At 67.1% G+C, this 48,037-nt stretch carries 42 protein-coding genes (1 of these 42 only partly in view); 24 read left to right on the top strand and 18 right to left on the bottom strand.

What is annotated here, in order from left to right:
- Window positions 1-396, bottom strand: a 396-nt coding sequence (locus A5779_RS08190) for a PA-phosphatase (protein WP_207549045.1), incomplete at its 3' end; no start/stop codon positions are given.
- Complete coding sequence (locus A5779_RS08185; protein ID WP_064880718.1) at window positions 393-923, bottom strand: mycothiol transferase; 531 nt, start codon at window positions 921-923, stop codon at window positions 393-395. The genes A5779_RS08185 and A5779_RS08190, both read right to left, overlap by 4 nt.
- Before the next feature lie 54 nt (window positions 924-977).
- Here A5779_RS08185 and A5779_RS08180 point away from each other — a divergent pair, with 54 nt between their 5' ends.
- Both A5779_RS08180 and A5779_RS08175 read left to right on the top strand, forming a co-directional pair.
- Window positions 978-2,519, top strand: coding sequence for a serine/threonine-protein kinase (locus A5779_RS08180; RefSeq protein ID WP_064880695.1), 1,542 nt, complete (start codon window positions 978-980; stop codon window positions 2,517-2,519).
- Window positions 2,519-3,007, top strand: coding sequence for a hypothetical protein (locus tag A5779_RS08175; protein WP_064880693.1), 489 nt, complete (start codon window positions 2,519-2,521; stop codon window positions 3,005-3,007). The genes A5779_RS08180 and A5779_RS08175 overlap by 1 nt, the downstream gene beginning before the upstream one ends.
- A 3-nt stretch (window positions 3,008-3,010) precedes the next feature.
- Here the strand turns inward: A5779_RS08175 and A5779_RS08170 are convergent, their stop codons facing one another.
- Window positions 3,011-3,397 carry a VOC family protein gene (locus A5779_RS08170; RefSeq protein WP_064880691.1) on the bottom strand — a complete coding sequence of 129 codons (387 nt, stop codon included), beginning with the start codon at window positions 3,395-3,397 and terminating at the stop codon, window positions 3,011-3,013.
- A 74-nt stretch (window positions 3,398-3,471) separates the two neighbouring features.
- Here A5779_RS08170 and A5779_RS08165 point away from each other — a divergent pair, with 74 nt between their 5' ends.
- Complete coding sequence (locus A5779_RS08165) at window positions 3,472-5,193, top strand: N-acyl-D-amino-acid deacylase family protein (protein WP_064880689.1); 1,722 nt, start codon at window positions 3,472-3,474, stop codon at window positions 5,191-5,193.
- Here A5779_RS08165 and A5779_RS08160 read toward each other — a convergent pair.
- Together A5779_RS08160 and A5779_RS34425 are read right to left on the bottom strand one after the other, a co-directional pair.
- Window positions 5,165-6,565, bottom strand: a complete 1,401-nt coding sequence (locus A5779_RS08160) for a bifunctional adenosylcobinamide kinase/adenosylcobinamide-phosphate guanylyltransferase (RefSeq protein WP_064880686.1) — start codon at window positions 6,563-6,565, stop codon at window positions 5,165-5,167. The genes A5779_RS08165 and A5779_RS08160 overlap by 29 nt on opposite strands.
- Entirely contained in the window at window positions 6,556-6,807 is a 252-nt protein-coding gene (locus A5779_RS34425) for a TroA family protein (RefSeq protein WP_413784900.1), read from the bottom strand. Before A5779_RS34425 ends, A5779_RS08160 begins: the two co-directional genes overlap by 10 nt.
- Before the next feature lie 279 nt (window positions 6,808-7,086).
- On the opposite strand from A5779_RS34425, the gene A5779_RS08150 reads away from it, so the two are divergent.
- On the top strand, window positions 7,087-7,467 hold the full coding sequence (locus tag A5779_RS08150; protein ID WP_064880683.1) for a hypothetical protein: 381 nt from the start codon (window positions 7,087-7,089) through the stop codon (window positions 7,465-7,467).
- Between the two features lie 97 nt (window positions 7,468-7,564).
- Complete coding sequence (locus A5779_RS08145; protein WP_064880682.1) at window positions 7,565-8,218, top strand: response regulator; 654 nt, start codon at window positions 7,565-7,567, stop codon at window positions 8,216-8,218.
- On the opposite strand, the gene A5779_RS08140 is transcribed toward A5779_RS08145, so the two are convergent.
- Entirely contained in the window at window positions 8,196-8,561 is a 366-nt protein-coding gene (locus tag A5779_RS08140) for a response regulator (protein WP_064880680.1), read from the bottom strand. The two genes, A5779_RS08145 and A5779_RS08140, sit on opposite strands and share 23 nt — an antisense overlap.
- 87 nt (window positions 8,562-8,648) lie before the next feature.
- On the opposite strand from A5779_RS08140, the gene A5779_RS08135 reads away from it, so the two are divergent.
- Window positions 8,649-10,241 carry a sensor histidine kinase gene (locus tag A5779_RS08135; RefSeq protein WP_064880678.1) on the top strand — a complete coding sequence of 531 codons (1,593 nt, stop codon included), beginning with the start codon at window positions 8,649-8,651 and terminating at the stop codon, window positions 10,239-10,241.
- Window positions 10,242-10,310: 69 nt separating this feature from the next.
- On the opposite strand, the gene A5779_RS08130 is transcribed toward A5779_RS08135, so the two are convergent.
- Window positions 10,311-11,369 carry a cupin domain-containing protein gene (locus A5779_RS08130; RefSeq protein ID WP_064880676.1) on the bottom strand — a complete coding sequence of 353 codons (1,059 nt, stop codon included), beginning with the start codon at window positions 11,367-11,369 and terminating at the stop codon, window positions 10,311-10,313.
- 227 nt (window positions 11,370-11,596) lie between these two features.
- Between A5779_RS08130 and A5779_RS08125 the strand changes: the two genes are divergently transcribed.
- Window positions 11,597-12,796 (top strand): alpha/beta hydrolase family protein, encoded by a 1,200-nt coding sequence (locus A5779_RS08125; RefSeq protein WP_064880673.1) that lies wholly within the window; start codon window positions 11,597-11,599, stop codon window positions 12,794-12,796.
- A gap of 83 nt (window positions 12,797-12,879) precedes the next feature.
- Here A5779_RS08125 and groL read toward each other — a convergent pair whose 3' ends face one another.
- A complete protein-coding gene (gene groL / locus A5779_RS08120) occupies window positions 12,880-14,505 on the bottom strand; it encodes a chaperonin GroEL (RefSeq protein ID WP_064880671.1) in 1,626 nt (541 codons plus the stop codon).
- A gap of 403 nt (window positions 14,506-14,908) precedes the next feature.
- On the opposite strand from groL, the gene A5779_RS08110 reads away from it, so the two are divergent.
- Entirely contained in the window at window positions 14,909-16,657 is a 1,749-nt protein-coding gene (locus tag A5779_RS08110; protein ID WP_064880666.1) for a BamB-related PQQ repeat family beta-propellar protein, read from the top strand.
- Between the two features lie 4 nt (window positions 16,658-16,661).
- Here A5779_RS08110 and A5779_RS08105 read toward each other — a convergent pair whose 3' ends face one another.
- From A5779_RS08105 to A5779_RS08095, 3 genes are all read right to left on the bottom strand, one after another.
- Window positions 16,662-18,440, bottom strand: coding sequence for a BamB-related PQQ repeat family beta-propellar protein (locus tag A5779_RS08105; protein ID WP_064880665.1), 1,779 nt, complete (start codon window positions 18,438-18,440; stop codon window positions 16,662-16,664).
- 95 nt (window positions 18,441-18,535) lie between these two features.
- Window positions 18,536-19,324 (bottom strand): polysaccharide deacetylase family protein, encoded by a 789-nt coding sequence (locus A5779_RS08100; RefSeq protein ID WP_064880662.1) that lies wholly within the window; start codon window positions 19,322-19,324, stop codon window positions 18,536-18,538.
- 170 nt (window positions 19,325-19,494) lie between these two features.
- Window positions 19,495-20,331 carry an LLM class F420-dependent oxidoreductase gene (locus A5779_RS08095; protein ID WP_064880660.1) on the bottom strand — a complete coding sequence of 279 codons (837 nt, stop codon included), beginning with the start codon at window positions 20,329-20,331 and terminating at the stop codon, window positions 19,495-19,497.
- A 430-nt stretch (window positions 20,332-20,761) separates the two neighbouring features.
- Between A5779_RS08095 and A5779_RS34785 the strand changes: the two genes are divergently transcribed.
- Window positions 20,762-25,978 carry a hypothetical protein gene (locus A5779_RS34785; protein ID WP_064880658.1) on the top strand — a complete coding sequence of 1,739 codons (5,217 nt, stop codon included), beginning with the start codon at window positions 20,762-20,764 and terminating at the stop codon, window positions 25,976-25,978.
- A gap of 46 nt (window positions 25,979-26,024) precedes the next feature.
- On the opposite strand, the gene A5779_RS08085 is transcribed toward A5779_RS34785, so the two are convergent.
- Together A5779_RS08085 and A5779_RS08080 are read right to left on the bottom strand one after the other, a co-directional pair.
- Window positions 26,025-26,834, bottom strand: coding sequence for a sulfotransferase family protein (locus tag A5779_RS08085; protein ID WP_064880656.1), 810 nt, complete (start codon window positions 26,832-26,834; stop codon window positions 26,025-26,027).
- Window positions 26,831-27,382: a TetR/AcrR family transcriptional regulator gene (locus tag A5779_RS08080; protein ID WP_064880654.1), complete on the bottom strand. Its 552-nt coding sequence runs from the start codon at window positions 27,380-27,382 to the stop codon at window positions 26,831-26,833. The genes A5779_RS08085 and A5779_RS08080 overlap by 4 nt, the downstream gene beginning before the upstream one ends.
- A 116-nt stretch (window positions 27,383-27,498) precedes the next feature.
- On the opposite strand from A5779_RS08080, the gene A5779_RS08075 reads away from it, so the two are divergent.
- From A5779_RS08075 to A5779_RS08055, 5 genes are all read left to right on the top strand, one after another.
- Entirely contained in the window at window positions 27,499-28,422 is a 924-nt protein-coding gene (locus tag A5779_RS08075) for an SDR family NAD(P)-dependent oxidoreductase (protein ID WP_064880653.1), read from the top strand.
- A 103-nt stretch (window positions 28,423-28,525) separates the two neighbouring features.
- Window positions 28,526-29,032 carry a cupin domain-containing protein gene (locus tag A5779_RS08070; protein WP_207549044.1) on the top strand — a complete coding sequence of 169 codons (507 nt, stop codon included), beginning with the start codon at window positions 28,526-28,528 and terminating at the stop codon, window positions 29,030-29,032.
- 2 nt (window positions 29,033-29,034) lie between these two features.
- Window positions 29,035-29,937, top strand: a complete 903-nt coding sequence (locus A5779_RS08065; RefSeq protein WP_064880649.1) for a hypothetical protein — start codon at window positions 29,035-29,037, stop codon at window positions 29,935-29,937.
- Between the two features lie 178 nt (window positions 29,938-30,115).
- Window positions 30,116-31,822 (top strand): DEAD/DEAH box helicase, encoded by a 1,707-nt coding sequence (locus A5779_RS08060; protein ID WP_055110517.1) that lies wholly within the window; start codon window positions 30,116-30,118, stop codon window positions 31,820-31,822.
- A 128-nt stretch (window positions 31,823-31,950) separates the two neighbouring features.
- On the top strand, window positions 31,951-34,212 hold the full coding sequence (locus A5779_RS08055) for a DUF1214 domain-containing protein (protein WP_110777013.1): 2,262 nt from the start codon (window positions 31,951-31,953) through the stop codon (window positions 34,210-34,212).
- 136 nt (window positions 34,213-34,348) lie between these two features.
- Here A5779_RS08055 and A5779_RS08050 read toward each other — a convergent pair whose 3' ends face one another.
- Genes A5779_RS08050 through A5779_RS08035 form a run of 4 tightly spaced genes read right to left on the bottom strand, consistent with a single transcriptional unit; the run spans window position 34,349 to window position 37,599 of the window.
- Window positions 34,349-35,164, bottom strand: a complete 816-nt coding sequence (locus A5779_RS08050; protein ID WP_064880645.1) for an HAD-IIA family hydrolase — start codon at window positions 35,162-35,164, stop codon at window positions 34,349-34,351.
- 25 nt (window positions 35,165-35,189) lie between these two features.
- Window positions 35,190-36,662 (bottom strand): PH domain-containing protein, encoded by a 1,473-nt coding sequence (locus A5779_RS08045; protein ID WP_064880643.1) that lies wholly within the window; start codon window positions 36,660-36,662, stop codon window positions 35,190-35,192.
- Window positions 36,659-37,171 carry a PH domain-containing protein gene (locus A5779_RS08040; protein ID WP_110777020.1) on the bottom strand — a complete coding sequence of 171 codons (513 nt, stop codon included), beginning with the start codon at window positions 37,169-37,171 and terminating at the stop codon, window positions 36,659-36,661. The genes A5779_RS08045 and A5779_RS08040 overlap by 4 nt, the downstream gene beginning before the upstream one ends.
- A gap of 29 nt (window positions 37,172-37,200) precedes the next feature.
- Complete coding sequence (locus A5779_RS08035) at window positions 37,201-37,599, bottom strand: MerR family transcriptional regulator (RefSeq protein ID WP_064880641.1); 399 nt, start codon at window positions 37,597-37,599, stop codon at window positions 37,201-37,203.
- A gap of 96 nt (window positions 37,600-37,695) precedes the next feature.
- Between A5779_RS08035 and A5779_RS08030 the strand changes: the two genes are divergently transcribed.
- From A5779_RS08030 to A5779_RS07990, 9 genes are all read left to right on the top strand, one after another.
- On the top strand, window positions 37,696-38,991 hold the full coding sequence (locus tag A5779_RS08030) for a flavin-containing monooxygenase (protein WP_064880639.1): 1,296 nt from the start codon (window positions 37,696-37,698) through the stop codon (window positions 38,989-38,991).
- Between the two features lie 31 nt (window positions 38,992-39,022).
- On the top strand, window positions 39,023-39,946 hold the full coding sequence (locus A5779_RS08025; RefSeq protein ID WP_064880636.1) for an SDR family NAD(P)-dependent oxidoreductase: 924 nt from the start codon (window positions 39,023-39,025) through the stop codon (window positions 39,944-39,946).
- 2 nt (window positions 39,947-39,948) lie between these two features.
- Window positions 39,949-41,136, top strand: coding sequence for a molybdopterin molybdotransferase MoeA (gene moeA, locus A5779_RS08020; RefSeq protein ID WP_064880634.1), 1,188 nt, complete (start codon window positions 39,949-39,951; stop codon window positions 41,134-41,136).
- 35 nt (window positions 41,137-41,171) lie between these two features.
- Window positions 41,172-41,873, top strand: a complete 702-nt coding sequence (locus tag A5779_RS08015; protein WP_064880632.1) for a phosphatidylserine decarboxylase — start codon at window positions 41,172-41,174, stop codon at window positions 41,871-41,873.
- The gene (gene pssA, locus A5779_RS08010) at window positions 41,870-42,751 is read left to right on the top strand and encodes a CDP-diacylglycerol--serine O-phosphatidyltransferase (RefSeq protein ID WP_064880630.1); all 882 of its coding nucleotides are present in this window, start codon (window positions 41,870-41,872) and stop codon (window positions 42,749-42,751) included. Before A5779_RS08015 ends, pssA begins: the two co-directional genes overlap by 4 nt.
- A gap of 1 nt (window position 42,752) precedes the next feature.
- The gene (locus tag A5779_RS08005) at window positions 42,753-44,975 is read left to right on the top strand and encodes an AAA family ATPase (RefSeq protein ID WP_064880628.1); all 2,223 of its coding nucleotides are present in this window, start codon (window positions 42,753-42,755) and stop codon (window positions 44,973-44,975) included.
- Between the two features lie 24 nt (window positions 44,976-44,999).
- Window positions 45,000-45,731 (top strand): hypothetical protein, encoded by a 732-nt coding sequence (locus A5779_RS08000; RefSeq protein ID WP_131811605.1) that lies wholly within the window; start codon window positions 45,000-45,002, stop codon window positions 45,729-45,731.
- A 99-nt stretch (window positions 45,732-45,830) separates the two neighbouring features.
- Complete coding sequence (locus A5779_RS07995; RefSeq protein ID WP_082941583.1) at window positions 45,831-46,571, top strand: EspA/EspE family type VII secretion system effector; 741 nt, start codon at window positions 45,831-45,833, stop codon at window positions 46,569-46,571.
- A 19-nt stretch (window positions 46,572-46,590) separates the two neighbouring features.
- A complete protein-coding gene (locus A5779_RS07990; protein ID WP_082941582.1) occupies window positions 46,591-46,950 on the top strand; it encodes a type VII secretion target in 360 nt (119 codons plus the stop codon).
- Here the strand turns inward: A5779_RS07990 and A5779_RS07985 are convergent.
- Complete coding sequence (locus tag A5779_RS07985; RefSeq protein ID WP_064880622.1) at window positions 46,947-47,402, bottom strand: SRPBCC family protein; 456 nt, start codon at window positions 47,400-47,402, stop codon at window positions 46,947-46,949. The genes A5779_RS07990 and A5779_RS07985 overlap by 4 nt on opposite strands.
- A gap of 46 nt (window positions 47,403-47,448) precedes the next feature.
- Between A5779_RS07985 and A5779_RS33795 the strand changes: the two genes are divergently transcribed.
- Window positions 47,449-48,037 carry the 5' portion of a hypothetical protein gene (locus A5779_RS33795; RefSeq protein ID WP_064880620.1) on the top strand. 125 nt of this gene lie beyond the right edge of the window, so 589 of the gene's 714 nt are visible here — the first part of the coding sequence; its start codon is at window positions 47,449-47,451; its stop codon lies off the right edge, out of view.

The raw sequence follows: 48,037 nt of genomic DNA, 5'->3' as shown, positions 1-48,037 counted from the left end.
CAGCACCCACAGCCTCATGCCTGCCACCAACACGAGCAAGCTCGTCCCTGCCACGAGAAACGTGGTGTGACCGCTGGGATAGGCCAGCGCACCACCTTTCTCCCTACCGAAGATCGGCTTGATGACGCGAACGACGGTGATCGCCACCAGCGGGCTCACCACCATGGCGAGCGCCAACCGTTTCCGGTGTTGGCGCAGCGCCACGACGATGCCGACCAGCAACGCGGCCGCCACCAGCAGCGGCTGGCTGAGCACCAGGAAGACGTCCCGATACGAACCGAATTCGACGCCGATCTGCTGGAACCAGTTGTCGATCGGCACCGGTCCCGTACGGACGGCCCGGCCGAGCAGGACCATGACGGTGAGGCCGACGACGGGCCACCACCGGGCGATCAAGGGATGATGCCGCGCAGATACGCGGCCTGGCCCAGGTGCTGGGCGCAATCATCGATGATGCTGACCAGCCGGGCACTTGCCGTCACCGGCGGATCCCACCGGCTGTCGACGATGCGGCCGAGGTCGGAGGCGGTCACCCCGGCGATGTAGGCCAGCGTCACCTTGTGCACTGCCAGGTAGTAGCCCGCCAGCAGTTCGGCTGAGGCGTGCACCTTCGCAACGTCCTCGGGGCTGTGGCCGTAGCCGATGTCGTTGCCCGGTAGATCGAGCCCGAACCGATCCTTCCAGCCGTCGCGGGTCCACACCTGCTCGATCCCGGCGATGTCGCACAACTGCAGGTCCTGGCAGCGAGCACTGTGCCAGATCAACCAGGCGATGCTGTTGGCCTGCGGTGTGGGCCGGTAACTCGACACCTCTTCGGTCAGCCCGTCGGTGAGATCGTCGACATGCTCGATGAGCCGGGTGAACGCGTCGCGCAGCAATTCGCGGACGGCATCGGAACCGGCGTTGGAGTCAGCGGCAGCCATGGCATCGACGCTACTCGCGAAACGGCCGATGGCCGGTCCGACTACCATCACTGCATGCCGTTGAATACCGGTGACGTGTTCGCCGGGTACACGATTCAACGTCTACTCGGCTCAGGCGGCATGGGCGAGGTATATCTGGCCCAACATCCGCGGCTCCCCCGCCAGGATGCGCTGAAGATCATGCCGGCCTCGCTGACCAGTGACGCCCAGTACCGCGAACGGTTCAACCGCGAGGCCGACATCGCCGCCTCGCTCTGGCATCCCCACATCGTCGGCTTGCACGATCGCGGCGAGTACGAGGGCCAGCTGTGGATCGCGATGGACTACGTCGACGGCACCGACGCCGCGCGGCACGTGCGTGAGCGGCACCCCGGCGGCGTCTCCCTACGTGAAGCGGTCGAGATCGTCACCGCCATCGCCGAGGCGCTCGACTACGCCCACGAGCGCAACCTGCTGCACCGCGACGTGAAGCCTGCCAATATCCTGCTGACCGGACCCGAAGCGGCTCGTCGTCGAATCCTGTTGGCCGACTTCGGCGTTGCCCGTCGGATCGATGACATCAGCGGGATCACCGCCACCAACATGGCCGTCGGTTCCATGGCCTACTCGGCTCCCGAGCAGCTCCTCGGGCAGTCGATGGATGGGCGGGCCGATCAATACGCGCTGGCAGCCAGTGCATTTCAGCTCCTGGCCGGGCACTCGCCGTTCCACCACTCCAACCCGGCGGTGGTGATCAGCAAGCAACTCAACGAGCCCCCACCGAGCCTGGGGACCGAACGTCCCGAACTGGCCTACCTGGACGAGGTCATGCTCAAGGGGATGGCCAAGGACCGGGCCGGCCGCTACCCGCGGTGCAGCGATTTCGCCAAGGCGCTCGCCGACGCCCGGCCGACGGCCGCTCCCCTCACGCAGCGGCCCCCCACGCCGCAACCGCAGCCTCAGCCGCCGGTGTCGGTATCGCCACGGCCGCAACAGTTCTCTTCCGAGCCCCCGCGGGTCATCACGGCCCCGAGCTTCACGGCATCCACCCACCCGGTGGCCGGCCCATCGCACTCCTCCCCCCACTGGTCGGGGCCGAGCCCGATCCCGCAGCCGCGCCGCCCCGAGAAGAGCAGCGCGGCAAGGGTTGTGGTGCCTACCGTTCTCGCAGTGCTGTTGGTGTGCGCCATCGGCTTCGCGATCAGCCAGTTCGTCCGCGATGCCCCGGTGGCGCGAACGACGCCGTCGTGGCAGCCATACGTGGACGCCGCCCAGACTTTCGCGTTGCACACCGTCACCGTGAGCGCAGACACGGTCGACACCGATCTCGCGACGATCATGGACGGCGCCACCGACGAGTTCCGCGCCGACCTGCAGAACCAAGCACCGCAGATCAAAAAGAAGGCCACGGATCTGGGCGTCAAGACCGACGGAACGGTCACCGGGGCCGGCGTCGAATCGTTGTTCTCCAACGAGGCGGTCGTGCTCGTCACCGTCGACACCAAGGTGACCGTCACGGTCAATCGGGTCGGTGTGGTTTCACTGCAACGGGTCAGGGTCACCGTTGAGCACGTCGACGGCAGCTACAAGGCCTCGAAGCTGGAGTTCGTGAACTGATGGGCACACGCACACGTGGCTGGACGCTGTCGGTCATCGCGCTGATCGTGGGGATCGTCGTCGCGGGCGGCCTTGGCTTCTGGCAATTGTCGGTCAAGAGCACTCCGGCGCCCGCCCCGATCGCCGACGACGACCAGGCGCGCGAGCAGGTCACCGATTTCGTGAAGACCAATGTGGTCAAGGCGCTGAGCTTCACCCCGACCACCAGCCGGGCCGAGATCGACGCGGTCACCGAAATCCTGACCGGCACCGCCGTCGACGAATACCGGAAAACGATCCGCGCGAAGTCGGACAACGTCACCCAGTCGGCGATTGTCCGCAACACCGGAGTGGAATCGCTGACCGCCGACGAGGCCAAGGTGGTGGCGTTCGTCGACCAGAGTTCCGAGACCGCCGGCGGTCCGTCGACCAAGGACGCGGTGGCCTACCGGGTCAGCCTGACCCGCGTCGACGGCGACTGGCGGATCTCGGAACTGGAACAGCTCTAAGGGCTACTGCGGGGCAGCCCCGTGGAACACCGCCTCGACGTTGTTTCCGTCGGGATCGCGGACGAATGCACCGAAGTAGCCCGGGTGGTATTCGGGCCACAGGCGTGGCGCATGTAGCGACTCGGCACCCAGACCCAGGGCCGCGTCGTAGAACGCCTGCACGGCATCGGCGTCGGCCGCGTGAAACGCCACGTGGATTTCCCGGTTGGGCCCACCGGCATCGCCGGCACTGGCATCGGCGATCCAGAAGTCGGGCTTACCTTCACTGCCGTAGCCGATCGCCACCTGGTAGTCCAGCTGTCGGCTGTACCCGAGTACGCCCAGCACAGAGTCGTAGAACTCCTTTGATTTGGCCCAGTCGGTGCAATTGATTCCAAAGTGATCGATCACCGGTCGATCCTTGCATCCGGCACCGACACGTCGCGCCTGTTCCGCGATCGGCCGTGGCGTCGTACGTTAGTTAGGTGACCTACGACTTGTGCATCCGTGGCGGAACCATCGTCGACGGCCTGGGCGGCGAACCGTACGTGGGAGACATCGCCGTGCGAGACGGCGTCATCGCCCAGATCGGTTCCGTGACCGGGACCGCCACGCGCGAGATCGATGCCACCGGACTGTTGGTCACGCCCGGTTTCGTCGACCTGCACACGCACTACGACGGGCAGGCCATCTGGTCGGAACGGCTCAACCCGTCCTCGGCGCACGGGGTCACCACGGCCGTCATGGGCAACTGCGGTGTCGGGTTCGCACCGTGCCGCGCCGACGACCACGACGTGCTCGTCGACGTGATGGCCGGCGTCGAGGACATCCCCGGGGTGGTCATGGTCGACGGACTGCCGTGGACGTGGGAGACGTTCCCCGAGTTCCTCGACGCATTAGGGGCCAGACAGCTCGATATTGATGTGGCGGCGTTCCTGCCGCACTCTCCGCTGCGGGTGTACGTCATGGGCCAACGCGGCATCGACCGCGAGCCCGCCACCACCGAGGATCTGGCGCTGATGCGCAAGCTCGCCGCCGAGGCGGTCAACTGCGGCGCGCTGGGGTTCGCCTCGTCGCGGCTGACCATCCACAAGACCGAGAGCGGCCGGCCGATTCCCAGTTACGACGCCGGCTACGCCGAGATCGAGGCGATCGCGCGAGGGGTCGACGACGCAGGCGGCGGCCTGATCCAGTTCGTGCCGGACCTGGTCGCGGGTGACTACGAGCCGGCGCTGCAGACGGTGTTCGACGTGGCCGCAGACGTCGGGTTGCCGGTCACGTTCACGCTGGCGATCGGCAACGCCGGCCCGGCGTTCTTCGAGGACGCGCTGCGCATGGTGGAGAAGGCCAACTCCAACGGCGGCGAGATCACCGCCCAGATCTTCCCGCGGCCGATCGGACTCGTGCTCGGCCTGGAGTTGTCCGGCAATCCGTTCGTCCTCTACCCGAGCTACCGCGAGATCGCCCACCTACCGCTGACCGAGCGGGTCGCGGAGATGCGCAAACCCGAAGTGCGCCAACGGATTCTGAACGACACCTCGGCCAGTGACGGGCATCCGCTGATGTTCGCGGTGCAGGCCTGGGACTACATGTACCCGCTGGGTGAACAGCCCGACTACGAGCCCGACCCGTCGAACTCCATCGGTGCGCGGGCCCGGTCCCGCGGCGTCGACCCGCTCGAGGAGGCTTATGACCGCCTGCTCGACGACGACGGGCACGCCATGCTGCTGGTCACGCTGGCCAATTTCCGCGACAACTCACTCGACACCGTGGCCGAGCTGCTCCGCCGCGACGACGTGGTGCTGGGGCTCGGTGACGGCGGGGCGCACTACGGGATGATCTGCGACGCCAGCTTCCCCACCTACCTGCTGACCCACTGGGTCCGCGACCGCAGCACGGGCACGCTGAGCGTCGCCGACGCCGTCCGGGAACTGACCTCGGTGCCGGCCAGGGTCGCTGGGCTGGCCGATCGCGGTCGAATTGCATTGGGCTACAAGGCTGATCTGAACGTCATCGACCACGCGGCACTGCGACTGCACCGTCCCGTCGTCGCCTACGACCTCCCCGGCGGTGGACGTCGCCTCGACCAGACCGCCGACGGCTACGTCGCGACCGTCGTCTCCGGTGAGGTCATCGCCGAGAATGGTGTACCGACCGACGCGCGACCCGGCCGGCTGGTCAGGGGGCGGCAGGGCGCTCCCGCCTGAGCCCGGCGCCGGGCCCCGGCAGCGGGACCGCGGTACCTGCCACCATGAGCACCACCTCGTCGCATTCCGCGGCTATCCGAGTGTTCACGATTCCGAGCAGATCGCGAAAGAGGCGCCCTGAGACGGTATCCGGCACTACGCCGCTGCCGACCTCGTTGCTCACCGCCACTGCCGTGACATCGCAGTGCCGCCAGGCCTCCACCAGTTCATCGACATCGCGCTCGACCGACGCCACCGGTGCACCGTCCCAGCAACCGTGCCGATCCATCCGCGCCGCCAGCCAGGTACCCAGGCACTCCACCAGGACCGGCACCCCGGTGGCACGCAATATTGCTGCGATGTTGGAGGTTTCGACGGTCTGCCATTCCATGGGTCGACGGTCCCGGTGGCGCTGAACACGTTGCGCCCAGTCCGAGTCACCTCGCCGAGGGCCGCCGGCCGCCACGTACACCACCTGCGATTGGCCGGCCAGCATCGTTTCGGCCTGCACCGATTTGCCTGACCTCACGCCACCGAGAACCAATGTGCGCGAGGGCGGGACCGCCAGCGACGCCGTTGACTCCCCCAACGACACCACCTCTCCGTCCCGGCCGGCACGCGCACCGTATCGGCGCAGCACCCGGGCCAGTTCGGGCCCCGGTGGGTTGAAATGGCTCAGATGAACAGCGATGACATCGGTATGTGCTTGCACCGCACCCGATTCCCGCAACTGGGCCAGCGTGCGCGCGAATGACCGAAGGTCATGGTGGTCAGCGCGGTGCTCGGTACGGGAACCGAAGGTCTCCTCGAGAAAGACGGCGTCGAATCCGGCGCCTGCCACCGCCGCGTGCGTCTCCTCCGGCAGCGGGCCCGTGTCAGTAGCCCATAGGAACCTTGTCCCCGAGCGGGTTACGTCATAGAGGACGGCGTCGTCCACGATTCCATCGGAGTGCTCGGCAGCCACCACGCGAACGGCAAAGTCGCCTCCGGGCGCCGGCAGGATCAACTCGTCGCCCGGGTGTACCGCGCGGAATCGGATCGGGTCATCGGGCCCCACCCAGTCGCGACACTGATCCAGCGCACCGGGCGGCCCCACCACGTCGAGGGGCTCCGTCCGGCCCACCCAGTGCCGCATGACCAGAGCTGCGGGTCCGACGTGATCGAAATGCCCGTGGGTCAACAGGATGTGGCGTACCGCGGCCAGAGTCCGTCCTCCGCGCAGCGCAGCGCGCGGCGCCTCAGGACCACAATCGATCAACAGAGTGTCGTCGATGAGCGCTGCCGTCTGCCCGCGAATCTCGCCGGCTACCAGCGCCCACCGACATGACCGGCACGCGCAGAACGGGCTGGGCCAGCCGTCGGCACTGCCGGTGCCCAACAACATCACGTCCATGGACGCACCTCGTCCCGAACGGGCGTCGGCACTTCGCTCGGATAGTTCGACTGGCCGTCAACGGCCACCACCTGATTACCGGCACCGAGCGCCCAGAGTGTCTCTGTCGCCGAGGGGCTCAGTGAGACGATGCGCTGAGGTGGGGACTGGCCGCCGCTCCCGCCGGGATCCGGGGCGGGTGCGCACGCGGCGAGGATGAGCATTGCCGACACCGCCGCCAACCGGCAGCCCACGCGTCTCACCAGAACCAGTCCTTCATCCGAGGAGGTTGTCGTCCGTGGCTCAGCTGACCTGGCTTATCCGCACCGGGTGGCGCGGCTTCACAGTTGCGGGACAGCGCGGGCATTCCAGAATCACCTGGGCACTCGACTTCACTGGACACCACGGCCCCGGCGTTGCCGGGGTTTCGGTGAGCCTAGCCGAGCCCGCCCGAAGCACCTCCCGGCTCGTGCGCGGACGCCAATCTTCACCGGTCTGACAGGTCGGGCACCCCCGGCCGTCAACCGGCCTATTCTCACGTCATGAGCGTGAAAGTGGACCTCAACCAGCTGGCCGACAAGCTGGCGGACTACACGTTCGCCTATCTCGTCACGGTCGACGACAACTACCACGCGCACACCGTCGCGGTGGAGCCACACCTGGTCAACGGCGTCATCCACGTCGGCCCGGTCGGCGGTCACACCCGGAGAAACCTCGCGTCCCACGAGCACGCGACGCTGGTCTGTCCGCCGCGGCAGTCCGGTGGGTATTCACTGATCGTCGACGGGCGGGGCCGAGCCGGTGCGACCGAGGACGAGGCGCATCAGATCGTGCCCAGTCGCGCGGTACTGCATCGCAAAGCGGCCGCGCCCGGCCCGCCGGGCCAGTGCGACAGCGATTGCATCGTCTTGTCGGAGAACTGACCCAACGCGCCAGGCCCGCCGAGCACGCGAGAACTGCCCACTGAACAGCGAGAATCCACGCCTCACATCGCGATCCCTGCGATGCGAGAATGACCCCGTGCACGAAACGCGGGTGGTCGTTGCCGATGACGACGTGTTGCTCAGGGAGGGCCTTGCCAGCCTCCTCGAGCGTGGCGGCTTGCAGGTCGACGGGCAAGCCGGGAACGCCGAGCACCTCGTCAATCTGGTTCACGACCTGAAACCTCAACTGGCGATCGTCGATATCAGGATGCCGCCCACCCATACCAGCGAAGGTCTCGATGCGGCGAAATTGATTCGCCAGAAGTACCCCGAGACCGCCATCTTGGTGCTGTCGGCACACGTCGACGTCGAGCACGCGGTGGAGCTGCTGGCCGGCGGCCACAGCGTGGGCTATCTGCTGAAAAGTCGCGTCACCGATGTCGATGACTTCATCGATACGGTCAAGCGGATAGCCAATGGCGCGTCAGTCGTCGACCCGGCGCTGGTCCAAGAACTCATCTCGGCGCAACGCCGCGACGATCCGCTGGCCGCGCTCAGCGCGCGCGAGCACGAGGTGTTGGCGCTGATGGCCGAAGGACTGTCCAACGCCGGTATCGGACGGCGGTTGTGGGTCACCGAGGGCACCGTGGAAAAGCATGTCCGCAGCATCTTGACGAAGCTGAGCCTGCCGGAGACCGGCGACGACCACCGGCGGGTCCGTGCCGTCATCATGTACCTGGAAGCTCGGTGATGAACCTGCGGATGGCGGCGGCAGACAAGCTCATCTTCGGCAGAAACCCCAGCGCCGGGCTGGCAGCGGTCAGATCGGCGAAATCCTCTTGGTCGTGCGTGGAGATCATGATGACCGCCGGGCACGGTGATATCTGGCGATGGATGTCCTCGGCGACGTCGAAACCGTTCTCATCCCCGAGATCCACGTCGACGAGCACGATGTCGGGTCGCAAGGTGCGGGTGTACCGGAGCGCCTCGGCGCCGGTCGCCGCCGCCGCCACGACATCGACCCCCGAGCCCGCCAGGATGCGGCGTGCGGCATCGCCGAACGCTGCACTGTCGTCGACGATCAGACAGCGCATGGTGTCTCCATTACGCTCCGCATTGTTCGAGAGTGGCAGATCCAGCAACCAACCGGCATTGCGGCTACCCGGAAGAAATTCGCGGCCGTGACCACCACCCCGTCGGCCACGACGGATACTCCTCCGCGCGGCCGCACCAGACGCGAACGGCTGTTGGCCGTTCTGCTCCGCCCCACCACCCCACCGGTGCGGTGGGGAATCGTCACGGCGGTTGTCGTCATCGGACTGGAATTCGTCATCGTCGATCAGCTGAAGCGGATTGCGCCGGACAACGCGTTCGGTGCGGTGTTCCTGTTCGGAGTGTTGGTGGTCTCGGCCGGGTGGGGTTTTCGCCTTGCCATCACGATGTCGATCGCCAGCACGTTGGCCTATGTCTACTTTCACGTCAGTGAGGGGCAGGGCAGCCTGGCACCCGCCATCGTCGTTTTCCTCACCTTGGCGTTTTTGACGAATCTCCTTGTCGGGCAGGCGCGTTTGCGCGCAGTAGAGTCCGAACAACGGCGGCGGGAAGCCGATGATGCCGCAGAGCTGGCGCGCACGATGCTGCGAGGGGCGGCGGCCTTGCGCCGGGTCGCCACTTTAGTAGCCCGCCGTGTCGAACCTGCAGACCTCTATCAGGTGGTCGTCGATGAGCTCGGACGCGGCCTCGACATCGAGCACGCCACCTTACTCCGGTATGAATCTGATTCTCACGCAGTAGTTCTGGCGTCTCGATCTCAAGATTCCCACGACCGCCGCCTGCCCACCGGAGAACGCTTCGGGCTGGATTCTGACACCGTTGTCGGCCTCATCGCCCGATCCGGGGCGCCGGGCCGGGTGACGACATACCGGCACCGCGGCAGTGCGGCCGCCGCGCGGCTGGACGACCTCGGCATGCGCTCGGGGGCCGGGGCGCCGATCCTGGTCGGCGACCGTATCTGGGGTGCACTCATCGCGAGCAGTGTCAGCTCTGAACCGTTGCCCGAGGACATCGAAGTACGGGTCACCGACTTCGCCGACCTGGTTGCCACTGCGATCTACAACGCCGAGACCCGCGCAGAGCTGACTGCGTCGCGCGCCCGTATCGTTGCCGCCGCCGACCAGGCCAGGCGTGGTTTCGAGCGGGATCTCCACGACGGAGCACAGCAGCGCATCGTGTCGATGGGACTCGAAGTCAGGGCCATCGAAGCCACGCTGCCGGACGACGACACCGTGCTTCGACCCCGGATGGACGCCCTCGTCGACTCCCTTTCCAACTTGCACACCGACCTGCAAGAACTGTCTCGCGGCCTGCATCCGGCGGTACTGTCCCGGGGCGGCCTCGGGCCCGCCCTGAAGACCCTTGCCCGCCGATCACCGGTGCCGGTCGACCTCACTGTCGAGCTGACTGGCCGGATGGCGGAATCGATCGAAGTGGCCGGCTACTACCTGGTTGCCGAATCCCTGACGAATGCCGCCAAATACGCCAAGGCGCACGAGGTGATCGTGCGGGTGACGGCCGGCGAGACCGCCCTGCACATCGAGGTCGCCGACGACGGCGTCGGCGGAGCGAACCCGGCTGCGGGTTCTGGACTGATCGGTTTGAAGGACCGTGTGGAAGCGCTGTCGGGACGCTTCGAGGTGACCAGTCAAGCCGGCGCCGGAACCACCGTCAGCGCTCATATCCCATTGCCTGCCAACGAACACCAACTCAGGCGCTGAGGAGTTCCAGCAGATCGTCGCTGATATGCACATGTCGGTTTCCTTGGCGCGTGACGAGGCGGGGTCCGGTCAGACCGTGGCCGGCGGGTCGACGGGGTTGATGCGATTGACCACGAGCGGGTCGACGGGCGTGAAGGGAAACACGGGCAGATCGTCGATGTGCGTGTTGAACGCAGCGGCCAGAACCTCTCGCGAGTACGCGCTGGCCGAAGCCTTGTAACCGATGTCCGCAGGGAAGGGCTGGTCGAAGAAGATCAGGAAGTGCCAGTCCTCGGCACCGATGTTCTCGATGTGATGGGGATAGGCGGCCGGGATGAAGTACATGTCACCGGTGGTCAACGTCCAAGTATCCAGGGTGCCATCGGGATTCATCACCGTCATCCGGGCATCACCGCGGTGGACATAGCCCATCTCGCCAGTGACCGGATGCCAATGAGGTTCGCGCATACCGTCTTCGGCGACACGCAGCGAGTACATCGAGATGTCTTTGAGCGCCGGCCAGAACTGATCGCGGGCAAAGCGTGCGTTGCCGCTGGCGTAATCGAGGCCCGGCGCCTGGGCCTCGATGTCGAACTTGTGCGGGTCGTCGAAGTACGCCGCCGCGGGGATATCCGGGGCGCCGACGCGGGCCGCCAGCTTGTGGTCGGTGGTGGTACGGCGGATCTTGGCCATATCGGCCGACGGCAGGTCGTAGGTGTTGCCCAGCACGGAATCGGTGAACGCACCGAACGTCGCACCGAGCCCGAAGTCCTCGGGACGTTCGTTGCGGAACGCGATGATGAACTCCGCGACGTCGGTGCCGATGTTCTCGATGTGGTGTAGGGCACCGGAATCGATGTGGAACATCTGCCCGGCGGTCACGATGAAGCTCGCGAAGCGGCTGTGATTGTCGAGCACCGACACCAATGCGGTGCCGGAGACACAATAGGTGAGCTCGTTGGCATTGGCGTGCCAGTGCGGGGTACGCATGGCACCCGGGTTCAGCAGCACCCGCTTGATCGACAGGTTCTTCAGGATGGACAGATTGTCGGCCGTCACCCGCCGCATCGATCCGAACTCGTTCTCCTCGACGATCTCACCGGCGAGCAGGGAGCCGGCATGGCTGATCCGCTCCGAAAATGTGGTCATACTGAGCCTCCTGTGTTCTCGGGTACCGATAACACTGGCCCGTACGCCGGCCGCAGTCATCCACGCTAGCGCCCAGCGACAGAACCGGCAGCGGTAACGCGATCTTCCAGCTAGCCGGTAGACCCGTTGGGTGACATCGGCCAGCCCTTATCGGTGCCAGCGGCAAAGACGGCTGCGCGATTTGTCGAGACCATTGGGGCGCACCGATTTTCGAGGAGGGAAGCCCCATGGAATTCATCTTCAAAGATGACGCATTCAAATTCGAGACCCTGCGCGCCGCCGGATTCGCCCCGGACGCGGGCGCCGACATAGGCGAGGTCGTCGCCACCACCGCCCTCATCCCGGAGGGAGACGAGGAGGCTTGGACCCGGGCCTGGACCTCCCTTGCCGACCGCATCGCAATGCGCGGCGAGGACTCGCTGAAAGCCGGGGACCCTGTCAGCGCACGCGAGGCGTTCTTCCGCGCTTCGAGCTACTACCGCTCGGCCGAGTTCTACCGGCGCGCAGACCCACTCAACGATCCGCTGGTGCTGGAGCTGGCCGGGCTGTCCCGCGACTATTTGCTCAAAGCCGCGGAATTGCTCGACGGGCCGGTCAAGCAGGTCGCGATTCCCTTCGAGAACACCGAACTGCCCGGCTACCTGTTCCTCGTGGATGACACCGGCACCCCGCGGCCAACGGTGATCTACACCAATGGCTTCGACTCGACCGCCGAAGAGGGATACTTCGTCATCGGCGCGGCAGCTCTGCGTCGCGGTTACAACTTCCTGGCCTACGACGGCCCCGGCCAGGGCTGGATGATTCGCGGGCAGAAGGTCCCTTACCGCCCCGATTGGGAGAACGTGCTGGGCCCGGTGGTGGATTGGGCGCTGACAATCCCGGACATCGCGCCGGACAAGATCGCGCATTTCGGATACAGCCTCGGCGGATATCTGGTGGCGCGCTATGCATCTCGCGATCACAGGTCGGCTGCCATCGTCTGCAACGACGGGCTGAGGTCGTTCTATGCGTCCTACCCACCCATCCCGGGTGATCTGCTGGCGTTGATCGAAAACCACCGAGACACAGAGGCGCTGCCTGCGCTCGACGCCATGGCCGAAAGTGACACCAACGCGCGATGGGGCCTGCAGAACGGCGTGTGGGTGAACGGCACCGCCAACTTCGCCGAATACGTGCGTAGCACCGCTGCATACACCCTCACCACCGACGATATCGGCGCCATTCAGACACCGGTCCTGCTGCTCGAGGGAGAAGACGACAAAGTCTTTGCCGGACAAGCGGCCGCCGTCGCCGCTGAGCTGCGGGCCCCGCACGAACACGTTGTACTGCACAGCATCGACGGCGCCGGTCAACACTGCCATGAAGGCGCCATGTACCAGCTACACCAGACCGTGTTCAACTACCTGGCCCGGACCCTGTCCACCTGAGCGCTCCCCTGCAGAAACGAAAAAGCCCGGTCTGCCGAAGCAGACCGGGCTTTCCCGTGTGATCTTCCGCGTAAGCGCAGGACTTAGAAGTCCATACCGCCCATGCCACCGGTCGGGTCGCCCGCGGGCGCTCCGGCCTTCTCCGGCTTGTCGGCGACGACGGCCTCGGTGGTGAGGAACAGCGCCGCGATGGACGCCGCGTTCTGCAGCGCCGAGCGGGTGACCTTCACCGGGTCGGCGACGCCGGCCTTGAGCAGGTCCTCGTACTCACCGGTGGCGGCGTTCAGGCCGGTGCCGGCGGGCGAGTTGGTGACCTTCTCGGCGACGACGCCGGGCTCCAGGCCACCGTTGAAGGCGATCTGCTTCAGCGGGGCCGACAGCGCGACGCGCACGATGTTGGCGCCAGTGGCCTCATCACCGGTGAGCGACAGCTCCTCCAGCGACGGAGCCGACTGCAGCAGGGCCACGCCACCACCGGCGACGATGCCCTCTTCGACGGCAGCCTTGGCGTTACGCACGGCGTCCTCGATGCGGTGCTTGCGCTCCTTGAGCTCCACCTCGGTGGCAGCGCCGGCCTTGATCACCGCAACACCGCCGGCCAGCTTGGCCAGGCGCTCCTGCAGCTTCTCGCGGTCGTAGTCGGAGTCGCTGTTCTCGATCTCGGCGCGGATCTGGGCGACACGGCCCTGGATCGCGTCGGCATCGCCGGCACCCTCGATGACGGTGGTCTCGTCCTTGGTGACCACGATCTTGCGGGCGGTGCCCAGCAGCGCGACATCGGCGGTCTCGAGCGAGAGGCCGACCTCTTCACTGATGACCTGGCCACCGGTGAGGATGGCGATGTCCTGCAGCATGGCCTTGCGGCGGTCACCGAAGCCCGGGGCCTTGACGGCGACGGACTTGAAGGTGCCACGGATCTTGTTGACCACCAGGGTCGACAGGGCTTCGCCCTCGACGTCCTCGGCGATGATCAGCAGCGGCTTGCCGGACTGGATGACCTTCTCCAGCAGCGGCAGCAGGTCCTTGACGGTCGAGATCTTCGAGCTGACCAGCAGGATGTAGGGATCCTCCAGGACGGCTTCCTGACGCTCGGCGTCGGTGACGAAGTAGCCCGAGATGTAGCCCTTGTCGAAGCGCATGCCCTCGGTGAGCTCCAGCTGCAGCCCGAAGGTGTTGCTCTCCTCGACGGTGATGACACCCTCGTTGCCGACCTTGTCCATGGCCTCGGCGATCAGGTCGCCGATGGACTGGTCACCGGCGGAGATACCGGCGGTGGCAGCGATCTGCTCCTTGGTCTCCACCTCCTTGGCGGACTTCAGGAGGGTCTCGGTGACCTTCTCGACAGCCTTCTCGATGCCGCGCTTCAGGCCGAGCGGGTTGGCGCCGGCAGCGACGTTGCGCAGACCTTCGCGAACCAGTGCCTGGGCCAGAACGGTGGCGGTGGTGGTGCCGTCACCCGCGACGTCGTCGGTCTTCTTGGCGACCTCTTTGACCAGCTCAGCGCCGATCTTCTCGTACGGGTCCTCCAGCTCGATCTCCTTGGCGATGGACACACCATCGTTGGTGATCGTGGGGGCGCCCCACTTCTTCTCCAGGACGACGTTGCGACCCTTGGGGCCCAGCGTCACCTTTACCGCGTCGGCGAGGGCGTTCAGGCCCCGCTCGAGGCCGCGACGGGCCTCTTCGTCATACGCAATTGTCTTAGCCATTGCGAAGTGATTCCTCCGGATAGGGGATCGCACGTTGTGTGGTCAGGTTCAGTGCCCGCGACGGACGGCTGGGGTGTGCTCCCGCAGGTGCGGTCCCTGCCTCACCGGCCCGACCTGGCACTCACTGATCGAGAGTGCCAACTGCATTCTTAGCACTCGACCATGGCGAGTGCAAGGTTGCGAGGGGGCCACTACAGGTTCTCGCCTTCGCCCGTCGCGAAACGAAGCAGGCGGTCGGCCTGGCCCTCGCCGATTTCTACCTCAGGGCGGTTCCCGATGCCGTCTGGCAACCCCTGGGTAGAAAACGGCGGAAGTCCACCCCGAAGGTGACGGGCCTGCGGTGTTTTCCCGCCCTGAGGTGGCCCGATGCTGTGGCAGAGTTCTGACCCGAGGGGGTAGCCGAGTGAGTGACGAGACAAGTAGCGGCGACGACGAGCGCAGATCCACGGTGACGCGCGCGGGCCGGTTGACCATCTCATTGGGCTGCGGTCTGGTGTTGGGAGCAGTGGGCCTCGCCATCTATGCCTACGCGGCACGGGTGCCGACCGGGCAGACCGCGACCTACCTGGCTCCTGCGAGCCACCTTCTCCTCATCTCTCTGATCGGCGTATGCGTCGCCGGCGCAGCCACCGTCTGGCTCGGTGCGCGGGCCATCGCCGGCCTCGACACAACCGGGCACGCCTCACTACTCCTCGCGGGAACCGTCGCCGTCGCGGCCTACGGGCTCCTCACCGCCACATCCGCACAGCACGCGCTGTTGATCTCGGGCCCCGGCGCGCGTCCGGTCATCGTGATCGCCCAGGTGTCCTGGATCATCCTCGCGTGCGCAGCGGTGATGGTGCTTGCGGGCGCGACCTCCGCGTCACCCGCCGCTGCGCGCCGACCGGGCCAGACTGCGGTCGCCGTGTTCGCAGCCTCCGGCGTCGCCGTGGCCGTGGTGGCCGGCGTCGCTGTCACGTCGCTCAGCCCGGTCGGTACATCCTCGGCAACCACCGCCCCGCGAGTGGCGATCCCAGCGCTGCCGACGTCCGTCGGCACGCAGGTGGCCTACACCATCAAGCTCGACTCGCAGGTGGCTCTACCCGCCGGGCCGGGATTCGTCAGCACCAATGCCGACGCGGTGATCGCCTACGACGGGACGACCGGCGCGCAGCGGTGGCACTTCCCGACGGCCGACCTGCCCGCGCGCTGCGGCGACGTGTCGCTGTGGTCGACCGGGGTCCGCGACGATGCGGTGGTGGCGGTGCAGTGCACTCGCCCGCCCAATACCCAAGACCCCGACAAGTACTCGTCCGACCACGACGATGACGTCGCATTCCTGGTCGGGCTCGACGCCACGACGGGCGAACAGTTGTGGATCAACGACTCGGGCTGGTACCTCCGCGGCCGGGCGAACGGCGATGGTGACATCCTGGCGGCGATCGGCCCCCACAAGGTCGGCGCGCTCGATCCGCGGACCGGTAAACCGTTGTGGGCCAAGGACCGTCCGGATGACAACTGCAGCCGGAGCCGCTACGACGCCGTCGGCTCCACGGTGATCTTCGTCGACGCGTGCGGCGATGCGCTCCACCTGTACGACGCGGAATCCGAGTTCACGATCGACTTCACCACGCAGACCGGCTTCCCATCGGGTGACGTGACGACGGAACTGCTGGCGGTAGACGGAGACATCGTCGCTGTTTATGCGAGTGGAATCAGCAGCGTCGACGGCGTACTCCTGACAGTCGACGTCGAGACCAAGGCGGTGCATGCCACACCCGTACCCTTCGTCCGCACTCCGGATCTCGAGAAATCGCTTCCAGGTCCGGTGGTCGAAATCGGTGACAACAGCAGAGCCCAGACCGTCACGCTCTACACCCCCGGGCAGCAGCGGACTGTGCCAGTCACCGGGCTGCAGATGCTCATCGAACCCGACGTCCAGCGATGGGCTCGGGTGGGCGACGAGTTCGTGACGGCCGCTGCCTATCAAGATCGTTACGACGAACGACTGGCGACGGTGCCAGTCACCGGTGGTCCCGCCGCCATCAGAACCGCGCCGTGCGGCGACCGGACAGGCGGCGTGATGCCGGTACCTGGAGCGGTTCTGGCGCTGTGCGCCAACTATTCAGACAAGGGCAGTATCACCAGCTACGACGTTCTCGGACTGCGTTGAGGCGCTATCGCACGGCGGCGACGGCATCCACCACGCCGCATGCGACAAGCACCGCACCGGGTACGAGGGACACTGTCGGTGCAACTTGCATGCGCCCTTCGCACGGATTCGGCAGCGTGTGGGCGGGGCCCGACTTGCCGATAATCCGCATCGGGACGGGATCACGTTGCGCTACGGGCGGGAGCGGGGCATCGGGCAGCAGAGTCAGCCATTGGTCCCCGACCCGCGCCATCGCCCCCCAGGTCTCCTCTCCCCCTTGCCACGCCAACAACAACCCGGTGTCGATGGTGACGCCGTCGCGCAGATCGTGGATCGAAACCGGTTGTAGCTCTTCACGATTGTCACTGACGGGGGTGAGCATGAGCGAGTCCGCATCGATGAACCTGGCGTCGTGACGGTCAGGCACCCGCACGATCACCCGGGCTTCCGCGACGTCGATGACCAGGGGCGCCCCGGCGCCGGACACCAGCGCGCGGTCACCTGAAGTGGCACCGATCGTTGGATGGGAGTCCGGCGCTCCCGGCGGGATACCGAGCGACGAGGCGGTGATCACACCGTGTTGCTGTCCGGTCTGCGGGTCGAGCACCTGCGTCAGTACGTCGGAGTTGTCGTCGCAGGTGCTCATCAGGATGAAGTTGTCGGTGGCACGCATCGATGTCGTGCAGTCACGACCGAATGTCTTGGTCCACAGCTCATTTCCGTTGCGTGTCGCCAGGGCGGTCCACCTCACGCCACCGTCCGGTTCCGGACTGCTGGTCAACAAGACACCGGATGAGAGGGGGTAGTCGTCGTCGAATGAGTCGTGATCAACGCGTGTCCACAGCAGGGCTCCCGTAGTGGCGTCGAGGGCAATCATCGCATCGGCGGGGATGTAGGCCTTCACCAATACCACGCTGTCGGGCCCGATGCCCGTGGTCCGCAATTCACTGGCGTTGAATCTGGGCACGCTGAAAGTCCAGCGCCGCTTCCCTGTCGCGCCGTCATAGCCGACCACGGTTTCCTGCCGGTATTCAGGTCCGTTCTCGATGTGCACCCAGCCTGCACCACCGGGCCGGGCATAGGTGGCCAGCGACGACACCTCGGTCCGGTAGGCGACGGTGCCGGTCAGCGTCGTCAGCGCCGGCGGGTCGATGCGCTCGGCGGTCTCGTTGTGGAACGGCGACTTCTTCGCAATGGCCATGGCCGGTACCACAAGTGCTGCAGCGACGACGACGGCCACTGCAGCCGCCGCCCAACGGCTCACCGCAAGGCGGCGAGGCGCGCGGTGAGGCCGTTGGGTCCGGTGGGCCGTCGCACAGAGCACCGCCAGAGCCGCCAGAGCCAGGCATGCGAACCACCAGGCGGCGTGGGCGACCGTGGTGACGGCGAACGGGTGCAGCGCGAGCTGATCCTCGGTGGCCTGGCGAAAGGTCTTGGAGATGGTTCCCCGGCTCTGCGCCATCAATGCGGCCACGACGAGGACGAACAATGCCGGGCTGGAGTAGGCCACGAACCTGGCCCGCCAGCCCGGCGACTGCCGGTACACGCGCCCCACCACGACGTATGCGGCGACCAGCAGCGCTACCCCGGCGACAACGAAAGTCGTGCGCCACAGCACCGTGGTGAGCGACGAAAAGTCTTCGCCCAACGGCAGTTCCGGTGTTCGGTGCATCCAGCCTAGACCCAGGCATGCGACGGCGGCCACCAGCAGCCCCGCGAGCAGCCCGAGTAGTAGGGCGGGTTGCCGGTACGTGGTTCCAGCTTTTTTCTCGACCTCGCCTGTGTCCTGGTCCCCCACGGTCATCCGCCAAACCTAACCCGTAGGCGCGGCGGCCCACGGCACATGTTGACGCCGCGCCTCGACCGAACTGCCCGGCAATTACCCTGCGGCCAGCCCGGTCAGCGAGGTAGTACGAATTGCCAACCTGCTGCCTGCATCGCGGGGATCGCCTCGGCGAAACCGGCGTGTGTGCCGGACTGGGGGTGGTTCATGTGGGCGATCACGATCGATCCCGGCGCGGCGTTCATGACGTTGGCGCGCACGGCGGCCGCGGAAGCCGTCGCACCGTTGTCGGCGTTGACGGTGAACCCCAACGGTTGTTCGCCGAGTTCATGGACGATCTCGACGGCCACGTCGTCATAGTGCGCGGTGCCGGGACGAAACCAGGTCGGGGCCCGGCCGGTCAGCGCGGTCAGCTTTTGGTGGTTGCCCCACACCTCACCGACCACCTCGTCGGCCGACCGGGTCCCGGCGATCCCGTAGGCCGACCGACCCGTCACGGACAGGGGCACATGACGGGTGCCGTGGTTGCCGATCTCGAACAGGGGATTGGCCGCCAACTGCCGGGCCCGGTCCGGATTCCGGTCGATCCATCTCGAGTTCAGCATGAGCACCGCCGGAACACCGTTGCGCTGCAAGGTATCGAGCAGGGCGTCGTCGCAGGCTCCGTCACACGCGTCGAACGTCAGGGCGATCTGGCGGCCGGCGGCGGCGAACGATGAGGTGATGCCGGGCAGCGCCATTCCCCACTGCGTGGGTGGACGCCTCTTGTTGAGTACTGCGACCGAAGGCGGGTCGACGGCGTTCGGGTCGGCGCGAGCGGTCGGCACCACCCCGGCACGCAGCGCATACCCGGCGGCGATCGAACCGACGGCGGTCGCCGTCAGGAATGAACGCCTGGTGATCACATGCCGGACGGTAGGCGCGGATCTTGTAGGTCGGCCTGCGATCAGCTGTGGGTTGACTGCGGACGCGTTCGGTCGCCGGTTTCTACCGCAGGGCTGCTCTCAGCGCGCTCTGCCGACCCCCACGTAGAAAACCGCGCAGAGAAGGCAGCAAAACCGCGGCCCGAGAAAACTCAGCTTCCCGACTGATACTTCTGCACCGCCGCGGCGAACTCGTCGAGCTGGCGCAGTGACTCGTCTTTGCCCACGGACGGCAGGAACAGGCCCAGCTGCCCGAAGCCGAGATCCTCGGCGGCACGCCAATAGTCGGCTTTGACGGGTGCACCGAACATCATCAACGGCACGTCGCGCGCCCCGCCGTCATGCATCTGCCCGATGCGCTTGGCCAGCACGTCCCTGGGCAGCGGATTCGAGATCCAGCCGGCCCCATGGCGAATCACGCGCTTGACCGTGGCATCGGAGTTGCCGCCGACGTAGATGGGCGGGTGGGGCTTCTGCACCGGCTTGGGGCGGCAGTAGGAGGACTCGAAGTCGACGTACTTGCCGTGATACTCGGCGGGCTCGTCGGTCCATAGCGCCGTGACGGCTTCGATGCTCTCATCGAGCAGTGCGCCACGGGTTTTCGGGTCGGTGCCGTGATCGCGCATCTCTTCGAGGTTCCACCCGGCGCCCACGCCGAGTACGAACCGGCCGTCGGAGATGACGTCGATGCTGGCGGCTTCCTTAGCGGTGTGGATGGGGTCGCGCTGGATCAGCAGTGCGACGCCGGTGACGAGTTCGATCGTGGATGTCACCGCGGCCGCGGCGGCGAGGGTGACGAACGGGTCGAGCGTGTTGTAGTACCACGGCGGCAGGTCTCCACCGTTCGGATAGGCCGATTCGCGGCTGACCGGGATGTGGCTGTGTTCGGCCACGATGAGCGAGGCGAATCCACGTTCCTCGATGGCCCGGGCCAGCGATACGGGGTCGATGCTGTCGTCGTCGACGAAGGTGGCGATGCCGAACTTCATCTGGCCGACCTTACTCCCGGCAGGACTGCAGCATCTGGCACAGCGTCTGGCGGACTCTTTAACCGGCCCGACGACGTTTTTGAGCGGCCGGTCAAAAGTTTGGCAAATGTTCAGACCTGTTCGACCTGCACGATTCACGCCTCCCCAACCGTTGCGTCGGGCAAAACAGCGACTCAATTGCTTGCATCTGCAACGATCGCGAAAATCCACCTGAGAAAAAGCTGAGATCTTGATTCCCGGTGCGTTAGTTTCACCGCCAGCTAAGGGAACAGTCGTTGGAAGTGGCTCGCGTCAGCGTCGTCAATTTTATTGACGCTGCCGTCACTTTGGCATCGGGAGACCAGGGAGAATTGTGGGGAAACACAGCATTGCGCAGAGTCGTGGCCGTCGGGCCGCGGTAGGTCCGATCGCGACGGCAGGACTGGCAAGTGTGGCGTTGGCAGGTGCCGGCGTCTTGCTCCTGTTGGGGCCGGACTCACCGACGATGAGGTCGGTCTCCGCAGATGTCAGGCTGGTCAACACCGAAGGCCCGAGCAGTGGTGACAACTCCGGTGCGGACAAGCCTTCGGACACCACCGGCAACACCGGGGCCAACTCCAAAGCCAAGAAACCGGGGCACCCCTCCGTCAAGCAGGTCCAGGAACGTCTGCGCGAGCGCGCCACCGAAGCCACGAAGGCCTTCAACGACCGTGCCGCCGAGGCCAAGAAGGCTGTCGACGACATCGCCGATGGCGTCGGGCTCAAGCGCGGCAACGCCACCGATGACAACGAGACCCGGGGCCCGCTGTGGCGGCCGAAGTTGCCCGCGTCCTCGAAGGCGGACAAGACCGACAAGGCCGACCCGAAGGACGGCCTGGATCCCACCACTTCCGATGAGCCCAAGCAGCAGTGGAAGCGCACCCCCGCGAATGTGCTGCAGGACAACCCGATTTCCCACCGCCTCAGCGATCTGACCGAACGGGTGGCGGCCGCCCTGCCGGATCCCACCCCCCACGACAAGCAGCTGAACTCCGGCGTCACGACCGGTTGGCTCGGCGGTCGGTCGGCGGATCCCGCGCCGGCCGAGCCGCAGGCGTTCGTCGCTCCGACACCTGCTCCGGCACCCGCGCCGATCAGTCCGATCACCGGGCTGCTGTCCGCGGTCACGCTGGGCACGATCATGACCCCCAACGCGCCGACGGAGCCCGCCGACATGCCGGGCGTCTGGGCTGTGATGGCCTGGGCGCGTCGGCAATCGGCGTACACCGTGGACAACAACACGGCCGCTGCGCGCAACACATTGGTTGCCCCCACGCTGAATTCGGCAGTGCTCGACCCGACCGAGATCGTCAACCGGTGGATCTACCAACCGGTGCACTACGGGGCGCAGCTGTGGATCACCAGCCCGCTGGGGTCAGCCCTCGGCAACACCATCAACCAGATATCGGGGCAGCACCTGATCGGCAACGGCGCCGACGGCACCGAGGCGAACCCCGATGGCGGCGACGGCGGTCTGTGGATCGGCGACGGCGGTGACGGTTACGACGGTGTGGCCACGGGTCAGGCCGGCGGCGACGGCGGTGATGCCGGCTGGTTCGGTGACGGCGGTGAGGGCGGCAACGGCTGGGCCGGCATGAACGGCGGTGACGGTGGCGACGGCGGCAGCATCTTGGGCATCGGCGGCGACGGCGGGGACGGCGGCGCATCGTTTGACCTCCAGCCTGCGGGCAACGGCGGCCGCGGTGGCGACGCCAACGGCTGGCTCTTCGGCATCGCCGGCGACGGTGGCCGCGGCGGCAACGGCATCACCGGTGCCAGTGGAGCGGCCGGCGATTGGAATGTCGACTACGGCAACGGATATGGCAACGGCCAGGACGGTGGTGTCGGCGGCGGCAACGGCGGCGATGGTGGCGACGGCGGTGACGCCAACGGGTTCCTGTTCGCCAGCGGCGGCAACGGCGGAGATGGCGGTGACGGCGGCACCGGCGGTGTCGGTGGAACCGGCGCCAACGGCGACGCCGCTCATCTCAGCGGCGGCACCGGCGGAACGGGCGGCACCGGCGGTGGCACCGGTGGCATCGGCGGCGCGGCCGGAGCCGGCGGCGGGTTCTTGAACCTCCTCGGCCACAGCGGCGTCGCGGGCAGTACCGGCAATCAGGGCAGCGGTGGCGACGGCGGGGCCGGCGGCATGGGATTCGGGCTCATCACCGGCGGCGCGTCGGGGACGGCAACCGGCGGGTCCGGTGGCGCCGGCGGGTCCGGTGCACAGTCCACCACCGCCGGAGCCGGACATGGCGGTGGCGGCGGCGGTGGCGGCGGTGGCGCCGTCCTCAGTGCCACCAATGGCGGAACCGTCGACGGCACCGCCACCGGTGGAACCGGTGGCCGCGGCGGCAACGGCTCGGTGACCGCGGCCGGCGGCGACGGTGGAACCGGCGGTATCGGTCAGATCACCGCCGACGGAGCAAACAGCAGTGCCACCGGCGCCGCCCACGGCGGCGAGGGCGGCAACTCGACCGGCACCGGTACCGGCGGCGACGGCGGCCTGGGCACTGTCAAAGCGACGTCCGGCGGCACGGCTACTGGCACGGGTACCGGCGCCACGGGCGGTGCGGGTGGCGACGGCAGCAATGGCGGTATTGGCGGCAGCGGCGGCATCGGTGGGGTGGTTGCCCAGCGCGCCACCAGCATCGCCACAGGTACCGCGACCGGTGGCGCCGGCGGGAACGCCGACGGTGCCGACAGCACCGGCGGCGGTGGCGGTGACGGCTGGATTCAGACCGGCTATGCCGCCGCCAATCTCGGCGCCGGCAGCAACGCCAGCGGCAACGCGTACGGCGGCAAGGGCGGCGATGCCACCACCGGCGGCCACGGCGCAGTCGGTGGCATCGGCACCGTGATCGCCTCGGGCACCAACTCGACAGCCAGCGGCAACGCGTACGGCGGTGACGGCGGTGCCGGCTCCGACGGCGGAACCGGCGGACAGGGAGCGCGAGCGCAGATCACGGCATACGGCAACGACTCCACGGCCGACGGCACCGTCGACGCGGGTAACGGAGGCACCGGCACCGGCACCGGCATCACAGGCGGTGACGGCGGCCAAGCCCTCATCGGTTCGGGTCAGAGCTCGGGCTTCGGCAACGCCGTCATAACCGGAGGCAAGGCAACCGGCGGTAGCGGCGGCAACGGTACGGCGGCCGGCAACGGCGGCAACGGCGGCGGCGCCAGTATCACCGCCAGACGAATCGCCGATTCCATCATCGACAGCACCGCAACCGGCGGCAACGGCGGCACCAGCGGGGCCACCGGCGGCACCGCCATCATCAACACGGCCGGCGCCAGCGACCCCAGCGTCATCAAGAATTCGTCTGCTACCGGCGGTAACGCCGGTGCGGGCGACGCCAACGGCGGCGTCGGCGGAAACGGCGGTGCGGCCTCGGTCAACGCCGCCGCAGGCGGCGACGTCGACAGCGGCCATGCCAAGGGCACCGATGGTGGCAAGGGCACGAACGGCGGCAAGGGCGGCGCAGGCGGCGCAGGCACTATCGAGGCCGTCGCCGCGGGCAGTACCGCCACTGGAACGGCCACCGGCGGCGTCGCCGGAAACGGCGACGGAGCGGGCAGCATCGGCGGTGCCGGTGGCGAGGGCAAGATCTCCGCCACGGCGTCCGGCGCCAATGCGAGCGGCGTCGGCACGGGCGGCGCCGGTGGCAACGGCACCAACGGCGGCACCGGCGGCGGCGGTGCGCAGGGTGGGATCTTCGCCCAGCGGACGAACAGCACGGCGACGGGTACAGGTATCGGTGGCAGCGGCGGCACCGCCGACGGTGCCGGCAGCACCGGCGGTGCTGGCGGCGGCGGCTGGATTCAGACCGGCTATTACGCCGGCGGAGCCAATAGCACTGCGGAAGGTTATGCCCGCGGCGGTGCGGGCGGCGGCGGGACGACTGGCGGACACGGCGGTGCCGGTGGAATGTCCGTCGTGCTCGCGACCGGAAACAACTCCAGCGCGAAGGGCAGCACGTACGGCGGCGCAGGCGGCGCAGGCTCCAACAGCGGCACCGGCGGCAATGGCGCGCTCGGACAGATCGTGGCCATGGGCGGCGGATCGCACGCGGAGGGCACCGGCACCGGCGGCAACGGTGGCACCGGCAACGGCGCAGGAATCAAGGGCGGCAACGGCGGTCAAGGTGTCGTCTCCGCGGGAGCCTCATCCGGAGCTGTCGCCAACAGCACCGCCCAGGGCAACGCGACCGGCGGCGACGGCGGCGCGGGTCAGGGCGGCGTCAACGGTGGCAACGCCGGCGGCGGCACCATCTCCGCGAAGGGTCTCAACGATTCCATCACCGGCGGCACTGCGTCCGGCAGCGACGGCGTGACCGGCGCCCAGGGCAATAGCGGACAGCTGAACACCGACAACGGCGGCAAGATCACCGACAGCTCCGCGATCGCCGGTCAAAGCAGCGACAGTGCCGTCGGTGGCGGCGCCAGCATCAAGGTCACCAGCGCGGGCAGTGTCGTCACCAACACCCATGCAAAGGGGGGTGACGCCGGTGCGGGCAATGCCAATGGTGGCGTCGGCGGCAACGGCGGCGCGGCCTCGGTCTCCGCGGCAAACGGTGGCGACGTCACTGATGGCGTCGCCAACGCAGGCAACGGTGGCGCAGGTATCAACGGCGGCAAGGGCGGTGCCGGTGGAGCGAGCACCATCTCGGCCACCCTCACGACGGACAACCTCACCGGGACCACAACGGGTGGGGTCGGCGGGACAGGCACGGGCACCGGGGCCACCGGCGGCGCCGGCGGCGCGGGCACCAACGGTGGTACCGGAGGTGCGGGCGGCGACGCCGCAATCAGCGCCGACTCCACCGGAACCGCCAGCGGCACCGCGACGGGTGGGGCCGGCGGCACTGGCACCGGTACCGGCAGCGTCGGCGGCACCGGTGGCTGGGCTGAGGTGCAGGCCGGCTACGGCAGCATCACCGGCGGCACGGCCAGCGGTACCACGACCGGCGGCAAGGGCGGCAATGCCACGGGCGGCGGCCACGGCGGTGCCGGCGGAGCCTCGCTGATCATGGCGGCAGGCGCCGGCAGCATCGCCACCGGCAACACCGCCAAGGGTGGTGATGGCGGCGCGGCCAACACGGCAGGCGCCACTGGCGGTGACGGCGGCTTCACCAACATCGCGGCCCTGAACGGAAGTATCACGGGCAGCACCGCAACCTCCGGAAACGGCGGCGCAGGTAACGGCGGCAACGGCGGCAAGGGCGGTGACGGCTGGATTCAGGCCTACGACCCGTCGGCCCCAGCCGGTACGGCCATCGTCAACGGCAAGTCGACTGCGGGTAACGGTGGCAATGGCGGCACCAACGGCAGCGGCGGCGCGACCGGCGGCAAGGGTGGCAACGGTGGCAACAGCACCTTCTGGAAGTCGGGTGGCCAGACATCCAACAACGGGGTGAACACCGGCGGCAAGGGCGGCAACGGCGGCAACGCCACTGCACCCGGCGTCGGCGGCAACGGTAATGGCGGCGCGGGCGGCAACGGCGGCGTCGGCGGCAACACCGCAGGTGTGCTCGGCAACGGCGGCGTCGGCGGCAACGGCGGCAACGCCCTGCCCGACGGCACGCCCGGCGCCGTCGGCTCCACGGGTGCCAACCAGCCCTGACCGTCAGCACGAAAAGAGAGGCCCGCTTCGGCGGGCCTCTCTTCTTTCATACGACGCGCAGATCGCCCGGAATCTTGTCCGGTTCCCGCCAAAAGGCATCGTGGACAAAGCGATTGAACAGATCGGGCGGCAGCACGGTTTCGCGCGGTTCGGCCTTCACCGCGCCGCGCACGGTGTGCAGCCCGGGTGTCCCGGCCCGTTCGTCGAATTCGGTGACGTCGTAATCGACTCGGCCGAAGTCGTGTTCGAAGACCGGCTCCCCGATGAATTGGTAGATGGCGTGCATGACCTTGGCCGGCTCGGCGGTCAGGGTGTCGTACTGCACCACCAGCAGGCGGTCGCGCTGGGCGCCGTAGCACGCCTGTTTGAGGGCGTCGTAGGGACCGCCGACCATGCCCTCCTGCGAAGCGACGTCGTTGGCCCTGGTGTAGACCGTGCCGCCGGTGCTGTAGTTGAAGATCGACGACGGACTGAAGACATTGCGCTGGACGAGTCGCTCGATGCTGTCGATCACCCACGGCAATTCACGAACGCAGGCAATGACTTTCGCCTCCGGGAACAGCTGCGCGATCGCCGGCATCCGGGCGCACCAGCCACGGTTCGTGTCGAACACGACCTCTGCGGCGCAGTCGGAGTAGTAACTGTCGAACAGCCCGCGCAGGATGCGCTCCCGCTTGGCGTCGTCGAGGAACACCGAGAACTCGTTGCGGGCGCTCATCTGGGCGACCAGTGCGTCGAACAACCCGGCCAGCGGACCCGACATCCCGGCCTGAAAGCCCGGATTCTGGCGGAGCAGCGCGGCCAGCAATGTCGACCCCGATCGCGGTAGACCCGAGATGAAATGAAGCGCCGTCACCGTTGCCCTTCCGCCCGTAATCCGTCGAACACCACCGAGGTGACCCGCTCGGCCACGTCGGCGTTGTAACTCTGCATGGCCTGGCAGCCGACCAGAAGTGCTTTCACGTCCGCGACCGTCACGTCGTCTCGCGCCGTGCCCGCGCGCTGCGCCGCGGCCAGCAGGTCACCGAGAACCGCGAAGTACTCGTCCTCGGCGTCGGGCACCAGGGTCTCGACGTCGATCCCGGAGCCGGCGAGGGCGTCGACCAGTCCACGGTCCGCCGCGCCCCACTGCAGCACCATCGACCGCAGGAAGGCGAACAAGGCGTCGGCCGGGTCGGCCTCGGCGAGCAGGGTCCGCCCCTCCTCGACGACGCCGCGGATCCGCTCGGCGATCACGGCCTGGAACAACGCCTCTTTGGTCGGGAAGTGGCGATAGACGGTGCCCGCACCCACCCCGGCCCGGCGGGCGATCTCGTCGATGGGCACCGCGAGTCCGTCGGCCGCGAATGTCTCGTACGCGACCTCGAGCACCCGGGCGCGGTTGCGCGCCGCATCCGCACGCATTCGCCATCACCTCACAAACCTGTCAGCGCCGAACCATTGACAAAGCGGGGCGTACGTTCCGTATATTCGAACGCAACCGGAGTACTCACTCCGTTTAGCCCTCCTAGGAGTCTCTCATGACCAAGTGGACCACCGCCAAGATTCCGGACCAATCGGGCCGCACGGCCGTCGTGACCGGGGCCAATACCGGCCTCGGGCTCGAAACCGCCAAGGTGCTGGCCGCCAGGGGCGCGCACGTCGTCCTCGCCGTACGCAACGTGACCAAGGGAGAGGCCGCCGCCGAGTGGATCTCGCGGTCGGTGCCCGACGCCGACCTGGAGTTGCAGCGCCTCGATCTGGGATCACTGGCCTCGGTGCGCGAAGCCGCCGACGAGATCAAGACCAAGCACGAGCGCATCGACCTGCTGATCAACAACGCCGGCGTGATGACGCCGCCCAAGGAGACCACCGCCGACGGCTTCGAGCTGCAGTTCGGCACCAACCACCTCGGCCACTTCGCTCTCACCGGCCTGCTGCTCGACCGCCTCCTGCCGGTTGTCGGCTCACGGATCGTGACGGTCAGCAGCATCGGCCACCGCTTTTCGCGTGGCATCCGGTTCGAGGATCTGCAGTGGGAACGCAGCTACAACCGTCTCCAGGCCTACGGTCAGTCCAAGCTCGCCAATCTGCTGTTCACCTATGAACTGCAGCGCCGCCTGATCGGGCAGCACACCACGGCTCTGGCCGCGCACCCCGGCGGATCCGACACCGAACTGGCGCGCCACCTACCCGGCCCCGTGCAGCGCGCCGTCCCGCTCCTCCGTCCGCTCTTCCAGGAGGCCGCCATGGGCGCGCTGCCGACGCTGCGCGCGGCGACGGATCCGGGCGCCCTGGGCGGGCAGTACTACGGTCCCGACGGACTCGGCGAGCAGAAGGGTTACCCGAAGCTGGTGACCTCCAACGAGCGGTCCTACGACATCGAGCTGCAGCGCCGGTTGTGGGCGGTGTCCGAGGAACTGACGGACGTCACCTTCCCGGTCCTACAGGACGCGCGCGCCTGAATTCTCTTCGCCGGTTTCGACACCAGGGCAGTTCCGACGCGCTTCGAACGACCCTGGTGTCGATCTCGACGCGAACCACCACACCGCGGCTAGGCTGGCGCTCGTGTCGTTCTGGGATCCCAGGAATGTGCCGCCCTATCCCCCGGCTCGTTACACCAAGGACGAGCCGGAAGTCAGCGCCTGGCTGAAGCGCGGCGACGAGCCGCCCGACTACGACTCATCGGGCCTCGTCAAGTACCACTACCTGGCCAACCAGCAGCAGACCAATGGTGCCTATGGACTGTACCGCGTCGACATCAGCCCGCAGGGCGGCGGCCCCGGCCCGCATTTTCACCGGGCCATGTCGGAGGCCTTTTTCGTCCTGTCCGGCACCGTCAGGCTGTACGACGGAGACGACTGGCGCGACGGCAATCAGGGCGATTTCCTGTATGTACCGCCGGGCGGAATCCACGGCTTCCGCAACGAGGCCGACGCACCGACATCTCTGTTGATGTTGTTTGCTCCTGGCGCCCCCCGGGAGGCCTATTTCGAAGGGTTCGCCCAGTTGGCCGACCTCACGGACGAGGAACGCGCCGAGTGGTTCGTCAAGAACGACAACTACTTCCTCTGACCGTGAAGCGCTGGCTGACCCTCGCCTGCACCGCGCTGGCGTCCACGGTGCTCGCCGGATGCGTGGACGACCGGGGCAGTGAAGCCCAGTCGATCGGCACAAAAATCCGCGAGCTACCCGGCGTCGAGGCCGTCGAGGTCGACTACAAGAACGACTTCACCAACGGCGAGTTCTTCAACCTCGACGTCGGGCTGGCCACAGCAGCCACCACCGAACAGGCCCAGGATGTGGTCCCCACGTTCGTGTCGGCCGCGCACAGCGTCGAGTTCGACACCCACTACACCGTGCTGGAGATCGGCAACGACAAGGGCAACGTCACGCTGCGTCCGCTGTCCGGCACGGGCACCGATGTGGTGGCGCAGTGGTTCGACGTGATGTCCTCCCCCGTGGTCGAACGCGTCGCGATGGGCGCCGACCACCCCGCGATCGTGACGCTGCGCCAACCCGTCGACACCGGCGCGGCAGAGGAGTTGCTGCGTCGGCACCCGGAGCTCGGTGATGCGCAGTGGCTGCTGCAGGTGCCCAAAACGAGGTCGCTCGAGGTGACCAGCACCTACAATTCGTACGGCGTGATCCCCGACGCCGCCACTGCGCAGGCCTGGAACGAGATCGTCCGGATCGCCGGGCCGCATCTGGTGATGGGCGAATTCGGCACCGACCCGACCACAGACCGTCCGGTCTCAAGTGTCGCGATCAGCATGAAGCCCAACACCAAGCCGCGGGACGACGAGATCGCCAACGCCGTCGCAGCCGCTCTGGTCGAGCTCGACCGACCCGTCGATCTGATCGTCAAGGGCGGCCACCGATGGGTGGAGATCACCGTCGGCGGCTGTTTCCGGCACGACAAGGCACACGTGGCGTCCTTACTCGAGACCGAGCTGGCCCGCGCCTACGAACGATGCTGAGCGTTTGCTCCATCGCCACGACTGCACGGCGTGAATACGGCACACCACGGATGAGCGAACGACCCGGGTCGGCGGCAGACAACCAGCTCGGCGAGCGACACGCCCGGCGAGCTCCTGCGGATATGCGCCGACGTAACGCGCTGGCCTAGACTGCTTTCCGACGGAGAGGAGTCCTAGGGTGCGGGCTGATGCAGCGCCCAGCACCCAGGCACTTCGGGGCTGGCAGCGCAAGGCGCTGGTGAAATATCTGACGGCAAAACCGCGGGACTACCTGGCGGTCGCCACCCCTGGCGCGGGGAAGACGACGTTTGCGCTGCGAATCGCGGCCGAACTGCTCAATGACCGCACAGTCGACGCGATCACCGTGGTGGTGCCCACCGAACACCTCAAGATCCAGTGGGCCGAGTCGGCGGCACGCAACGGCATCGCACTGGATCCGAGGTTCAGCAACTCCGACTCCCAGACCTCGGCCGAGTACCACGGCGTCGTCGTCACCTATGCCCAGGTGGCCAGCCACCCCACCCGGCACCGCGTTCGCACCGAGAACCGCAGGACGCTCGTCATCTTCGACGAGATCCACCACGGCGGTGACTCGAAGAGTTGGGGCGACGCGATGCGCGAAGCCTTCGACGACGCGACGCGGCGCCTGTCCCTGACCGGTACCCCGTTCCGCAGCGACGACAGCCCGATCCCGTTCGTCAACTACGAGCCCGACGAGGCCGGATTCCAGCGCTCGCAGGCCGACCACGTGTACGGCTACTCCGACGCGCTGGCCGACGGCGTGGTCCGGCCCGTGGTGTTCCTGGCCTACTCGGGTGAGGCCCGCTGGCGCGACAGTGCCGGCGAGGAGCACGCGGCGCGCCTCGGCGAGCCGCTGACCGCCGAGCACACCGCACGGGCTTGGCGCACCGCGCTGAACCCGACGGGCGAGTGGATGCCCGCGGTCATCGCGGCCGCCGACAAACGACTGCAGCAGAAGCGTCAGCATGTGCCCGACGCCGGCGGCATGATCATCGCCACCAACCAGACCACCGCCCGCGCCTACGCCGATCTGCTCACCAAGATCACCGGCGAGGTGCCCACCGTGGTGCTGTCCGACGACCCCAGCGCGTCCGACCGGATCAGTCAGTATTCGGCGAGCACCAGCCGATGGCTGGTCGCGGTCCGCATGGTGTCCGAGGGCGTCGACGTGCCGCGGCTGTCGGTCGGCGTGTACGCCACGAGCGCCTCGACGCCGTTGTTCTTCGCGCAGGCCATCGGCCGGTTCGTGCGGTCGCGCCGCCCGGGTGAGACCGCCAGCATCTTCCTGCCGTCGGTGCCCAACCTGCTGCTCCTGGCCAGCGAGATGGAAGCCCAGCGCAACCACGTGCTGGGCAAGCCGCACCGGGAATCCGACGGGCTGGATGACGAGGCACTCGAAGCTGCCGAGAAGCGCAAGGACGAGAAGGGCGAGCTGGAGAACGGTTTCGAGTCGCTGGGTGCCGACGCCGAGCTGGACCAGGTCATCTTCGACGGTTCATCCTTCGGCACTGCAACGCCGGCCGGCAGTGACGAGGAGGCCGACTATCTGGGCATCCCCGGCCTGCTCGATGCCGAGCAGATGCGAGACCTGTTGCGGCGCAGGCAGGATGAGCAACTCACCAAGCGCACAGCCGAGGCCGCCGTGTCGGGTGGACCGCCGCCGTCGCGCACCACGCACGGCCAGTTGCGCGAGTTGCGTCGTGAACTCAATGCGTTGGTGACCATCGCGCATCACCGCACCGGCAAGCCGCACGGTTGGATCCACAACGAGTTGCGTCGCATCTGCGGCGGGCCCCCGGTGGCTGCAGCGACCACCGATCAGTTGAAGGCACGCATCGAAGCCGTGCGGGATCTGAAGGCCTGACACAGGCGGACGCGGCGTGCGATCGCGATAAAAATCTGAGTCCCTCAAACTCCCCCGAGACTCAACTGGAACTTGTTACAGTCGGCCAATTGCGTTCTGTTGCAGCCAGAACAGTTGGGGGAGAGGCTATGCCGACGACATCCGCTACCACTGGAGGCGCCCGGTTCATCGGGCGGGTGGGCACGCTCGCGGTCGCACTGGGAATCGGTGTGGCGGTGGCCAACGGCACCGCGATCGCCTCCGCCGACACCGGCGGTTCGGACTCGTCGGGAACACATTCAAAGGCGACCGGCAGTACCAAGACCGACAGCTCGACCCCGAAGAAGGGCCCCCGCAAACCGTCCTTCTCGGACCCGCAGAAGCTGGCCAAGAGGGTCAGTGACGCGGCCGCCAAGGTGGAGTCCGCGCTCGGCAGTTCGAAGGTCGGCGAGCGTCGTTCGGCGGCAGCATCGACCGACCGCAGGACAGACGGCAAGGACGGAAAGAGCAGCAAGGGCACCACAAAATCCGCGGCGGCCGATGCCGTCGAGAACGCGGCCGACAATGTGCGGCAGTCGGTGTCGCGGGCCTTCACCAAGGCCACCGACACACCCCGCAAGCTGTCGGCCGCACTGGACAACCGGCCGCAGTCCGCCGAGGCCGAGGTCGAGGCCGAGGCAACCGCGCCACTGGAGACACTGACGGTCGTCACCAAGACGGTGGCGAAAGACGTTGTAGATCGCCTGATCCCGGCGTCAGCACGCACGCAGGCTCCGGCGGCGCAGTCCATACCCGAGATCGTGGCGGCGGCCACGGAGCGGCTCAAACCGCGTCTCCCGGAGACTCCGGTGAGCCCGTTGCAGGACCTCGGACTGGCGGCGCTGCTGGGCTGGTCGCGCCGCGATGGCAGCCAGGGCCTCGTCCCCATCGGACGCGTGACCACACCGGAGACGACGTCGCAGGTGACTCCGGAGGTGACATCCCAGGTGACCACGCAGGCGACGAGCATATTGGCCACCGAGGACCAGCTCGCGGCCGAACAACAGGTCAGCCAGATCGTCAACACACCGTTCGTCCAGCTGGCCAAGGTGGTCCTGATGGCGGCCTGGTACGTCGAGGCGGCCAAGAACTTCGCGACCGTCGGTGGACCCGACTTCACGAACTTCTCCCAGCTCAACCAGGCCGCCACCGAGTTCGCCAACCAGTCGGCGACCGAGTTCCTGCTGCTGAATTCCAACGATCCGAAGCTGTTGCTGCAGGTCAACCCACCGCACAGCTGGAACGGGCAGAACGCCGGCGGCACCCGGATCTGGTACGACAACCCCGATACCGTCTACCGCTTCACCGGTATCAACGGCGCATCGACCTACCAGATCGAGGGCAAGGTCGCGGGGTATGACCCGGCCGACCCGAGTACCCACCCCACTTCGGCGAACACCAATTTCAGTGTGCTCACCGGAATCAACGGGGTCACCGCCGCCAATCTCAACGGCGAAGAACTGAGTATCCGCGACGACGGCACGTTCACCATCGTGGTGAGTCCCAATGGGGCACCGGCCAACCCAGAGAAGGGCATGAACTACATTCAGGCCCCGGCCAACTCGACCATCCTCGCTACCCGAAACACCTTGGGCGACTGGAACACCGAGACGCCCATGACGCTGACCATCGAGAAGACCGCAGGGCCGCCCAGCAGCCTGTTCAGCCAGATCGGCGGATTCGCGATCCCGGTCATCGGCGAGACGGTGGTGAAGAATCCGCTCCTGATGAGCCTGGTGTCGATCGTCCCGGCGTTCGACCAGGCCCCGCTGCTGTTGTCGTCCGCCGAGACGGCCATCCTGATGCTGGTCACCGGAATCAATGGCGAGAACACCTACATGTCCGTGGCGACCGCCACCGGAGCGCCCAACGTGCTGTCCCAGCCGCAGCACAACGCACAGTTCCTCTCCACGCAGTTGCAGAGCGCCGGCTACTTCCAGCTCAAGGACGACGAGGCGATGGTCATCACCGTCGATCCCGGTGATGCGGAGTACTTCGTGGTGCCGGTGACCAATGACTGGACCATCACCGGCGACACCCGCAATCAGCAGACCAGCCTGAACAACAGCCAGGCCATCAAGAACGCGGACGGCACGTACACCATCGTCGTGTCCAAGACTGATCCCGGCGTGGCGAACTGGGTGTCGACCGGCGGCCTGAACCAGGGCACCATCTCGATGCGCTTCCAAGGGGTGGACCCGGACGCCACGAACATGCCGAAGGTGACGACGCGAGTGGTGAAGGCGTCGGAGGTCCCGGACATCGTGAACGACCCGAACGATCCCAACTACAACCCGGACCAGCTCGACTACGACCGCGCGCAGCAGATCGCCGACCGTCAGGCCGGGTACGACCGCCGCTACACGGTGTAGGAGCGCACTTCCCGCGGGCCCTGCGAGCGCCGATTTCTACCCAGGGGTCGTCCTCGTTGAAGAATCGCGACCCGGGTGTAGAAAACGGCGCGGCCGAGCGGCCGGCGCGGCCCGGCGCGGCCGAGCACACCGCGGCCTACAAGCCCAGCAGCTCCGGCAAATCGGCGACCGAGTCGATGACATGGTTGGGCTGCATCGCGAATTCGTCTGCGGCCCAACGATCCAACGTGGACTGACGGAACTTCCCGGTACGCACCAGAACGCCGGCCATGCCCACCACCTGGGCGGCCAGCACGTCGTTGTTCAGGTCGTCGCCGATCATGTACATCTCCTCGGGGTCGACGCCGAGGCGGTTGGCCGCGGCCAGAAACCCCTCCGGGGCGGGTTTGCCGACAGCCGTGGCCTTGCGGCCCGAGGTCGCTTCCATCCCGGCGAGATACATGCCGGTGTCGACCCGCAGGCCGTCGGTGGTGTTCCACGCGGTGCTGCGGTGCATGGCCACGACGGGCACGCCCTGGGCCATCCAGTCGTAGACCCAACTGAGCGTGAGGTGGTTGTACTCCGGCCCGGCGCCGCCGAGCAGCACCACGTCGGGGGTGTCGGGTGCGGCAGGGCCGGTGAACTCGCTCGAATAGACCACGTCGACGCCCCGCATGTCCTCACCGATCTGCCCACTGTTGACCAGGAAGCATCGGGCGCCGGGATAGCGGTCGCGGACGTATTCGGCGGTCAGGGCGGCCGCGGTGATCACCTCGTCGGCGGCGACGTCCATTCCGGCGGCGGTCAGCAGGTCGGCGATCTGCGCGCGGGTCCGGGTGGTGGTGTTCGTCAGATAGGACCGGGCGATCTGCCGCTCGGCCAGCATCCGCAAAGTTTCCGCCGCGCCGTCAATGGGCTGCCAGGAGGTCACCAGCACACCATCGATGTCGAACAGCACTCCACCGATAGCCATGCAGCGACAGTAAACGTCCGCGAATTCAGCGCAACTCGGGGCCTGCCGGTCCGGAGGCCCACCTGTTGTCGGCCACCCAGGGCGAGGCAGCCGCCGCCACGGACCACGCCTGTGCAGCGGGGAGGTCGATCACGGCGTAGCGCTTCTCCCCGGCGGCGGTCGCGGCGATCAGGGTCGCCACACCGGCGCGACGCTGAAAGAACGTCTGCCGCACCGTCCATCCGATGACCCCGGCGGCAGCCAGGTGGTCGCGGCGCCGCTCCAAGCTGCCGGCGCCGGCGACCAGCCAGCCGTCGCGCACGAGGTGCCCGAGGGACCGGGCCCGGTCCGCGGCCAGCAGAGCCGCGCACCCGACCGACAACCCCCACAGCACCCACGCCCACGCCGGCACCCCGAGTGCCAGCAACGCCACGCCGGCCACCGCGGGCAGCGCCAGGGCGCGGGTCCAGCGCCGCCGCACCGCCGCCGGCCCGTGGGCCACCAGCGGCGCTTCGACGGCACCTGGATTGCCGATCAACTCGGCCAGCACTCCCCTGGCCGTGTCGGATGGGCAGGGTGGCAGCAGCAGTGAGGCCTCCCCCTCGCCGCCGACGCCGGTCATCACCGCGTCCAGGCGGGCGCCACCGAACGCACGGACCAACAGCGGCTCGCGTAGGGTGCCGCCACGCAGCCGCCGCATGTCGTAGGTGTGCTCGCGCCGACGTAGCAGGCCGTGCTCCATGTGCAGCACATCGGAATCCCGACGCAACACCAGGTTTCCATAGGTCAGCAACGACCGCAGTACCGACAGCACCACCGAGGCCACCAGGACCACCAGCGCGCCGGCCACCACGGCAGCCAGGGTCCCGAGGCGTTCGACGAGTGCGATCCCGGACTGGGCCAGCTCTGAGTCGCGCAGCGCGGCACCGACACCGGCTTGATAGACGACGCCGACCGCCGCTGCGATCATGGCCAGGCCGGTGAAACTCAGTGGGCTGTAGCGCAGCCAGGAGGGCTGCCAGCGGGCCAGTTCGCGGCCTGCCGGCGCCTCGGCGATCGGAACCGCATCGGCGAGCAGGATCGCGCGCAGCCTCGGCACCTGTTGCGCCTCGACCGCATCCAAGGCAAATTCGGTGTCGCCCTTGGCTTCCTGTCCGGTGCTGATCCGCAGCACGGTCAGCCCGAGCAGCCGGTGCAGCAGCCGCGCATCGGTCGAGACCGACCGGATCCGGTTACGCGGCACCGACAACGTCTTGCGTTGCAGCAGCCCGGTGCGCAGTTGGACCTCGTCGGGTTCGATGCGGTAGCTGGTGGTGAACCACCGCGCCAGGCCGACGCCGATGGTGAGCACTATCGCCGCAATCGTCCAGCCCTGGTTGCCGGTCGCCGAGCCGAGCACCACCGCGCCGATGAGCAGTGGAATCTGCTGCAGCACTTCATGTACCGGGTGGACCAGCAGCATGCGCGGGCTCAGCCGCTGCCACTGCCGCTCGACGGCGGGCCCGGCAGGCAGGCTCATGTGGCGTCCTGCTCGCCGATCGCCGCGATGTCGGTCAACTGCGCCACCACCTGATCGGCCACGTCGTCGTCGAGCGCCACGATCCGCACCGCGCCCGCCGAGGATGCCGTCGTCACCGTCACGTTGGCCAGGCCGAACATCCGGTCCAGCGGGCCCCGGTGGGTGTCCACGGTCTGCACCCTCGAGATCGGCGCGATCCGCCGCTCCTGCACCAGCCACCCCGTGCGGGTGTACACCGCCGGGGTCCCAGCCCCGAGGTTGATGTCCCACCGGTGCACCCGGTAACGCCACATGGGGACCACCACGATGAACAGCACCGCGCCCAGGACCGTGACGACCGCCGCGGTGCCGTGCAGCCACAGCATCCGCTGGTCGATCGCGAACCAGATCAACTGCGCCAGTGTCAGTACCACCCATGGGATGGCCGCGCCCAGTGCCCACACCAGCGGCGCCTTGCGACTGGGCCGCTGGGCGGGATCGCGCAGTGTCAGACCGGTTGCACTGTCCATGAACCGAGCATGCCCCACCACGGCCCCACTTAGGCGGAAGGCAGTTCAGCCGTCATCGTCCGCAGGTACGGGCGGTCCTCGGCCGGATTCGCATCCGGACAGGTCAATAGATGCTCAAGGTGCACCTTGGCTTTCGCCAGGCGATCCTGTTGGTGCTCGATCTCCCCGAGGCGGTCGCGCACAGCGTCGCGCCAGTCACGGCCACCCGCGGTGAGGACTGCCTCGATCTCATCCAGACTCATGAGGCCGCTTTCCCGCCACATCTTGATCAGCCCGATGCGGTGGAGTTGCTCCGGGCCGTACAACCGCCAACTCGACCGGCGCTGGGCCGGATGGAGCAGGCCGCGCTTCTCCCAGTACCGCAGCGCCGATTCGGCGAGACCGAACCGCCGCGCGGCGGCACCGATGCCGATGAAGTCGTCACTCATGTCACCCACCCCATTCACGACCTTGATCTGAAGCCGACTTGAAGTGCTCTTGTTAGGTAACCCTAACTAATTCTTCACGGAAAGCGGGACTCTCCCATGGGGAACGAATACATCGAGACCGTCATCATCGGCGCCGGTCAACAAGGCTGTGGCGTAGCAGGAGCACTCCAGGACATCGGGCACGACGCGATCGTGTTCGAGAAGGGCGAGGTCGGCCAACGGTGGGCGCACGAACGGTGGGACAGCCTGCTCGTCGGGAGCGGAAACCGATCGATCCGGCTGCCCGGGTGGGATTACGACGGCGACGACCCGTTCGCCTTGCCCTCGGGACCGCAGGTGGCCTGCCATTTGCGGCGCTATGTACAGGACCGCGACCTGACCGTCCGTGAGCACACACCGGTACAGGCCGTCGAGAGTCGGTTCGGCGCCTCCGACGAGGACACGCGGTTCAGCACACGCCTGCACGACGGCGAGACGGTGGAATCGCGCAACCTCGTCGCAGCCGTCGGCGGCTACGCCCAGCCACGCAAGCCCATCCTGTCCTGCGACATCGATTCGGCCATCCACCAAACCCATTCGGCCGACTACCGCAATCCCGGTTCGCTTCCGGACGGAGCGGTGCTGGTGGTCGGCACGGGCATCAGCGGTCAGCAGATCGCCGATGAACTGATAGACGCCGGCCGACGGATCTTCCTGTCGGTGGGACGGCACCGAGCCTGGCCGCGGCACTACCGCGGCCGCACCATCCACGAATGGATGCACGTGTTCTCGCTGTATGACGACTTCGTCAACGCGGGCGCCGACGACAGCTCCCGGCTACCCGGATTGCCGGTGTGCGGCAACCGGCTCGGCACCGCCGAACTCAATCTCGGCACATTGGCCGAAAAGGGCGTCGTACTGGTCGGTTCGGCGCGCGGGGCGCGGGCAACCGTGCTGACGCTGGAGGACAACGTCGTCGACATCGCCGAGGCATCCGCACTCTCACTCCGGGAGGTGATCAACAAGATCGACGCCGGGCTGCGCGACCGCGGCTTCGTCGCCCCCGAGGCCGCAACGACACCCGTCGTGAACCTCGATGCGATCACGGGCTTCGATACCCGGCTCGACCTGGCCCACCACGACATCTCAACCATCGTGTGGTGCACCGGATTCCGCCCTGACTATCAGATCCTGCCCACATATGCGCTCGACGAGAACGGGGTGCCGCTGCAGCAGGGCGGGATCCTCGGGGCCCTCCCAGGCCTGTACTACGCGGGGCTGCCCGACGGTAACTCGCTGGCCCGGACGGGTTTGGCCGCTGTCGCGGACAACAGCCGATACATCGCAAGCCAGATCCATATCGATCACGTGATGCGCACGATGCCCTCGGCGTCGGTGATCGCAACGGTGTGAGGCACACGGGTGCACCCGTAGAGTTCGAGCCATGAGCGCCAATTCCAAGTGGACCGAGGCCGATGTCCCCGATCAGTCCGGACGGATCGCGATCGTCACCGGCTCCAATACCGGGCTGGGCTATGAGACCGCCCGCGTGCTCGCCGCCAAGGGCGCGCACGTCGTCGTCGCTGTGCGCAATCTGGACAAGGGGCGCGAGGCCGTCGACCGGATCACCGCCGCCGTGCCGAAGGCCGACCTCAAGCTGCAGCACCTCGATGTGGGCTCGCTGGACTCGGTGCGTACCGCGGCCGACGAACTCAAGGCCGCCTACCCGCGGATCGACCTGCTGATCAACAACGCCGGGGTGATGTACCCGCCCAAGCAGACCACTGTCGACGGCTTCGAGTTGCAGTTCGGCACCAACCATCTCGGCGCGTTCGCGCTGACCGGGCTGCTGCTCGATCATCTGCTGCCGGTCGACGGGTCGCGTGTCGTCGCGGTCGCCAGCGTCGCGCACCGCATCCAGGCCGCGATCCACTTCGACGACCTGCAGTGGGAGCGCAGCTACAACCGGGTGGCCGCGTACGGGCAGTCCAAGCTGTCCAACCTGCTGTTCACCTACGAACTCCAACGCAGGCTGGCCGCCAAGAACGAGCCGACCATCGCGGTGGCCGCCCACCCCGGGGTGTCGGCCACCGAGCTCACCCGCCACATCCCCGGCGCCGGGCTGCCCGGCGTTGACCAACTCACCAGCCTGCTCGTCAACAGTGCGCTGAAGGGCGCACTGGCCACACTCCGCGCGGCCACCGATCCCGACGTTCGCGGCGGCCAGTACTACGGACCGGACGGATTCCGGGAAGTGCGCGGCTACCCGAAGCTCGTGTCCTCCAGCAAGCAGTCCCATGACGAGGACCTGCAGCGCCGGCTGTGGACGGTGTCGGAAGAGCTCACCGGCGTCAGCTTCCCGGTGTGACGATGCGGACCGTCGAAGAACACCAGAAGGTGGTCGCGGGGTTGTTGAAATCCCGAGCACCACAAGACCTATTGCTGACCGACACACTCGGCCTGGTGCTGGCCGCCGATGTGGTAGCCCCGCTGTCGCTGCCCGGCTTCGACAACTCCGCGATGGATGGCTACGCGGTCCTCGCCGACGACGTCGCAGGTGCGACCGAGGACGCGCCGGTTCGGCTGCCGGTCGCCGAGGACATCCCCGCCGGCCGCACCGACCTGCTGATCCTGAAACCCGGAACCGCCCACCGCATCATGACCGGGGCGCCGTTGCCTGCCGGTGCCACTGCGGTAGTGCCCGTCGAGGCCACCGACGGCGCCACGGACACGGTGACGATCCGCGCTGCGGCCCGGGAGAACCAGCACATCCGCCGCGCCGGCGAGGATGTCACGGCCGGCACCACCGTGCTGCACGCCGGCCAGGTGATCAGCCCGGCCGCTCTCGGCTTGGCCGCGGCATTGGGTCTGGCCACACTTCCCGTGCTGCCGCCGCAGCGCGTGATGGTGATGTCGACCGGCACCGAACTCGTGGCCCCTGGCGCCGAACTGCAGCCAGGACAGATCTACGAGTCCAATGCGGTGATGCTGGCCGCGGCGGTTCGCGACGCGGGTGCCCAGGCGACCGTCGCCCCGATGTCTGCTGATGACGTCGACGCGTTCCGAGCGGCGCTGGCCGAGCACGCCGGCGACGCCGATCTGATCATCACCACCGGCGGGGTCAGCGCAGGCGCGTACGAGGTCGTCAAGGACTCACTGTCGGATCAGGTGGAGTTCGTCAAGGTGGCCATGCAGCCGGGCATGCCGCAGGGCGCAGGCACCGTCAACGGGGTCCCGATCATCACGCTGCCCGGCAACCCGGTCAGCGCGCTGGTGTCCTTCGAGGTGTTCGTCCGCTCACCGCTGCGTGCGGCGATGGGCCGGTCCGAACCGGACCGGCCCCGGCGCACCGCGCAGTTGACCGAGGACCTGACCTCACCGCGCGGAAAACGGCAGTTCCGGCGGGGTGTTCTGACCGGAGATACGGTCAGCAGTTACGGCCCCCCGGCGTCACATCATCTGCGTTGGCTCGCCTCGGCGAACTGTCTGTTGGAGATCGCCGAGGACGTCACCGAACTTTCGGCCGGGTCGACGGTTCCCGTCTGGGACCTGAGCTAGCAATTCCGCTACCGGGCGCACGTAGAATCCTCCCGATGGCCAGACGCCCCGACCTCCAGCAGTCCGGACCAGAACGCCTCGTGGCGCTGGTGCGATCCAGTGTTCCGCCGATGCATTCGGCGGGATTGCCGTTCGTCGGCGCCAGCCTCGCCGTTGCGGCCCTGGGCCGCAAGCACCGCTGGGTGCGCCGGGCCGGCCTGCTGGCCGCCGGCGCCAACGCAGCGTTCTTCCGGCATCCGGCCCGGGTGGCGCCCACGCGCCCCGGAGTGGTGGTCGCTCCCGCCGACGGGTTGGTGTGTCTGATCGGGGACGCGGTCCCGCCGGCCGAACTGGGATTGCCCGACACCCCGCTGCCACGGATCAGCATCTTCCTGTCGGTTCTCGACGCGCACGTGCAGCGTGCCCCGATCGGCGGTGACGTCGTCGCGGTGCAGCATCGCCCCGGGCGGTTCCACTCGGCCGAACTCGAAGCCGCCAGCGAGGACAACGAGCGCAACAGCGTCGTGATCCGCACTCCCGAGGGCACCGAGGTGATCGCGGTGCAGATCGCCGGCCTGATCGCCCGGCGCATCGTGTGCAACGCCCGCGTCGGCGACAAACTGGCCATCGGCGAGACCTACGGTCTGATCCGCTACGGCTCCCGGTTGGACACCTACCTACCTGCCGGTTCGAAACTTCTCGTCACCCCCGGCCAGCGGACGCTGGCCGGAGAAACCGTCCTGGCGGAGTTGCCATGATCAAGCCGCGCATGAGGCCCCCGTCGTTGATCAAGGGCCGCATGAAGCCGCCGCCGTTCAGCGTGCGGATGCTGCCGAGTGCGATGACGGTGGCCGCGATCTGCCTGGGCCTGTCGGCGGTCAAGATGGCGCTCGACGACCGGCCCACCGAATCGATGGCATTTCTGGCGGTCGCGGCGATCCTCGACGCGCTGGACGGCCGGGTGGCCCGGATGCTCAACGCCACCTCCAAGATGGGCGAGGAGATCGACTCGCTGGCCGATGCCGTGAATTTCGGTGTCGCCCCGGCATTCATCGTCTACGGCACCCTGCTGTCGCATTCGCGGATCGGCTGGATCGTGGTGCTGCTGTACGCGGTGTGCATCGTGCTGCGGCTGGCCCGGTTCAACGCGCTGCTCGACGTGGATCAGCCCGCGTACGAGAAGGAGTACTTCGTCGGCATGCCTGCGCCGGCGGGCGCGCTCGGTGCCATCGGGCCGCTCGCGGCCAAGATGCAGTTCGGCGACGGGTGGTGGACCAGCGAGTGGGCAGTGTCGATCTGGATGATCGGTGTCTCGCTTCTGGTGGTCAGCCGGATCCCGATGCGCAAGATCCACACCTTCTCGGTGCCGCCGAACATGGTGGCGCCCTTGCTCGCTCTCGTCGCGATCGGTGTGGCGGCGTCGGTGTTCTACGGCTACATCGTGATCATGGTGATCATCGTGGCCTACGTGATCCACATCCCGTTTGCGATACGCACCAAGAAGTGGGTGGCCAGCCACCCCGAATCGTGGGATGACAAGCCGCAGCAGCGCCGCGCGGCGCGGCGAGCCATCCGCCGTGCCCAGCCGCATCGGCGGTCTATGGCCCGTCTGGGACTGCGGAAGCCGGGTCGCTGACATGTCGCAGCTCGAGGTCGACGAGGATCAACCGCTCGGGCATCTGCGCCTGACCGCACGACTGAACACCTCGGCGCTCGACTCGCGTCGTGGTGTGGTCCGGCTGCATCCCGAGGCGATCGCCGCCCTCGGGATCCGGGAGTGGGATGCCGTGTCGCTGACCGGTTCCCGTACCACCGCCGCCGTCGTCGGCCTCGCCCCCGGCGGCACCCCCACCGGGACCGCCCTGCTCGACGACGTGACGCTGTCCAACGCCGGGGTGCGGGAGAACGCCACCGTGATCGTGGCGCCGGTGACGGTGTACGGCGCCCGGGCGGTCACGGTGACCGGATCCAAACTGGCGACCGATTCGATCTCGTCGGCGACGCTGCGCCAGGCGCTCCTGGGCAAGGTGATGACTGTCGGCGACACGGTGTCGCTGCTCCCCCGTGATCTGGGGCCGGGCACCTCGACGTCGTCGGCCACCGCGGCGCTGGGCTCGTCGGTGGGTATCACCTGGACCTCGGAGCTGTTGACGGTGACCGGGGTCGATCCGTCCGGACCCGTGAGCATCCAACCGAATTCGGTGGTGTCGTGGGGGTCAGGCCTCGACGGCGTCGGGTCGGGGCCGTCGGATACCACCGGTGCCCACACGATCAGCCCCGCGCGCGCCGAACCTGCGGTCAGCTTCGACGATCTCAAGGGCTCCCATACCCAGGCCGGCAAGCTCACCGAATGGCTCAAGCTCTCACTCGACGAGCCACAGCTTCTCGAAACTCTCGGTGCCACACCCAATCTCGGTGTGCTGGTGACCGGCCCCGCCGGTGTCGGCAAGGCCACCATGGTGCGGACCGTGTGCGCTGAGCGGCGGTTGGTGGAGCTCGACGGTCCGGAGGTGGGGGCGCTGGCCGCCGACGACCGGTTCAGCCGGGTGTCCGACGCGGTCGCCAGTGTGCGCGACGGCGGCGGGGTGCTGCTGATCTCCGACGTAGACGCGCTGTTGCCCGCCGCCACCGGCGACCGGGCCCCAGAGCCGGTCGCCGCCCTGATCATCGGCGAGCTGCGTGACGCCGTCGCCACCCGCGGCGTGGCGTTCGTCGCGACGTCGGCGGTGCCCGTCGGGGTCGATACCCGGCTGCGGGCGCCGGATCTGTGCGACCGCGAACTGGCCCTGACGCTGCCCGATGCCGCCACCCGCAAGTCACTGCTGGAGGTGCTGCTGCGGGGCGTACCGTGTGCTGAACTGAATCTCGGCGAAGTTGCCGACCGTACACCGGGTTTCGTCGTCGCAGATCTGGCCGCCCTGGTCCGCGAGGGCGCATTGCGGGCAGCCTCCCGAGCCAGCGCCGACGGCAACGAGCCGGTGCTGTGGCAGGAAGACCTGACCGGGGCACTCACGGTGATCCGGCCGCTGTCGAGATCGGCGGCCGAGGAGGTGTCGGTCGGCTCGGTGACCCTCGACGACGTCGGCGACATGGTCGAGACCAAGCAGGCGCTCACCGAAGCGGTGCTGTGGCCGCTGCAGCATCCCGATACCTTCCAGCGCCTCGGTGTGGAGCCACCGCGCGGAGTGCTGCTGTACGGCCCGCCCGGTTGCGGCAAGACCTTCGTCGTCCGGGCACTCGCCAGCTCCGGGAAGCTCTCTGTGCACGCAGTCAAAGGTGCCGAGCTGATGGACAAGTGGGTCGGCTCGTCGGAGAAGGCCGTGCGCGAACTGTTCGCCCGGGCCCGTGACTCGGCACCGTCGCTGGTGTTTCTCGACGAGATCGACGCCCTGGCTCCGCGCCGCGGACAGAGTTTCGATTCCGGGGTGACCGACCGTGTCGTCGCCGCCCTGTTGACCGAACTCGACGGCATCGAACCGATGAACGACGTCGTGGTGCTGGGTGCGACCAACCGCCCCGACCTCATCGACCCGGCGCTGCTACGGCCGGGCCGGCTGGAGAGGCTGGTGTTCGTCGAGCCGCCCGATGCCGATGCGCGTCGTGAAATCCTGCGTACCGCAGGCAAATCCATTCCGTTGGCCCCAGACGTCGATCTCGATGCCCTGGCCTCCGAGCTGGACGGTTACAGCGCGGCCGACTGTGTCGCGCTGCTGCGGGAGGCGGCGTTGACCGCGATGCGCCGGTCGATCGATGCGGCCGACGTCACCGCAGCCGATGTCGCCAAAGCCCGCGAGACCGTGCGGCCCTCACTGGATGCGACGCAGGTGGCGTCGCTGCGGGAGTTCGCGGCCGGGCGTTAAGGCACCAAGCAGAATGGAGTATCGATGAAGGCGATGCGAGTTTTCTCCGCGGTCGTCTTGGGGATCCTGACTTTGGCATGTGCTGGCTGGGCTGTTGTCGCATTGACCCGCGGTCAGTACCTCACGTCGCTGGCCTCATTCAGCGGAGCCCTATTCTGGCTCGCACCACCCGCGGCCTCAGTTCTCATGCCCAACGTCGTCGCATGGGGGCAGACCACCTCTGAGGGGACCACTGTCCGGGCAGACAAGCGACTCGAGGCCCTTCTGCTTGTTGTGATGCTTTCTGGGTTCCTTGCCACCAGCACCCTTGGGACGCTGGGCTTTTTGAACAAGCTCCCCTTTTATCTGCCATCCGATATGGCACCCATCTCCGGCATCGTGTTCTTCGGGCCCGCAGCAGTTTTCCTGGTAGCACTGGGCGTTATCGCCCGCAATCGCGGCAGCGGATACATACGGCTCACCCCGGACGGGTTCAAGTTCGTAGAACTGTTTTCAACAGTTTCTGGTGATTGGGCTCAGGTCATCGCCGTCACCAACGAGGTCCCGGCTGACGTCCTGGCCCCCAGTCCGATCGTCATGGTAATGGCGAACGGCGAACGGCGCATGATCAAGCAATCCTCGATCTATACGCCTGCCGGACAAGCGATCTTGCAGTTCGTCCAGTTCTACTGGCAGAACCCCGAGCAGCGGAGCGAACTGACTGACGGCAGAGCGGTCGAACGACTCCACACCGTCCAGTCCACGTTCGCGGCGTGACCCTGCCTGCTTGACATCGGCTGCAGAATTTCCGCGCCGAGCAGGCCGAATGCGCTGTTAGGCTCGATCGAGCCATTGGCGACGAGGAGAATTTCGGGAATGAGCAAGTGGAGCGTCATCCAAGATCTCTACGAGGGGGCAAACTGGCTCAACGGGGCAGTTCTCGAGCATCCCCCAAGTATGGACACCAGGGACGGGAAAGACGGGCACGTCGGCTGGGGTCTGGCTGGTGTGGGAGCCGATGCGGTCGGGTTCATGCATACCGTCGCTCCGTATATGACGGGCGCGAAGATTGCCGCAGCCGCGGAGGTACCAATCATCCAGGCAGGCTTGCTCACCATGATGATCATGGCGAACACCTGCGGTTTCGGGAAGCCCGACGCAGGTGGCTACTTCGATCAAGGCTCAAGCAAGTATGCCGGATTGAAAACCGAAGTCGAATCAGCGAAGCGCCCAGATACTTGGGAAGGCGATGCCGCGAACGAGTACGAGGCTCGAAACACTGAACATACGAAACACGCCGACGAATTGAGGAGACTCGATGAGATGGTGAGGGATGCGGTCAAGAGCGAAGCCGAGCAGAATGAAGTGACACGCAAGATGCTCGATCGTTGCCAAACCTCCCTCGGACTATGCATCATTCCTGCTGTCGCATTGAATTTTTATCTGCCTTGGGGGCCAGCGGCATCACTGGCATTTCAAGTCGCGTCGGTCGCAGCCACACTCCCTCCCGCCGAGTGGCGATACCTCGACCTCATCGATAACTCTGCCCGCAATGCCACGCTCATCCGGCGCGCCGGCGCCGGCTATGACCAGGTCGCCGCGCAGGCACAATTCTGACGCCTAGCCACCTGCAAACTTGGGCACCGAAGAAAGGACCCGTGTGACCACCCCACAGTCAGATGCCAACGCGCTGAAAGTACTCGTCGACGACCTGAACGCCCGCTCCGCACAGCAGCGGAAGATTGCCGACGGCATCAACGCCGCTGAGCACATCACCGACGGGGCGTCGTTCGCCGTGATCCGGACCCATGGTGTGGTCTGCGCCCTCGCGACCAGTGCGCTGAAGGAAGCGCAGATGTCACGGACTGCGGCGAACCAAGCGATGAATGGCGCGTCGACAAAACTCGCTGGCATTCTCGACTCGGCTTCGGCCCAGTATTCCGGAACCGACCAGCACCAGGCCGGGAAGCTGGACGGGCAAATGCCTCCGCGCTAACCCTCCGCGATCGCCGCCAGTCGATCGATCGACGCCTGCAGCTTGTCGGCGGTGGTCGCACGAGCGCGGATGAGCCGCTTCTCATCGGTGAGCTGCGACCAGTCGTAGGTGTGGGTCACCAGGGTTCGGTTGTCGCCCAACGGTTCCAACTCCCAGCGCCACAGGTGGCCGGGCGGCTGCTTGCCGACTTCCGAGGGCCGCCAGGCGATACGCCGACCTTCCTCGAACTCCACGATTCGGTTCTCGCGGTCACCGCCCTGCTTGATCGTCATGACGAACACCTCCCCGACCGCACGTACCCGTTGCCCGGACGGAGCCTGCGCCAGGTTCTCGTTGCCGTCCCAGCGGGGCTGTTGGGATGGATCCGCAATCATCTCGAAGATGACCTCTGCCGGTGCGGCGATCTCGCGACTGGCTGCGACAACCCTTGAGACTCCGGCCTTATCATCCATAGGCCAGACCATACCCATACTTCGGCAGGCGCAGACGAGGGGCGAGATGGAAAAATTTGCGAGACGATCCGGGATTGCAGTAGCACTGATTTTTATTGCAATGCTCGCGCCCTGGGCATTTAACGCCGCAAAGCAATTCTCACTGGTGACATTAGTCGTAATTGTCGGTTTAGCATTGACCACCACTTACTTGATCCTCATGATGACACAATCAAGGACAGTAACATTCCAGGCATCATTCGACACCACTGGAACCCAACTACGGCCCGATAAACGGATAGAAAACAATCTGCGACGATTCATCGTCACAGGGGTCCTGTCAACGTGGTTGATGTTCTTGGCCTGGGTTTTTGGCGTGCTATATCTACCCTTTGACGTCGGCCAACATGTATTCCCACTATGCGCCGGAGCGGCCGCGGCAGTTCTGACGTGGTGTTGGGTAAAGTTGCGCCGACAAGGAAGCCTTAGCTACCTCGCCCTGACACCGGATGGATTTGAATTCTCGACACTGCGGGAACCTAAAACTGGAAAATGGGACGAGGTGGAGAACATCGCGGACAAACTGCCCGATGAGGAGCGCTTCTGGAACCCGATGGTAGTGACAATGGCCGGCGGCGAAACACTGCTGATGGAGG

Origin of the sequence: Mycolicibacterium peregrinum, assembly GCF_001665625.1 — a bacterium.
In the GTDB taxonomy this organism is placed as follows: Bacteria; Actinomycetota; Actinomycetes; order Mycobacteriales; family Mycobacteriaceae; genus Mycobacterium; species Mycobacterium peregrinum_B.
The sequence above is the reverse complement of the archived record's forward strand: the minus strand, read 5'-3'. Positions and strand labels throughout refer to the sequence as shown.

Coding starts and splice junctions, on each gene's coding strand:
- A5779_RS08185 (WP_064880718.1), bottom strand. CDS start 923: ATGGCTGCCGCTGACTCCAACGCCGGTTCCGATGCCGTCCGCGAATTG.
- A5779_RS08180 (WP_064880695.1), top strand. CDS start 978: ATGCCGTTGAATACCGGTGACGTGTTCGCCGGGTACACGATTCAACGT.
- A5779_RS08175 (WP_064880693.1), top strand. CDS start 2,519: ATGGGCACACGCACACGTGGCTGGACGCTGTCGGTCATCGCGCTGATC.
- A5779_RS08160 (WP_064880686.1), bottom strand. CDS start 6,565: ATGGACGTGATGTTGTTGGGCACCGGCAGTGCCGACGGCTGGCCCAGC.
- A5779_RS08150 (WP_064880683.1), top strand. CDS start 7,087: ATGAGCGTGAAAGTGGACCTCAACCAGCTGGCCGACAAGCTGGCGGAC.
- A5779_RS08140 (WP_064880680.1), bottom strand. CDS start 8,561: ATGCGCTGTCTGATCGTCGACGACAGTGCAGCGTTCGGCGATGCCGCA.
- A5779_RS08130 (WP_064880676.1), bottom strand. CDS start 11,369: ATGACCACATTTTCGGAGCGGATCAGCCATGCCGGCTCCCTGCTCGCC.
- A5779_RS08125 (WP_064880673.1), top strand. CDS start 11,597: ATGGAATTCATCTTCAAAGATGACGCATTCAAATTCGAGACCCTGCGC.
- groL (WP_064880671.1), bottom strand. CDS start 14,505: ATGGCTAAGACAATTGCGTATGACGAAGAGGCCCGTCGCGGCCTCGAG.
- A5779_RS08105 (WP_064880665.1), bottom strand. CDS start 18,440: ATGACCGTGGGGGACCAGGACACAGGCGAGGTCGAGAAAAAAGCTGGA.
- A5779_RS08095 (WP_064880660.1), bottom strand. CDS start 20,331: ATGAAGTTCGGCATCGCCACCTTCGTCGACGACGACAGCATCGACCCC.
- A5779_RS08080 (WP_064880654.1), bottom strand. CDS start 27,382: ATGCGTGCGGATGCGGCGCGCAACCGCGCCCGGGTGCTCGAGGTCGCG.
- A5779_RS08075 (WP_064880653.1), top strand. CDS start 27,499: ATGACCAAGTGGACCACCGCCAAGATTCCGGACCAATCGGGCCGCACG.
- A5779_RS08055 (WP_110777013.1), top strand. CDS start 31,951: ATGCCGACGACATCCGCTACCACTGGAGGCGCCCGGTTCATCGGGCGG.
- A5779_RS08050 (WP_064880645.1), bottom strand. CDS start 35,164: ATGGCTATCGGTGGAGTGCTGTTCGACATCGATGGTGTGCTGGTGACC.
- A5779_RS08045 (WP_064880643.1), bottom strand. CDS start 36,662: ATGAGCCTGCCTGCCGGGCCCGCCGTCGAGCGGCAGTGGCAGCGGCTG.
- A5779_RS08040 (WP_110777020.1), bottom strand. CDS start 37,171: ATGGACAGTGCAACCGGTCTGACACTGCGCGATCCCGCCCAGCGGCCC.
- A5779_RS08035 (WP_064880641.1), bottom strand. CDS start 37,599: ATGAGTGACGACTTCATCGGCATCGGTGCCGCCGCGCGGCGGTTCGGT.
- A5779_RS08030 (WP_064880639.1), top strand. CDS start 37,696: ATGGGGAACGAATACATCGAGACCGTCATCATCGGCGCCGGTCAACAA.
- A5779_RS08025 (WP_064880636.1), top strand. CDS start 39,023: ATGAGCGCCAATTCCAAGTGGACCGAGGCCGATGTCCCCGATCAGTCC.
- moeA (WP_064880634.1), top strand. CDS start 39,949: ATGCGGACCGTCGAAGAACACCAGAAGGTGGTCGCGGGGTTGTTGAAA.
- A5779_RS08015 (WP_064880632.1), top strand. CDS start 41,172: ATGGCCAGACGCCCCGACCTCCAGCAGTCCGGACCAGAACGCCTCGTG.
- pssA (WP_064880630.1), top strand. CDS start 41,870: ATGATCAAGCCGCGCATGAGGCCCCCGTCGTTGATCAAGGGCCGCATG.
- A5779_RS08005 (WP_064880628.1), top strand. CDS start 42,753: ATGTCGCAGCTCGAGGTCGACGAGGATCAACCGCTCGGGCATCTGCGC.
- A5779_RS08000 (WP_131811605.1), top strand. CDS start 45,000: ATGAAGGCGATGCGAGTTTTCTCCGCGGTCGTCTTGGGGATCCTGACT.
- A5779_RS07995 (WP_082941583.1), top strand. CDS start 45,831: ATGAGCAAGTGGAGCGTCATCCAAGATCTCTACGAGGGGGCAAACTGG.
- A5779_RS07985 (WP_064880622.1), bottom strand. CDS start 47,402: ATGGATGATAAGGCCGGAGTCTCAAGGGTTGTCGCAGCCAGTCGCGAG.